This is a genomic window from Pseudomonas sp. B10 (genome assembly GCF_900156235.1).
GTDB lineage: Bacteria > Pseudomonadota > Gammaproteobacteria > Pseudomonadales > Pseudomonadaceae > Aquipseudomonas > Aquipseudomonas siliginis.
In genome coordinates this window covers 515877-573311 of sequence record NZ_LT707063.1, presented here as the reverse complement: position 1 = coordinate 573311, position 57435 = coordinate 515877, and the positions used below count along the sequence as shown (strand labels likewise).

The following is a 57435-nucleotide window of genomic DNA, read 5'->3' as shown; positions in this document are numbered from 1 at the left end:
AGCCGGTGGTGCCGTCGACGCTCCAGTCGCGGCGCAGGGTTTCGCCCTCGCCGAGGATCTTCTCGACATAAATCGGCAGATGACGTCCCGGTGCCAAGTGATCCAGACGCCGACGCAATTTTCGGCAGTAGCCACGCGGGTCGGCGAGGCCGTCGATGTGGTCGATGCGCAATCCGTCGACCAGACCTTCTTCGACCAATTGGAAGATTTTGCCGTGGGTCGCTTCGAACACCGCCGGACGCTCTACGCGCAGGCCGCCAAGCTCGTTGATGTCGAAGAAGCGCCGCCAGTTGATGTCGTCCGCCGCCGTGCGCCAACTGGCCAGGCGATAGCTTTGCCGCTCGAGCAACTCGTGGAGCTTGTGGAAGCCTTCCTCGGTGGTGGAATCGTACTGTGCGAGGTTGCATTCGATAGTCGCCAGAAGACGCGGATCGCTGGCCAGCTCGCGCAACTCTTGCTTTAGCGGCATCGCCAGCGAATGTGCGTCGGTCTGGTAGCTGAGTGTGCTGAAGCGATCTGCCAGGGACTTCAGCGTGTCGTCTGACTTGAGCAGTTCGCCGTAATTGTTCGGGCAGATCGGGAAGTGGTGGTCGTAATGCTCGACGTAAAAAGTGCCGGTCTGCGCGTTGAATTTCAGCTTCAGCGTACCTTCCTGCAACGCAACGCCGTAATCACTGCCAAGGAACGGCAGCAGCAACTGGCCTTCCATCAACGGGTCCGGCGAGTGCCACTGAATATCGAAAAATTCGCCGTACGGGCTCAGGCGTCCCCATTCGAGCAGGTCGAGCCACCACGGGTTGTCATTGCCGCCCACGGCCATGTGGTTGGACACGATGTCGAGAATCAGCCCCATGTTGTGTTCGCGCAGGGTGCTGACCAGTTGGCGCAACGCCGGCTCGCCGCCCAGTTCCGGATTGACTTGGGTCGGGTCGACCACGTCGTAGCCATGCATGGAACCGGCGCGCGCCGCCAGCAGGGGCGAGGCGTAGATATGGCTGATGCCGAGGCGGGCAAAGTACGGCACCAGTGGCACCGCTTGTTCGAGAGTAAAACCTTTATGAAATTGCAGGCGCAACGTGGCGCGCAGTGGCTGGATTTGCTGTTGATTCATTGGTCACGCTCAGAGGCTTGAAGGCGCGCGCAGGCCAGCAGTTCCAGGCGGCGGGCGGCATCGGGGCCGTCCAGCAACGCTTCGCTGGGACCGGGCAAGCGTCGCGACCAGTTCGGATGTGAATCGGTGGTGCCAGGCAGATTCGGCTGTTCATCGATACCCAAGGCATCTTCCAGCGGCAGCAGGACCAGCGGCGCGCGGGTGTGGCCGAGGAAACGCACACTGGCATCGACCACTTGATCGGCTTCGTGGGACTCTTCGCGGAAGTTTTGCGGATCCTGACGCAGCGCATCGCGCAGGCCCTCACGTTCACGCTCGCGATGCCGGCGCCAGTCGATTTCGCCGTTGGCATCGACCAGACCGAGGCGCGCGTTCCAGTCGATATCGCGGCCATGCCACCAGCCATTGAGTGTCGGCAGGTCATGGGTGCTGGTGGTGGCGAGCGCGTCATCCGGCCAGTCGAGAATCGGTTTGAAACGGGTATTGTCCTGTTCGAACAACAGCACGCGCATGCCCAGAATCGAGCGCGCGGCGAGTTTTTCTCGCAGGCCTTCCGGCACGGTGCCGAGGTCTTCACCGAGCACGATGGCTTGATGCCGATGCGACTCGAGGGCCAGCAGACGCAGCATGTCGTCGAACGGATAATACAGATAGGCGCCATCGGCCGGGGCGGCGCCGTTGGGAATCACCCACAGGCGTTGCAGGCCCATGACATGGTCGATGCGCAGGCCTCCGGCGTGGGCGAAGTTGGCGCGCAGCATCTCGATGAAGGCACGGAAACCGTTGCGGATCAGCCCTTCCGGCGAGAACGCGGAAATGCCCCAGCCCTGGCCGCTGCGATTGAGGATGTCCGGCGGCGCGCCGACGGTCAGCGAGGCGAGCAATTCATCCTGAAAACTCCAGGCCTGACTGCCGGCACCGTCAGCACCGACGGCGAGGTCGGCGATCAGACCAATGCCCATGCCGGCACTGCGCGCGGCAGATTGCACGCGCTCGAGGCAGCGATGTATCAGCCATTGGCAGAAGGCGAAATAACCGATGCGCTCGGCATATTCTTCGGCAAAAGCGCCCAGCGCCGCGCCGCGCGGGTCGTGCCAGTGCTCCGGCCATTCGCGCCAGTCGAGGCTTTCGCCACGGGCGGCGCGCATTTCCTGAATGGCTTCGAAGCGGCAATGGTTCTCCAGCGCTTCGCCACCGGCATGCCGGAAGCTGGCGAAGTCGGCGTGCAGCGGATGCTCGCCAGCGACGAAACCGTCATACAAGGCTTGCAGCAGTTTCTGCTTGGCTTGGGCGGCGGCAGGCCAGTCGATCAGCTTGAGGTTTTCCAACTGGTCGAACTGCGCGGCCAGGCCACTGGCATCGATTGCGTCACGCAATGCGCGCTCGCCGAGAATGCTGCCCGGCGCGGCATACAGTGAATTGAGAAACAAGCGGCTGGACGGCGAATAGGGGCTGTAGCGGCCATGATCGGAACTGAACATCGCGTGCATCGGGCTGATCGCCAGTGCATCGGCACCACGCTCGCCGGCTACACGAACCAGCTCTTCCAGCGCCTGGGTGTCGCCGAAGCCACCGTCACCCGGACGGCGCAGCGAATACAACTGGGCGCTCAGACCCCAGGCGCGCGGGATCGGGCTATCGACCGCATCACCAACGCTGAAACAACGCTCAGGCGCCACAGCGAGAGTGAAATACTGATCGCCGATGTGCACTTGCTGGTAACCGACCGGAATCAAGCCGGGCAACATGGCTTCGTTGTCCAGCTTGAGGTTCATCTGCGAGCCGTCTTCAAGATGAATCTCGCAGGGCGTCTCCGGTGTGAAGTAGCGACTCAGGTCGAGGGCAACGCCAACGTCGCAGGTCAGCAGGGGGGGCAAATGGCGGTCTTGCTGGACTTCTTGCAATTCCAGCAGGCTGGCATCGATTTCTTGCGCGGTGCTGGCGGGGTGGCCGAGTCCGATCAGGACATTGCGCAACACAGCAGGAGCGACTTTTTGCTGACGCCCGTTGGCGTCGATCCAGTCGACGGCAAGGCCGGCTCGACTGGCGAGTATTTCCAGTTGCGCATCGCTCATAGGCGCTCTCCATCCAAGGGGTGCAAAAGGGGTGCGGCCGTGAGGCTGACGAGCGCGGTGTACGCCGGCAGTTGGTTCGGGTCCGACAGCTCGATCGCGGCTGGCTGTTGAAACAGCCACTCGGTATCGGTCTGTGCAGGGTTGACCACTGGCGTGTCACTGAGGTTCAGGTCAATTCGCAGCTCACTGCCGTTGCCCAGTCGCCAGCGTGCGCTGACCGCGCCATAGCCGAGCATCTGCGCGCCCAGAGCCTGGGTCCCGGAGAGGTTGGGAATGATGTATTGGTGCCGCAACTTGAGCAGTTGCCGATAGAGCTCTTGGGTCTGCTGTTGCAATGGCGTGCCGCTGCCGGACAATCGCGGCTGCGAAGCGTGGAAAGTGCTTTCGGCATTCGGATCGGGAATCTGTTCGCGCTTGTGCGGATCGGTAAAGGCACTGAATGCGGCGAACTCGTTGCGCCGACCTTCACGCACCAGTTTCGCCAGCTCACCGTGGTGGCTAGTGAAAAACAGGAACGGTTGCTCGGCGGCAAACTCGTCGCCCATGAACATCAGCGGAATCATCGGCGACAGCAGCAACAACACCGTCGCCGCCTGCACCGCACGCGGGTCGGCAAGCTGATGCAGACGTTCGCCAAAGGCACGGTTGCCGATCTGGTCATGGTTCTGCAGGAACAGCACGAAAGCGGTGGAGGGCAGGTGCTCGCTTGGCTCGCCGCGAGGTTCGCCATGCCGAGTGATGTGGCCCTGGAACACGAAGCCCTGACTCAGGCAGCGCACCAGTTGCTCGGTGGGCTGCGCGGCATAGTCGGCGTAATAGGCGTCGGTTTCGCCGGTCAGCAGCACGTGCAACGCGTTATGACCGTCGTCGTTCCACTGCGCGTCGTAATCGTTTTCCAGCAGGCTCGACTGGTTCAGCTCGTTTTCGACGGTCAGCCAGACGTGCCGGGTCGGGTCGATCTGCTGGCGAATGCGCCGGGCCAGATCGCTGAGGAAATCCGGGTCTTCAATCGCGTGCACCGCGTCCAGGCGCAAACCGTCGAAACGGTATTCGAGCAGCCACATCAGCGCGTTTTCAATGAAGAACTCACGCACTTCCGGGCGACGGAAATCGATCGCCGCGCCCCAAGGCGTGTGCTTGTCCTCGCGGAAAAAGCCTTTGGCGTAACGATGCAGATAGTTGCCGTCGGGGCCGAAGTGGTTGTAGACGACGTCGAGAATCACCGCCAGGCCATGACCGTGGGCGCTGTCGATCAGGTGTTTGAGTTGTTCGGGGGTGCCGTAGGATGCTTGAGGCGCGTAGGGCAGCACCCCGTCGTAACCCCAGTTGCGATCACCGGGGAATTGCGCCAGCGGCATCAGTTCGATGGCGGTTATGCCCAGCGCCACCAAGCGCGCCAGATGCTGTTCAACTTCGGCAAATCCACCGAGCGCACCGACGTGCATCTCGTAAATCACCGCTTCGCTCCACGGCCGACCATTCCAGGTCGTGTGCCGCCATTGATAGGCATGGGGGTCGACCACCACGCTGTGGCGGTCAAGGTCACCATCCTGCGCTCTGGAGGCCGGGTCCGGCACCTCCAGTTCGCCATCGATGCAGTAACGGTAGCGACTGCCCGTCGGGCAATTGGCCTTGATTACAAACCAACCGTCGCCCTGGGGCAGCATGGGCAACGATTTTCCATCTTCCAGTTCCACACTGACGTAGAACGCGTCAGGCGCCCACAACGCAAATTGCGTGTGCTCGGCATCCAGCATGATCGCGCCGTGGGGCCAGGTTTCTTGGGTCCTTGACGGCATTTTCTGCAACTCCCTGGTTATTTGTGGCTGGCTTTACCCAACGCCTTGGCGACCAGTTGTTCGTAAAGTTCGGCGTAAGGTTCAACCGCTTTGCTCCAGTTGAACGGTGCAGCCATGGCGCGGCAGCGCATGGCATTGAGCAGTTCCGGGAAGGCGAAGACCTTGAACGCGCGGCTCAGGGCTTCTTTATAGCTATCAACGGTGGACTCATCGAAGAGGAAACCGGTGACGCCGTTTTCAATGGTGTCGGCCAGACCGCCGGTGTTGCGCGCGACCGGCAGCGAGCCGAAACGCTGGGCGTACATCTGGCTCAAGCCGCAAGGCTCGTAACGCGATGGCATCAAGAGGAAATCGCTGCCGGCGAACATGCGTCGGGCATCGGTTTCGTTGAAGCCGATGCGCACGCCGATCTGGCCAGGAAAGCGCAGGGCCAGTTCACGCATGGCTTGCTCTTCTTCCGGCTCGCCGCGACCGATGATCGCTATCTGGCCACCGTTCTGCACGATGAACTCGGACACCGCTTCGGTGAGGTCGAGACCTTTCTGATAGACCAGTCGCGAGACCACGGCGAACAGCGGGCCGGTGGAGTCATTCAGGCCGAACAGCTCACGGACATGGGCGGCATTGACCGCTTTGCCTTCCCAGTCGCCAATGGCGAAAGGGGCGAACAGGTGCGGGTCAGTCGCCGAATCCCAGCTCTCGTCGATGCCGTTCGGGATACCGCTGAGCAGGCCTTGCTGGGTCTTGGAAGCAAGGAAGCCGTCGAGGCCGCAACCGAAGTCAGGCGTGGTGATTTCCTGCGCATACGTCGCGCTGACCGTAGTGATATGGCTCGAATAGGCCATGCCGGCCTTGAGGAACGACATCTTGCCGTAGAACTCCATGCCTTCCTGCTGCAGCGCATGGGTGGGAATCCCCAGCTCCGGGCAGGAACCAAGGCTGGTCACGCCCTGGTAGGCAAGGTTGTGAATGGTGAACAGCGTTGGCGTGCGCTGCCCGCGCCAGTGCATGTAAGCGGGCGCGAGGCCAGCCGGCCAGTCATGGGCGTGCACCAGATCCGGGCGCCAGTGAATTTGCGCAAGATTGGCGGCAATGTCGGCAGCGGCCAGGCCGAGACGGGCGAAGCGGATATGGTTGTCCGGCCAGTCGCGACCGTTGTTGGCGCCGTAAGGGCCACCTTCACGCTCGTAGAGTTCAGGGCAGATCAACACGTAGATCACCAGGCCATCGGGCATGTCCATGCGACCGATCTTGCAAGGTGGCAGCGCGGCGTGGCCACCCAGCTCGCCGATGATGTGAATCGGGTTTTCGCTGTGCACCACCTGCGGATAACCGGGAATCAGCACCCGCACATCATGAAGATGAGCCATGGCCCGGGGCAGGGCGGCGGAGACGTCACCGAGGCCGCCGGTCTTGACCAGATCGGCGATTTCCGAAGTCACGAACAACACTTTTTTCTTGTTGGGATTCTGGCTTGCTACCGGAGCAAGCGTCTTGGTGCCGGGTACGTTGATCTGTCGGCTGCCGGGAACACTGATGGTGCTCGATTCTCCAAGCGACTGGTGAGCACGCTCTCCCTGAATATCCAATGCCGCACTGATCATATGTATCTCCCGTGTGTGATCTGATTCTTGTCTCGAACAAGCTGTTTCGTGGCCAAGTCCTGTGGCCGGGCGCAAAGGCGCCACGCATCGGTGAGCAAATGCTGACCCAACACGCGCAAGCAGAATGGGTGGTGAGGCCGTTGCAAGGATTACACCAGTCGCTTTCGCCCAGTTGTTCTGATGACCTGTGGCGTGAAGCAAAAGTTTCGACTTTTTTTCGTCGGTATGACCGAGTGGTTTGGCCACTGAAAAATCAGTCTAGGCCAGATCCTAGAGCGGGTCGGGGCAAATGGGTAAATTGTTCGACAATCGGTTGTGTCGGGATGTAAGCGAGGGTTCAGGAGGGGAAACGCTCCGACGAAGGGCATGTTTTTCGGTCGGCGTGGGCCAAAACAGTGACTGGGTAGTCACGGTTTTGTGCTAGGGGATGGGCGGGTTGCACCGTTGTGGTGCGAGGGTATTTCAGCGTGGTATCTGAAATGACCCCTTCGCGAGCAGGCTCGCTCCCACATTGGATCGCGTACAACCTGTGGGAGCGAGCCTGCTCGCGAAGAGGGCGGTTGAAGCAACTCAACTTTAAAGTGATGGACTCAATTCAACAGACGCACCGGCTGCCCAGCTGCCCATCCCTGAATATCCTCGATCATCTGCCGGAAGAACTGCTCGTAATTCTGCCGACTGACATACCCCACATGCGGCGTGGCGAGGACATTGTCCAGCGTGCGAAACGGGTGCAGGGCTGGCAAAGGCTCTTGCTCGAACACATCCAGTGCCGCCCCGGCAATGCGCCGTTTCTGTAGCGCCTTGATCAACGCCGCTTCATCGACGATCGGCCCGCGTGCGGTGTTGACCAGCAGCGCAGTCGGTTTCATCCACTCCAGCGCCTGGGCATCGACCAGACCGCGACTGCGCTCGCTGAGCACCAGATGCACCGACAGCACGTCGGCCTGCTCGAACAGTTGCTGCTTGCTGACGTACGTCACGCCGGCCTGTTCAGCGCGTTCGGCGGTGAGGTTTTCGCTCCAGGCGATCACCCGCATGCCGAACACCTGACCGAACTGCGCGACGCGCTGGCCGATGCTGCCCAAACCGAGAATACCTAGGGTCTTGCCGTGCAGATCGCCGCCGAGGCCCTGCTGCCACTGGCCGGCCCGCAGGGCATTGGCTTCCTTCACCAGATCACGGGTCGCCGCCATGATCAGCGCCCAGGTCAGCTCCGGTGCGGCGTGTTTGTAACTGTCGGTGCCGCAGACCTTAATGCCCAGCGCTGCAGCGGCCGGCATGTCCAGCGCGGCATTGCGCATGCCGCCGGTGGCCAGCAACTTCAGATTGGGCAAGCGCCCGAGCAAATCGGCGTCGAAGCGCGTGCGTTCGCGCATCACGCAGATCACCTCGTACTTGCCAAGGCGCTCGGCCAGTGTTGCGTTGTCGGCCGGGTAATCATGCACGAAGGTCACTTCACCGATGCTCTCCAGCACGGACCAGTCGACCACGTCGCGAGCCACGTCCTGCCAGTCATCGATCACTGCAATCTGCACCGTCATCGGCTTACCTCATCATGGAGCGGAAGGAGTCTTGCCCAGCCAGCCGAGCAGCGCCTGATGGAATTTCTCCGGTTCTTCCATTTGCGGCGCATGACCCATGCCCGGGAATTCAATCAGCGTCGACTGCGGAATCAGCTTGGCGACCTGTTTGCCGAGCACCTCGTAATGACCGATTTTCGCTTTCACTTCCGGCGGTGCGAGGTCCTTGCCGATGGCGGTGGTGTCGGAGGTGCCGATCAATAACAGGGTCGGCATCTTCAGGTCTTTGAACTCGTAGTACACCGGCTGCGTGAAGATCATGTCGTAGATCAGTGCCGAGTTCCACGCGACCTGGGTCTTGCCCGGACCGTTGCTCAGGCCGGCGAGCATGTCGACCCAGCGATCGAATTCGGGCTTCCAGCGGCCATCGTAATAGGTGGTGCGCTCATAGTCGCGAATGCCCTTGGCCGTGACCTTCAATTCACGCTGATACCACTGATCGACGGTGCGATACGGAACGCCGAGGGCTTTCCAGTCTTCCAGTCCGATCGGGTTGACCATTGCCAATTGATCGACCTGCTCCGGGAACAGCAGCGCATAACGGGTGGCGAGCATACCGCCGGTGGAGTGGCCGAGCAGGGTTGATTTCTGAATGCCCAACGCCTTGAGCAATTGCTGGGTGTTGGTCGCCAGTTGCTGGAAGCTGTACTGATAGTGCTCAGGTTTGCTGGAGGTGCAGAAACCGATCTGGTCCGGCGCGATCACACGGTAGCCGGCGTCGCTCAAGGCCTTGATTGAGCTGTCCCAGGTCGCTGCGCAGAAATTCTTGCCGTGCATCAGCACCACAGTGCGGCCGTTGGCCTTGCCATTGGCGGCGACGTCCATGTAACCCATTTGCAGTTTCTGACCCTGGGATTCGAAGGCGAAGTGTTTAAGCGTGTAGGGATATTGGAAACCCTGCAGCTCCGGGCCATAGGCAGGCCCTTCGGCGGGGGCGGTTTCAGTGGCTGCGTGCGCCATTAATGGCAGGGCAGCGCTGAGGACGAGGCCGGGCAGCCAGCGGGAAAGCGTGACGGACATAAGCACAAACTCCTTGAAAATTGGCTGACTCTGGAAGGTCGGGATTACGCCGACGTTAAACAAAGGCAATCACAGGAAGGGTTGGTTCAACCGAGCCAGCCAAGTGCCAGCAGGGCCAGCACGCCATAGCGCGCGCCTTTGGCCAGGGTGACGATCAACAGAAAGCGCCCGAGCGGTTCGCGCATGACGCCGGCAATCAAGGTCAGCGGATCGCCAATCACCGGCAGCCAACTGAGCAGCAGCGACCAATGCCCATAGCGCTCGTAGTGCTTGCGCGCCTTGACCATGTGCTTGGGACTGACCGGAAACCAGCGTCGATCCTGAAAGCGCTCGATGCCACGGCCCAGCCACCAGTTGACCAGTGAACCGAGCACGTTGCCCAGCGTCGCCACCGCGAGCAAACCCCACAGCCAGTAACGCTCGCTGACGATCAGGCCGACCAGCAGCGCTTCGGATTGCAATGGCAACAAAGTTGCCGCACCAAACGCAGCAAAGAACAGGCCGAAGTAGGCTGCCCCCATCAACGGGCCGGGTAGTCCGCCACTACCACGTCAGCGCCGTCCTTTTTCAGGCCGATAACCTGATACGCATCGCTCATGCCGTCCATTTCCATGCCCGGCGAGCCCATTGGCATGCCCGGTGCAGCCACACCCAGCAGATCGTCGCGCTTGCTCAACGCAAGCACCTGATCGGCCGGCACATGGCCTTCGACGAATTTGCCATTGATGATCGCCGTGTGGCAGGACGCCAGACGCGGTGGTACGCCGTGCTGCTGTTTAAAGCTGCTCATGTCGCTTTCGACGTGATCTTCGACTTTGAAGCCATTGGCTTCGAGATGGCTGATCCACTTTTTGCAGCAGCCGCAATTGGCATCGCGGTGCACTTCGATCGGGATCAAATCGGCGGCTTGCGCCAGGGAGGAGGTGAACAGGGCGCTCAGGGCGAGCAGACGCAGTTGGCTTCGCATGGGAATGGGCTCTCGACTCGGTGAAGGTCAGCAAGAGCGCATTTTGACCGGTTTTTCCATCCCGGCATCAACTGAGTGTTTCCAGTTGCTACAAGACAGCCGAACCAATGTGGGAGCGAGCCTGCTCGCGAATGCGGTCGACCAGGCGCAGATACAGTGACTGAAAAATCGCTTTCGCGAGCAGGCTTGCTCCCACAGGGGATTGGCGTAAAGGCCAAAACCCCGTGGTCGCGGTTGGCTTAACTGACCTTGAACCGCCCCATGATTGCGCTCACGCGGCTGTTGGCTTCGAGCAACTGGCGGGTATTGAGCTCGCTGGCCTGGCCGCTCTGCACAAGTTCATCGACCATGTGACGGATCTGCACCATGCTGCGGTTGATCTCTTCGGTCACTGCGCTTTGCTGTTCGGCGGCGGTGGCGATCTGCGTGCTGAGGCTGTTGATGTGGCTGACCGAACCGGCCATTTCGTCCAGTCCCGAGTTGACTCGGGCGGTGGCGTCAGCGGCGGACTGGCAACTGGCCTGGGTGTTTTCCATGGCGCTGACCGAGGAACTCACGCCTTGGGTCAGACGGGTCAACATCTCGTTGATTTCCGAGGTGCTGGCCTGAGTGCGGGCGGCGAGGGCGCGGACTTCATCCGCCACCACTGCAAAGCCGCGACCCTGTTCACCGGCACGTGCCGCCTCGATCGCCGCGTTGAGGGCGAGCAGGTTGGTCTGCCCGGCAATCGCGCCGATTACGCCGAGGATTTCAGTGATGCGCTGGGCGTCCTGCTGCATGTTTTCAACTTTGTGTGTAGCGCTGGCCACTTCGTCGATCAGCGCGACCACGCTATTGGTCGCTTCACCCACCACGACGCGCGAGCGGTCTGCGTTCTCATTGGCACGCTGGGTGAATGCAGCGGTTTCAGCGGCGTTTTGCGCGACGCTTTCAGCAGTCGAGCTCATTTCGTTGATGGCGGTGACGGTCTGATCGGTTTCCGAAGCGTGACGCAGCAGAATCTGGCCGGTATGTGCCGAGGTGCGCTGCAGGTTGTCGAGGCTGGAAGCCATGGCGCCGGTGGCCTGGGTGACTTCGCCGATCATGTTCTGCAGATAGGCGATGAAGGTGTTGACCGAGTGACCGATGGCGCCCAGTTCGTCTTCGGCGCGAATGGTGATGCGGCGGGTCAGGTCGGCGTCACCGCTGGACAGCGAATCAATGTTGGCCTTCAGCGCTTTCATGCGCAGCACCAGTTTGCGAATCGCGTAAACCTGCAATAGCACCAGCAGGATCACCAGCGGAATCTGGATCAGGCTGAGGCTATGGAGCACGTCGTCGCGCTGGGCAGTGAGCATCTTGGTCGGCAGGGCGGTGGCGAGGAACCACGGTGTGCCCTCGATAGGGCGCATGAAGAAGGTGGCGTCTTCACCGTTGTTATCGAACTCGACGCGTTGTGCTGCATCGCGATTCTGCAGGCCGGTCTTGATCTGATTGACGAAGGTCGAGCTGGCTGCCAGTTCGCTGATGTTCTTCAGCACGATCGGGCCGCTGATGCGCGAGCTGTTGCTGATGATCTTGCCGTCCGCCTCGACGATGAGCATTTCGGCGTTGAGGTCTTTTTCCTTGCGCGCCACCAGGTCGTTGAAGAAGCCCAGGGTCACGTCGATGGTCGAAACGCCCCAGGCGCTGCCGTTCTTGTAGATCGCCATGGCGCAGTTGGTGCGCGGCTCGGCACTGGCGTCGTCTTTATAGGCAGCGGCCCACGCGCACTGGCCGCGCGGAGTGGCCATGCCGCCCTTGTGCCAGGTCTGGTCGTAATAGTTGGGCGCCGCATCGCTGTTCCAGAACGTGTTGACCTTGAGTTGGCCAGAGGCGTCACGGTGCCAGAAAGTGCTGAATTTGTTGCGCCCGGCTTCACGCTGGCCCGGCAACGGCCAGATGCCGCCGCCGAAGACTTTCAGCTCGCCGTACTGATCCACCAGCCCTGGCAACACCGTGTCGATGGCGGCGCTGTCGAGCAGAGGGATGGTCTGAGTGATGCTGCGTTGCTGCGCCTGGACCTTGTTCAGTTCGCCCTGGATCTGCACGGCGACTTCGGCGATGCGGTTGAGCACGACCTTCTCTTCGGTATCGCGCAGGGTCGGTGCCACCAGTTGGCTGATGCCGACCACGGTCAGCACGGACAACAGCAGGATGAACAGAATCAGAAACAGCGTGTAGCGAGCCTGAATAGTGCGCAGTGCGGGCATGGAACTGATCCTTGAGCGGCTTTTTTGTTGGAGGGCAGGAATAAAAACAGGGCGGGTATCACAGCGTATCGTCGTTGCGGGCCGAAGCTTTAGGTGCTCGCGCGCCGAAACAACGCTGGGCGATGACCGGTTGGTATCGGGATGGGTACAAACCCCCGGATCGCCACGTTTGTTACATCAGGATGACGGCTCTGAACCAATGTTTGCGGGCCTTAAGCTCGGTGTCATGAATGTACGAGATTTGTAAAAAAGCGCACAAAAGACTTGGTGCGATCAGGCGCATCGGCCGATACTCGCGCCCATTCAATTGGTTGGAACAAGGACATTTCATGCTCATCGAACAAGGAATCCTCGCATGACGATCGGTTATACCGGCGCCTGGGAAAGCAAGGCAGGCGTAATGGTTCGTGATACCGGCGCGAAAAAGCAGGTTTCGCAGAGCGTCAAAGTGCAGCAGATGCTGACGCTGGTCGGCAATGATCCGAATGCGCTGAATGTGGCAGAGATGGATAAGCAGGGTTTGCGCAAGCAGATCAAGGGCTTCGACCCGGCCAACGTTTCCGTCAAGCAACTGGGCAATCTGAGCGAGTTCCTGCGCGGGCGCGGCCTGATTTCCGAGATCACCTCGATCACTTTGCTCAATGCCGGCGACAAATTCGACCGGTTCGGCGTGCAGAAAGACCCGGAGGCCAAGTTCAACGCGCTGGAATATTTCGCCACGCAGCTCGATGCCATCCAGACCAACAGTCTCAATGGCAATTACTACGGCAAGAGCCTGATCCCCGAATTCAAGAAAGCCATTTACGTCCTGCAGAATCTAAAGACCTATGGCGAAGGCAATGCTGCAGTTCCGTCCGACAAAGGCCTGAAGGCAAAGGCGTAACGTCTGCTGATGATGCCCGCTCATCCGTGTGCGGGCTCATGCCTGTTTACACCGCAGGCGCGGCTCGTCCAGTGATGTGACGTTGTGCCTGGTCATGCAACTGCTGCATGTAAGGACAATGCAATGTCAGCCGGCGCGTGCGGTAGCCCCGATGAAACAACGCCAGCCATCCCCCCCGATTATCCTGTGCAGGCGCCAGGCCGGTGAAAGCAAAACCGATGGCATTCAGACTGTGCAGATCCACGGCAAACTGTCGTGACAGCTGTAGACGAATCGAAATCAGCCAATGCCTGGGCAGCGTTCTCAGCTGATCGAGCAGTTCCGGTTCGAGTTTCTCCACGAGCATTTCGTGGCGATTGCCGTGTTGTTCAACCCCAACGGAGGGGCCGCGCCAGCGTGCTGCGCTGGGTGAACAGCCAAACACCGCCGTCATACGCTCCATCAATGACCGGTAACGAGTGGGCCACATCTGCTCCGGCAGCGGACGCTGATAGCCATCTATGGCGCGGACGCCCAACACGATCGACTCGGGTTTTTTACAACCAAAGGGTGAGCGGACATAGTCCGGCAACAATCCAGTGTTGTGAAAACCGAGTCTGATAGCCATGCGTTGGGTGTAAGGGTGATGGGTGACCTGTTTGATCGAGACGCTGCGACAACCCAACGCCTGCGCATGAGTCAGCAGTTGTCCGCCCAGCCGCGTGGCAATGTTCTTTCCACGGGTATCGGGATGTACGACGCTCAAGGCCAGTTCGGCATCGTGCGAGCTTTCGCTTTGCCGATACAAAGTGGCATGACCAAGAATCCGCTCTCCCTCCACTGCAACCAGTGAATGCCAGCGTTTGTCGGCGTGGTTCTGATTGATCAGGCAGGGCATGTAAACGTCGGTTTGCACGTAATGATCACCGTAGACCTCGCGAAACAGCTGGCTGACGGCCGTGGCGTCGGTGTCACGGTAATTGCGCAGGATCAACGACTTCATCACGCACCTCCCTCTCGTCCGGGCCATAGCAGCGCAAGTCAACGATCCGCAGGCTTTTCCCTGCGCGAGGATGGCGCGCCAACTCCTCGAACCGGCAACTGTGGATGCGCAGCTCCAATAACCGTTCAGCCCGCAGTTGCGCGATCGGCGGGTACAGTTCGATCAAACGGGCCTCAAGTTTCTCGTCGATGCGAGCCGATCGTTCGATGACTGCGTATTTCAACGTCAACACATCTGCGCTGTTGGCTTGTTCGATCAGCAATTGCCAATCGTCGCTGCCAGTGATGCTCCGTACGCTTTCGCTGATTTCATCGGTCATCAGCGACAGAATGCCGACCCGCACCCGCTGGCTATTGCCGCTGCGTCCTCTCAGGGCGAATTTGCGTCGTGCAGTGCCCGGCGGTTCGCGCCAGCACGCAAGATCTCCGACGGGATAGCGGATCAGCGGCATCAAGTGGCGATGCAGATTGGTCAATACGAGCAGACCGGTTTGATCGCAGGCCTCGATCGTTGCGCCGCTGTGCTGATCGATAATCTCCAGCAGGACGTGGCCGTCAGGTGTGCGATGTTCTCCTTCGATGCAGTCACGATGACTGGCACCGATAAATCCACCGTCGACGCTGGCGTAGCCGATCGAGGCAATGCGCGCGTTGGGCAGCACTTGCTCAAGGAGCTGGCGTTGTGAGGCAAACAGGCTCTCCCCGCCGTAAAGCACGCTATCAACCAGGGGCAACGTAAGGCCGCGTTGTTTGAGCCAACTGGCGAAGGTCAGTAATTGCGCGGGCACGCCAGCCAGTACATTGATCCGATGCTGGTTGATGGCATCGGCCAACTTCGGTGGATCAACCTCGCCGGTAAACGGAAACTCGGTAACAGCTGTTCCAGCATGGGCGAGTGAGTCATGAATAAACAGAAAACTGGCGTAGAGGTCGCCAGCGAAAAACAGGTTGGCGACACGGTCCCCGGGGCTGAATTTCTCGCTCAGACTGCGGCCGAAATCTTCCACTGTGCGCTGCCATTCCGTGCGGGCGTACACGGAGAGCCTGCCGCCGCCGGTTGAGCCACCGGTCTTGAACACCAGGGCGTGGGCAATGGGGGCCGTCAGGACCGGCCATTGCGCCAGATCCGCGCTGTCTTTCCAGAAGTCTGCCGGATCAAGCAGTGGCAGTTCGCACAGTGAACTTATTGCCTCGGGGATGTTGGCGAGACTGTTCTTGTAGTAGGGCGAATGCTCACGGGCGAAACCCGTTAATTCGCTAATCGAGTCGGTTGTTTTCACGTGTGTTCTTCTTGATTCGAATGAGCCAGCTCACGGCAAGCGTCAGCGGCGGGAGTCAATGACCAGCGGCGTCTTGCCGCTGTGTTTGTTTTGAACGAAGTGCTCGGGTGGGCATTGTTCGATCTGCAGCACCAACAGTCCGCTGTCGACCACGGTCATCAGGGTCAGGTAATCGGCGAGACGGTGTTTAGCGATGTCGGTCGCAAGTTCGCAATGCAGTTGCATGCGCTCGACGCCGTCAGCGCTGTGGTCCAGCTGCAACTGAAACGGCACTTGCAGCCGCGACGCCAATTCGCTCAGGGAGATAAAGTCAGTGCCGATACGCAACAACTTGCCGTGGCGTTGCAACAGTTCAAAGCGGGGCGACGTCAGCCCGCAGGCGCAGACGCCCGGCAGCCAGCGTCCGCTGTCGCCAATCTCATAACGCTGCACGCGCTGACCACCCTCGCGGGCGAGCGAGGTGACCAGCAGCCGTCCCACTTGATCGTCGATCACCGGCACATCCGCATCGAACGCGACAATCTCCAACTGCTGGATCTCGCTCATCAGATGGAAAACCCCATCCGCCGAATCCTCGCAGGCATGCCCAAGCGGGCCGGCATCAACGCTGCCGTAGATCGCCGAGCGAATGCTCGACACGCCACAACTGCGCAGCAATGCACGGTTCTGCTCGCTCAGGTGCTCGCCACCCAGAAAGACTTTTTCAACCCCGCCATAAGCGCGCAGCCGCTGCTGCTCATTCAAGAAAAGGCGATGCAGCGTGGCGGGCATTCCCACCAGCACGTTGACCCGTTGATCGATGATCAGTTGAGCAATCTCCCGATAATCGTCATCAGCAGGGGCGGCCATGGGCAGGTGCGTCACCTCAAGCAGTTCCAGCGCTTTGCTGAAGCTGAGAAAGCCGCCGTACAGCCCGCCACAGAAGAACAGGTTCATGACTCGGTCTTGTGCTGGATCCAGACCGGCGGCGAACAGGCCATCAGCGGTCGCGCGCATCTGCCGATCAAAGTCGCGATAGCTGTAGCCGGCCAGAGCAGGAGTGCCGCTGCTGCCTCCGGAGCGGAAATACAACTGCGCCTGATCGTTGATGGGCTGGGCGACGAAGGCTTCTTTGTCCATGATCGCAGCGCACGGCGTCGCCGCTGATGGCGCTGGATCGAGACTGGCCTGATTCGGCAGTTGCGTGGCCGCCAGACTCACCGATACCCGCCGACTCAAGCGTTGCAGCGCATATACGCCGTCATGGGGTTCGCCTTCGTAGCCGTCGTGAATGTTGCCGATCGGTGCGATCCGCGTGACTCCGGCAGCGATCAACGCATGGGTAAGCTCGACTATTTGCGGTTGTGCGCACACCAGCGCGCAGCTTTGCAGCACGTTGCGCCACGGCAGCAGGGTGGCCGTCAATAGTGCCTGCGGCAGCGGGTGCAGCAATACGCTGCGAAACAACGGTGAAGGTGCGAGTTGCCGATCATGGGTCCAGATCACCCGCCAGCCTGGGCCATTCCAGACTTGCCCGGTGTGACCGGCAAAACTCTGGCCGAGGCGGGCCATCTGCGTGTGCGTGGTAATTTGCGAAGCTTCCTGGCGTGTCGGCACCAGTGCCGGCCACTGTGCGGCGCGTCGTTGCAGGGCCTGCGCCAGGCGTTCACCGATATCGCGCAAGACTTGCGTGTCGTCGCTGTCCACCAACAGCCATTGCGGGCTGGAGCAGGCCTGCTGATCCAGTCGGCAAACTTCGTCGGCGACGGCATCCAGCGCCTCTGGCGTAGCCGATGCAGGAGTGAGATAGACGAAGCTGATGCGATGCCCCCAGTCGATCCAGCGACAACCCGGCGCGAGCTGTTGCCGAATGGCTTGCAGGGCCGCTTCGCCACCCCACGCCGCGACACCATTGGCCGATTTGCATAATTGGCCGATCTGCTCGGTGCTCGCTGGAACCACCGCCACGTGACCGGCCAGTTGTCCGCTCGCATCGCAGTTCATCAACGCGCGCAACAGTCGCGCCGTCAGGCCTTGATCGCTGCGGCTGGGGCGCAACCAGTTGATGTTGCCGGCGAGCAGACTTTCCACCACCGCGCAAAAGGCCAGCAGCGGCGCGTTGGCCGGAGTGATGTGCACCACCAGCCCGAGCGGACGCCAGGCTTCGAAGCGTGGCTGACGATAATCGAAACGACGCAGGGAATCGGCTTCGGCGCCAAGTTCGCGCTGACGTTTGGTCGTCAAGGCTTCGGGTTGGCAGAAATCGATCAAGGCTTGCCGTTGTTCGCTGTCGAGGGGCAGATTTGTCGGCGCGCTACGCAGCTGCTCGGCAAAACCCGCCACGGCCGTGATGACCGTGTTGTGGTCGAGTGAGGTCGCGAGCAGCTGCGGCAACTCGTGTTGCAGGTCCTGCAGCGCTTGGTCGAGGCTGTAAATGTCGTGCAGTTGTCCATTGATCAAATACATTTCAGTGACTTCCCAGTAATTCGGCGGCGGCCATCGCGCAGCTTCTGCCGGCCGTGGTGCCGGCGCGGCCGTGCAGTTCGAACCAGTCGCTGGTCAATCCACAGCCGCAACTTGCGCCCGGGTGCAGCGTGGCAAGATCGCTCATGACCACGGCATGCGCCGGGCTGGATGAGATGTAAGGCGAGACGAGGCCGAGCAGGCCCTGTTGGCCATAGGGCAGCAGGGAAAAATCCGCCGCATCGCGAATCAGCACCCGCGAATACACCGGCACATGAAAGCGGTGACGGGCGCATTCGATGTAAGGCACCGCGTGTTCGACAGCACCGTAACCGTCGCGGCAGCGGGCGGGTTCGATGCCCAGTTGCCGATGGATATGGGCATAAAACTGTTGTTTAGGAATTTCCTGCGCAGCCTGGGTTTTCCAGCCGCCGCCAAAAAACGCCAGCGAACCGGCGGGCAATTGCACATCCTGCACAGCAGTAGCCTGCATGCGTTGCAGGGTCTGCCAGAGAAACGCCGGGAAGCCGAAAATCCTCACCGGCAAATCTTCTTCAGCGAATGACTGCAATGCGGCGATGACACCGAATACGTCGAACTGATGGCCGCTACCGGTGTTGCGCAAGGCGTAAACCACGCGATTGACCGGGGCAAATCGACAGAGAAACTGGTCGGTAAACGACGTTCCCAGGGTAATACGCCCCTCCGGCTCATAACTGAGCAACAGGTAATTGCACGGCGTATCCGGAGTGTCCCAACCGTAATGGCGGAATATCTGCGCAACCATGAACTGCGCCCGCGCCAGGCTGCGTTCGTCGTAACGCATCCGGCTTTTCTGCCCGCTGGTGCCCGACGAGGTCAGTTCCAGCGCGTCCGTCCCCGTGCTGCTGAGCAGCAAGTGTTGCTTGAAGAAACTGGCAAAGATCGGCGGCAGACGTGACCAGTTATCAAGACTGTCGAGGTCTTGCGGCGCCAGTCCATGGGCGTTGAGCCAATGGGCGTAACCCGGGGTGTGGCGGCAGTGAAAGCGGCTGATTTCCTTCATCGCCCGATCAAACAGACCGGGCGGGGCTGAATCCGCGCAATAGGGTTGCTTCAACGCGCACAGCGCGTCGGCATAGGGTAGGTGAGTCATCAGTGTTCCTTACTGAGGCGAGGCCACATCAGCTGTGGTGGTTTGCAGGAGCCGGTACACCATGGGCAGGCACATCAGCCCGCCGAATGCGGCCCAGAGGGCGAAGTATTCAAGACGGTCGCCGCCACCGATGGTCGCAATCAGCGCACCGCCAAGTCCCATGACGGCGATCGAGATCATGCCGGCCAGCGCCGACACCAGGCCTTTGCTGTCGTCACTGGCAAACAGTGCCAGGCGATACACCGCCGCGTTGCTCATGCCCAGCCCGACGGCGTACACCGCCAGGCTCGCCACGACCGGTCCAAGCCCTGCGCTGAGTAGTGCGCATGTCGCCAGCGATAGCAGCCCCAGGCAGAACGGCCAGAGCGCCAGTTGAATCAATTGCTGCAATGAGTGGGTCTGCAGCAAGCGGTCGAGAATCAGATTGCCGGCAACCACCGCTGAGAAAACCGGAATCTGCCACAGGCCATATTCCAGCGGCGGCAGTTCCAGCACCCGCACCAGCAGCAACGGTGCCAGGCCTATCCATGTGATCAGGGGCAGACTCATCAGGCCCAGCGCCAGGCTGGCACAGAGGAATCGCGGATTGCCCAACAACGCGCCATAGCGCCGTGAAGTGCAACGCCAGGAGAAGGGCACACGGAGTGTTCGATGACCATCGCGGCGCTCGACGCCTACGGTTTCCGGCATCCACAGCAACAGGCCGAGCCAGACCAGCGCTGCCGTGAATCCCAGCAGCAGGAAGATTTCCCGCCAGCTCAGCCATTCCAGCAACAGAAGCCCCAGTAGCGGGCCGAGCAAGGGTGATAACAACGCAACATTGCCGAGCAAGGCCATCAGCCGGACGGCGTCCGCTTCACAGAACACCTCCTGTAGCGCCGGATAGCTGACTGCGACGACGAACCCCAGCCCCATGCCTTGCAACAGCCGCAACAGGTTGAACGCTCCAATACTGTCGGTGAAAAAAGCTGCCGCGCACGACAATCCGAACAGCGCGCTGCCCGATAACAACAGTGGTCGTCGGCCGTATTGATCGGACAACGGGCCGAGTAACCATTGCAGGCACACGCCACCCAACAGATACAGGTTGAAGGCATGGGGAACATGCCGTACGTCCGCGTCGAGGTCGGTGGTGACATCCAGCATCGCTGGCATGATCACATCGCTGGCCATGTAAGTGAGCAGTTCGAAAGCGGTCAGCGCAAGACAGAAACCCGCAACCTGTCTGGGGCCGATATTGATAAGTGTTCTCTGCATGAACATCCCTGTTTATGAGTTATAGGAAGTTCGCAGAGCCTAGGCGCAGGCGCACAGCCGACCTAGCCGTTTGCTGCGTCAGCAGATTTCAAAAACTTACGACATGTTTAAAGGACTGGCGCGGCGCGAAATCTGTTTACCTGGTTGCGCCAGAGCAGGGAGGGCGGGCCATGCCTCAAGGTCGGCTGACCTTGCAGCCAAAAGTCTTCAGGGGCGGTAACATGAGCACCCGTTTGCCCCGGCGCATCCCCGTCATCCAGGAAACGCTCGGCGTGCAACCGGCTACATTTCAATGTTTCAGGAAACCGCAATGACCCAGAAGCAACGCTTGATTTATTCGATTCTGATCGCTCTGTCGGTACTGGCGATCATGCTGGGCCTGTCCTGGCTGCAGAATACCGGCAGGATCACCGAGAAGACTTTCCAGTACGTCGCGATCGGCGTGGCGGTCGTGGTGGTCATCATCAACGGCGTGATGCGCCGCAAGGTCAAGCCCTGAAGGCGAGCCTCATTCGTGGTTGAGGACCGCCGCAGCCTGTGGATGCAGGCTGTAACTCTTGTCGGCGTTGAAGGTGATCACGCCTTCAGCGCACAAGCGTTTAAGCACTTCGCGCACGCTGAGAAACGACAGCGGCACGTCCAGATCGAGCAACTGGCTATGCACGCCACGTACGCCAAGGCGACGATTGCTCTGTGCCGCCACGAGCAGGGCGTCGATGACTTTCAGGCGAATCAGGCTGGTGCGCAGGCCGAAACTCTTCAGTAGCACGCGAATACGCTCATTGCCCGGACGCTCGCCACGCTGGGTGAAATTACCAGAGTGCGAACTCATGGAAACGCCCTGTGGCGTCTGGCTACCGTCCGTTGGTAGTTGCGAGTTGTACATGCGATTACTCCTTTTCAGAGCCAGATCGGGAAAGGTTTTGTTGCGCTCTCTAAACAAGACGTTTCAGCACGACAAATCATGAAAGAAAAGATGTAGAAATTTCGTCGCTAATTCGTCTCAGCCTTGTGATGACGGCATTGCCCCAATGGGCGACCCGCTAAATTTTTTCCCTCAGCTTCGTTTCTTCGACAGGCTCATTGCGCGTGGACGCAGGGGCAATCGACCTTTCGATCAGGAGCGAGCGTGATTATTTCCAGGCAACTTACCGGGCTGGCCCTCGCCAGCACCTTGTTCGGGCTGAGCCTGTCAGCCCATGCGCTGAGCCCATCGGCACAAACCAGCGCTGACATTCGCCGCACCAGTTTTGGCGTGCCACACATTCGCGCCGAAAACGAACGCGGTCTGGGTTTCGGCATCGGTTACGCCTACGCCCAGGACAATCTGTGCCTGCTGGCCAACGAGATCGTCACGGTCAATGGTCAGCGTTCCCTGTATTTCGGCCCGGAGCAGTTGACTGTTGAACAACGGCAAAACCGCGTCAGTGATGTGTTCTTCACCTGGCTCAATACCCCTGAAGCAGTCAAGGCGTTCTGGCAGGCACAACCGGCGCAGGTGCATGATCTGGTTGAAGGCTATGCCGCCGGTTACAACCGCTATCTGGCTGAGCGCCGTCAGCAAGGATTGCCGCAGCAATGCCAGGGCGAGTGGGTACGTGATATCAGTGCCGAGGATCTGGTCAAACTGACACGCCGCCTGTTGGTTGAAGGCGGGGTGGGCCAGTTCGCCGAAGCCCTTGCTGGCGCGACGCCGCCGCAAGCAACCGCGCAGGTGAAGCACGACACCGAGGCGTTCCAGTTGGCCGACGCGCGTCAGCAACGTTTCGCCCTGGATCGCGGCAGCAATGCCGTGGCAGTCGGCAGCGAGCGCTCATTCAATGGCCGTGGCATGTTGCTGGCCAACCCGCATTTCCCATGGGTCGGGGGCATGCGCTTCTATCAGATGCACCTGACCATCCCCGGCAAGCTTGATGTGATGGGCGCCGCTTTGCCGGGATTGCCGATGATCAATATCGGTTTCAACCAGCATCTGGCCTGGACCCATACCGTCGATTCGTCGAAACACTTCACCTTGTATCGCCTGCAACTCGATCCAAAGGATTCGACTCGATATTTGCTGGACGGCAAGTCGCTGCCACTGAGCAAACAGACGGTTACCGTGCAGGTCAAGCAGGCTGACGGGCAGGTCGTAGCGGTTGCGCGCGATATCTACAGTTCGCAGTTCGGCCCGATCGTGCAATGGCCGGGCAAGCTCGACTGGGATAAGCAATATGCCTACAGCTTGCGCGATGCCAACCTCGACAACGATCGCGTGCTCGAACAGTGGTATGCGATGAACCAGGCCAGCAATCTCAAGGATCTGCAAGACGCGGTGCACAAGATCCAGGGCATTCCGTGGGTCAACACCCTGGCAGTGGATGACAAGGGCCAGACGCTGTACATGAACCTGTCGGTGGTACCGAACGTAAGCGCGGAAAAACTGGCCAAGTGCAGCGACCCACGCCTCGGTCTGCGCATGATCGTGCTGGACGGTGCCAACAGCGGCTGTGCCTGGGATGTCGATCCGCACGCGGCGCAGAAGGGCATCTTCGCTTCCAGCCAGTTGCCGCAATTGCTGCGCAAGGATTTCGTTCAGCACTCCAACGACTCGGCATGGCTGGCCAACCCGGCGCAACCGCTCACCGGCTATTCACCGCTGATCAGTCAGGAAGGACAACCGCTGGGCCTGCGCTCACGATTTGCGCTTGATCGTTTGGCTGAACTGAGCAAGAAAGGCCCGCTGGCAGTCAAGGATCTGCAGCACATGGTCATGGACGATCAGGTCTATCTGGCCGCGCAGGTCATGCCCGATCTGCTGAAGTTCTGCGGCTCCGATCTGGGCAGCGATGCCGCGACACTCAAGTCTGCGTGCACCAGCCTCAAAGCCTGGGACGGCCGCGCCAATCTGGATTCCGGGCTCGGTCTGGTGCATTTTCAGAACATCATGCAGGCGCTGCTTGAATCAGCGGATATCTGGCGTGTTGCATTCAATCCGGCAGATGCGCAACACACTCCTCGCGGCCTGGCAGTCGAACAACCTGCCGTCGCCAAAGCACTGCGTGAAGCGATGCTGGCGTCGGTCGAGCGGCTCGGAAAAATGGGCCTGAAACCTGACACGCGCTGGGGTGATGTCCAGGTGGTCAGCAGCGGCGGGCAGCAAACGCCGATTCATGGCGGGCCGGGGACGCTGGGTATCTATAACGCGATGCAAAGCGTGCCCCGTGAGGACGGCAAACTTGAAGTGGTCAGCGGCACCAGCTATCTGCAAGTAGTGAGCTTCGACGAAAAAGGCCCGCACGCCCAAGGGCTGCTGGCGTTCTCGTTATCCAGTGATCCGATGTCGAAATACTCGCGGGATCAGACTGAAGCGTTTTCGAAGAAACAGTGGAGTGTCCTGCCGTTCACCGAACAGCAGATCCAGGCGGATCCGCAATATCAGGTGCAGACGATTCAACAGGCACAGGATCAGGCAGGGAAGGTGGCAGCGCAGTAAAACAGTCACAGCTCGAAACAAACGAAGGCCGCTTCCCGCAAGGGACGCGGCCTTCAGCTTTTCGGCGGGCGTTGCGGCATCGAATTGATTACCGGGTTGCCTTCCTTGTTGCGCGTCAAATAGACCGGCAGCACTTTCGGCAGGCTGTTGGCGAGGTGGTTCATCTCTTTGATGTTGTAGACGCCGCCCACGCGGATCGCGCCGGTATTGGTGTCGGCCAGCATCAACGGCTTGTCGAGGTAACGGTTGATCAGCGGCAGGGCGTCGTGCAGCGCAAGGTTGTCGAGCACCAATCGGCCGCTGCGCCACGCCAGCGAGGTGTCGCCAGGGTAGGTCTGACTGATTTGCGGCGTGTAATCGCCATGCCGGTAGCGCGCCTGCATCGAGGGATTGAGGCGCAGACCGTCGCCCGGCAGATCGCGATTGCTGCTGACCAACACCGAACCCTCGACCAGATTGACCCGAACCTGATCCTCATACATCCACACATTGAACCGCGTACCGGTCACGCGGATCTTGCCGTCGCCGGCGCGAACCACGAACGGATGAGACGTGTCATGGCTGACATTAAAAAACGCCTCGCCCTTGTTCAGGGTGACGCGACGTTCATGTTTGTAATTGCTGAAGGTCAGGTCGGTGTGCAGGTTGAGTTCGAGCTGGCTGCCGTCACTCAGGGTGATCTGACGCACACTGTCGGTGGCGGCGTAATGCTGATAACTGTCAGGCACCCAGCCCAGACTCCAGCCGCTGTAAGCCGCAAGCGGCAAGGCGAGGGCGCAGGCGCCAGCAATGACCGCGAATTTTCGCCACGAACGCGAAGGCTTGCGCTGCGCGGCGAGTGCCTCGGGCTCGGTTCGCGGCAGATCTCCGGCGACTTCCCAGATCTCTTGCATGGCTTCGTATTCGAAGGCATGCAAAGGATGTGCATCGTGCCAGGTCTCAAATGCGCGACGCTCCTCGTCCGTGCAGTCAGCGGCGTGCAGACGCATGCACCAGTGCGCGGCGGCATCGGTGATCGCATCGTATTCGGCTTCCGAGAGAGTGTCTTGGGTCATTGACTCGTCCTGATTTCGCTCATTCTAACCTCGCCGGCAGGCTGCCGAGAACATCCGTCATGGCATTTACCCATCAACGTGGAACTTATTTTTCCCTGTGGCGCCCAAAAAAACAGGAAGCAACTGCCTACTATCCATAAATGGAGTGAAAAAATGATCAAAAAGACATTCGCAGCCCTGATTGCCACTGCCGGTCTGCTCAGCGCCGGTGCCGCCTTGGCGGACAAGCCGGGCGCAGGCTGGATCACCATCGAAAAAGCCATCGAGGTCGCCAAGACCAAGGCCGGCTATGTCGAGGTCTATGAGATCGGCGCCGACAATGACGGTTACTGGGAAGGCGAAGGGCGCAAAGCTGACGGCATTGTCTACGAGTTCCGCATCGACGGCGCCTCGGGCAATGTACTGCGCGATCAGAAGGACTAACCGACCGTAATAACTTTTGATTCTGGTCATGAGCAATGCGCTGGCGTCACGCCGGCGCATTTTTTTTGTCGTCACGCCAGCGCTTGCGAGGATCCTGCCGGGGCTGAAACCGGCGCCGGTAACGGTATCGGCGCGGGAAGCGGGTCGAGCTGACGACCCAGTTCGCTGATGAGCAGGGCGATCGAGTCGGCATTGGCGAGCATCACGTCGACCCGCGCATCTGCTGAAACAGGACTGCGAAACGCTCGGCGCGCGTCTGCAAGGTTTGTGGTTTTGGTAAGGCTGAGGATTTTCAGGTAATCCGCGGCATGCGTCGGCATTTTGTCCAGATCGGTCCAGACGTGGTTGCCGGATTTCACCGCAAACAGGTGCGAGAGATTGCCGAAGCGCGACAATAACCTGCGATAACGTTCAAGCGAGTCCTTGGCCGCTTGCCCCTCTGCCGTCGTCGTGTCGATAAGATCGAGATAAGGCCCCATGGCCTGGACCGTTACCAGATCTTCGCTGTCGCAAACCAGATGCGAGAGTTCATGGATCAGCGTTACCGCGCGGGCGTGAGAATCAACGTTGAACCGAGGAGGCAAATGGGCGGTGTATCTGTCCATTCTGGGATTGAAAAAAACCTCGGTGAGATGAATTATTTTTTGTTTGTCCTGTTTGAAAACGAAGGCAACGGTATTGGCGCTGCCAGGCCCATTCAGACCAGTAAAAAAGCGCTCGGTGTAGAGCAAATCATCTTTTGGGTTCGTCAGTTCCTGGCAGACAGGAATTATCACTTTCTCGAGTTTTGTGAGCAGCAAGGGCGTTACCTCATGCACCTCGAAGAACTCCTTCAAAACCGTCTCCAGCCGTGTGCCCGCAGGATTGCTGCGCTGTGTAACGTAGTTATGCAGACAGTTGACTGCGTATTCTCTTGCACGGTTTACGGCTTGCTGTATCACGAAAGCCCTGGCCGGATAGCGACGGTGGATCTGGGCCATGCCTCTGGCCTGGATATACATTTCTATTGAGCGGTTTTCCTCGACTTCATGTTGAGCAGGGTCACGACGTTTTGATCGGCAGCGATGAACCGGCTGGCTGGCGCTTGCAATAACCAGACGGGCATTTTTCTCTTCGAGTGCCGGCCCCTGACTGCCGTCTTTTTTGCGCAAATGCCAGCTTTTTTCGACCTGGACTGCCGGATACACCTTGCCGGCAATGGCGGCGTATTTCTGCGTCGTCAACGAATCCCCATAGACCAGCTCATTGGCATCAAGCTTGAGGGATTCCAGCGCCGTACTGCTTTCAAAGGGCTGCAAATCAATCCGAGCGGGCGTGACGGGCGACACCTTTGCCCAGCGAGAGGCGACTTGCACCGTTGTGGCTGTACCCGCAGGTGCTTGCGCCTCTGCGGCGAATTCGGAGCCGGCCGTTTCTGCCTCGCTTTCCCATGACAGACGTCCCAGGCTGAAGAGGGTAATCGCCCCTGCGATGAAGCTTTTCAGGGCATTTGCCCAGTGGTGATCCTGAAGGCCTTCGGCGGACGCCTTGAAGTCCTGGTAGCTTCGCCACAGAAAAAAACCGGACGCGAGTTTGCCCGGTAGCAAATGTGGCACCAGGCGCACGCCGTGACTGAAAAGAAACTTCACCGCTTCCCAATCCGCTTGGCCATTGATCTGTGGCTGGCTGCGCAACAGTTGCGGCAGAAGACTCAGGGTGTCTTTGTGCAACCGCTCAAGCATGTTGCCCCTCATGGGGGAGTCATGAAGTGTGATTTCACTGTTTTTGCCGATCGTTGTTTTCAACAAGCTCTTGAATACGGCCTGCTGCGCGTCAGGCAGACGCCGGATGAGCAAGTCCTGAAAGTGGCCGGGGGTATTCAGTGCTTCGATCAACTGCGCTTCGTTCTCGAACTCGCGAAATACCCATCTTGAGTAAGGCGCATAGAGAACCCGGGGACCTGTTTGCCCTGCGCCCGGACCGAAGACATACAGTCCGAGCGCGTCTACGCAATCAGCGCCTGGGGTCTTGATCAGCGATAGCGGACAGGCGATGGCATGAGCGCCCTCGACCGCAGCGCGCGCTATCGTGTCGGGCATGTCGAGGACCTGGCAAATGTAGTCATAGCCGGTATCCGAGAGCTGTTGCTGCAATTTCATCGAGTGGGCGTGTTGCATCAGTTGCCAGGGCAACTGGCGCAAGAACCGTTCTTTGCTGGTGCGAGCAGACGGGCTGTCGGCTGACAGCGCTTCGGTCACTTTCGCGGTGTAGGTGGTAGCAACATCAAGAGATTGCAGTAATTGCCGTACCGCGGCCTGGGCAAACTCTTTTGGTAAGGCTGTGGCCGTTGTCGAGGCGACTTTGAAACCGCTGCCCTGCACGACGTTGTAGTGATGCAAGGCAAATTCCAGCAAGTCGCAGGCAGGGCCGGCCAATATCAGATTCGGGGTGATCCGTATGTCCTGTGGCTTGAGCCCGTTGCCTGGAAATCGCGCGTCGAGCAGGGTTTTGAGGGTCTGCTCGATATGAGTGGCCAGCGCCGGGACCTCATCGAGGAAATCCTTGCCATCGATGAACGCATGCCGCAGTTCATCCAGCAGCGCGAGTTGCGTGCGTTGCTCCGTCGCCGAGGCCATGCGCAACCAGTCGGGGTAATCCAGATGACGCGAAAGGGTGCTGGCAAGATCGATCGCGCGTCGCAGGTTGGTATCGATGACAGTATTTTTCATTTCATCCAGGAAGGTCGCCAATGTCTTTGGCTCCTTGATGCAAACTCGCAGCAGTTCACATTCAGCGAGGAACTGTTCAATGGCCGATTGCATGCGGTCTCGGGAGACACTGCCATCAATCAATTGAAACTCGCCCAGTGTGTATTGCTGGTCCAGTTTGTGTTGCGCCTTTGGCAGATTTTCCAGCAGCGTGTGACTCTGATTGTTGTCGTCCAGCCGTTGCTGCAATTGCTTTTGCGCACTGGCGATGTCGTCAAACAGCTCCAGGCCCAGGGCCGGTGTCCAGAGGATGGCGCGCCCGGAATGTTTCGCGTCCATGCCGCCACGCTCGGTCAGGAGCACGCAGTGAGCGAGCGGCAGCGCAGCGTTGGGCTCGGCCCCGATGAGGGTCAGTGACCAGGCATCGGGGCGAAAACCATTGAGTGACTGGCGGTCCCTGCGTGTCGGGTGCCTGGAATCGAACACGGTGTCGACGATCTTTCGTTCCGCCTCCAGCCATGACCCGCTGAGGCTGCGCAGGTACGCCTCACCACGCACGCCGTCTTCGAATGCCTGGGCCAGTTTCCACAGAATGCCTTCGAGAAATACGCGCTGTTCGGCACCGTGCGCGGTCGGCTGGTCTTTGAAGTGGCTGGTCAGGTTATTCAGCGTCCGTCCCAGAAGTGTCGCCTGCTGCGCAGCCTTGTCTGCCTGCACGAGTGACGATGGCGGTGTACTGGTAAACAACGGCCGGGTACTCCAGCGCCGATTGACGTCGAGCTTGAGCAGCCGTTCATGAATCATTGAGCGGATATCCAGCGCCTTGTCGAAGAGCGCATGGATGTCAGTGGTGCGCTCGCTCTGACGAAAACGCTGCAGAACGAATTCAACGTTCTGACGTTGCTTGGTGAGGATGGCCTCGAACAGCGTGGTCATGATCTCACCGCCAATGTTTTCCCCGGATACCTGCGCGTTAGCGAAGCCAAGGTAACGATTGCGCTCTTGCAGATTCATCAGCCCGTAGAGTTCGTCTTCGTGTCCGGCGGCCCGCATTTTGGCGGTCAGTGTCTGTTTGAGATCCGCGTAGTCGGCGAGTACCTGCAGTCCCTGGCTGGGCGTATAGAGATAAGCCTTGTCGTGATTGATCATCAGCGAACCGGCCAGCTCGACACAGGCTGTCTCCTCACTCAAACACACGGTTTCGAACGTTGGCCGCCGTACCGCAACAGTTGGCTCACGTACCAGGCTGTGCAGGGCGTCGAACTCGCTGGCGGTGAGGATCTGCGTTTCGCGCTTGATCATCAGATCCGCGCGCGCCTGATCCTGCACCGTCTGGCTGAAGAAAGTACGTCTGGGCGAGCCTTCGAATGAAGCGCCGTTCCAAAACACCTCAAGCTGTCGAAACAACAGCATGGTCAGTTTTCCCGACGCCGACTTGATCGCATTGGTCCAGGCCGACTGATCGTCTTCGCGTACCGAACGGGCGGGATGGGTGAATTCTACGGCCTGACCGTGGGGCCAGCCCTGACGGTGAAAGTGCACCAACAGCGCTTCAGTCAGCGACAGCGAGTCGACCCACTGTTTCCCATCCGAAGAAGTCACCGAATAGAAACCGACCCGGGTAAGCGACTGTTGCACCGCGCCAAAATGCGCTTCGAGCAGTTCGTCGAGAATCTTTTCCAGCAGCGTTGCAAGGGATGGCAGGCGTTTGAGCTCGTCCAGCAAATCACGGGTGCTCCTGTCCAGGGATTCGCCAATTGCCGCTTGTTGGTCCTCGAACACATCACCTTCGATGGTTTCGCAAGTCAGGGTGATACCGCGTTTTTCCACCAGCTCCCTGCGCAGCGAAACCGAGAGGAAAGCCAGCAGATCATCATTTTCCGTGGCATTGTCGAGGCGTGTCTGCAGAGCGTCTGTCAGTACTTGCCGATCGGCGAATTTCTTCACGCCATCGTAGGGCGTATAGAGAAACACGCCGTTGTCATCCGGCCCGGCGCTGAGTATGAAGCTGCCTGCCAGCGGCACGGCCAGTTGCTTGTCGGCGTTGAGCAGGATGCGTTCGGCCAGCATTGGCGGGGTTTGCTTGTTGCGCAGTGATTGCGTAGCGAGTTGCGCATGTGCAAGCCAGTCGAAGTCTTTGCTGTTGAGACCGTGTGCCGGACCGAGGTCAGCGTGCAGGCCGGGTGAATCGAATATCACTGGAAACAACAGCGGGGCAGTCGGGGTGGACATCATTGCAACTCTGAACAGGGCGCCATTGGGCTGGAACTCGACAGTAGATGCGCAGGCTGGAGCACTTGCGGTAGATAGTTACCGCACCCGCTGACAGTGAAATGTGCATCAGGGCGCGCCAGCGGATGCCGATCAATCGAAGGGTTGACAGCTGGCAGCTCGGACAGGGTTAATCGGTGGGCAAAATCGACCGTACGCTGTTGTTCCCTCCAATAATCATTCTGGAGCTTCAGATGTCTGCGCCACACGATCATGGCTCGTCCACAGTGTCCCTCGAAGCACTGACGCAACTGCTTGAAACGATTTTTCTGCGCCACGGCACCTCCAGCGAAGTCGCCCGGGTACTCGCCGTCAACTGCGCCAACGCCGAACGCGACGGCGCTCACAGTCATGGCGTGTTTCGCATCCCCGGTTATGTCTCGACGCTGAAAAGCGGCTGGGTCAATGGCCATGCCGTGCCACAGGTTGAAGATGTCGCGCCAGGATTTGTCCGGGTTGACGCTGGCAACGGTTTTGCCCAGCCAGCGTTGGCAGCGGCCCGACCCTTGCTGATCGAAAAGGCGCGTCATGCCGGGATCGCGGTGCTGGCGATCCGCAACTCGCATCATTTCGCTGCTTTGTGGCCGGATGTCGAGCCCTTCGCCGACGAAGGTCTGGTGGCGCTGAGCGTGGTCAACAGCATGACCTGCGTGGTGCCCCATGGCGCTGATCGGCCATTGTTCGGTACCAATCCGATTGCCTTCGCCGCGCCAAGGGCCAACGCCGCGCCGATTGTGTTCGATCTTGCCACCAGCGCCATCGCCCATGGCGATGTGCAAATTGCAGCCCGCAAAGGTGAAAAACTCCCGGCCGGCATGGGTGTCGACAGCCTCGGCCAGCCGACCCAGGACCCCAAAGCGATTCTCGAAGGCGGCGCCTTGTTGCCGTTTGGCGGCCATAAAGGCTCGGCGCTGTCGATGATGGTCGAGTTGCTGGCGGCGGCATTGACCGGCGGCAATTTCTCATTCGAGTTTGACTGGTCCAACCATCCCGGCGCGAAAACCCCGTGGACCGGTCAGCTGTTGATTGTGATCGACCCGAGCAAGGCCGCGGGGCAGAGCTTTGCCCAGCGCAGTGAAGAGCTGGTGCGGCAGATGCACGGGGTCGGGCTCAAGCGTTTGCCGGGGGATCGACGGCATTTGCAGCGAGGCCGATCACTGGCCCAGGGAATTGTGCTGGATGAGCAGACGCTGGGGCAGTTGCGGGAGTTGGCGGGGGAGTGAGTGTGCAGGCATAAAAAAAGCGAACCGGAAGGCTCGCTTTTTTTGTAGCGCTGGAACTCAGCGACGGCCGAGCAGCAGGCCCACCACCAGGCCGAAACCGGCGGAGATCGCCACGGTTTGCCATGGGTGGCCACCGATGTAGTTCTCGGTGGCTTCAACAGCGGGTTTGGTGCGGTCGCGCACGCTGGACACCGAATCCAGTGCCAGCTGCAGTTTCTGGGCGATTTGTGCACGCAGCGTTTCTGCTTCTTCGCCGACCAGTGAAGCGCTGCTCTTGAGCAGTTTGTCCGATTCTTCGATCAGAGCCTGAAGCTCGCTGAAAGCTTGATCCTTGATTTGCTCTTCGGCAGCTTGCGAGGCGGTTTTACGGGCCATTGGGTGACTCCTTGCAGGTGAATGGACAGTGACCAATGGAGTGTAGCGGCAGGCGAAAAGTTGCATGTCATTCGTGGAGAAGGGAAAAACCTGCACCGGAGATTTCCATCGAGCGTGTAAGATGTCGCCATTTTACGCAGCAGGATAAATCCCCATGAGTTTCAATCTGGCCGACAAATCCCTCGCAGAGCGCGCAGCGCTGGAAGACGAGAAATCCCGTCTGTTCGAACTCTGGCAGAACAATCTGGGCAAAGCCAAAGGCGAAGCCGCGCGCTTGTTTGGGGAGCGCTCCAAGCGCAAGGGCAAATGGGCCGAGTGGGTCCGCGCCGAGCTGGACGGCATGTCGCCGCCGGAGTTCGCCAACATGGTGCGCAGTGAAGTCAATCGCCTGATGGCGGCGAACAAATAATCCGCTTCACGCCTGGCTGAACGTGGCGGCAATCGCCTCGCGAACCTTGACCAGCACCGGATCGATCTGCGTGCTGGTGCGCCAGCCCAGTTCCACCGGATAGCGCGGTAAAGCCAAAGGGCAGGGCAGCAACGCCAGCCCGCTCAGCGTCGCGATGCTTGCGGCGGCATGGGCCGGGATGGTCGCCACCGCCTGACTGCCCTTGAGCAGGAAGGGCAGCGCGGCGAAATGCGTGGTCGACGCGCAGACTCGCCGGCTCAAGCCCACTGCCGCCAATCCCTCATCGGTGATACCGATAAAGCCCCCCGACGACACCAGAATGTGCTCGCGTTCAACGAACTCCTGCAACGCGATCTGCTGTTGTCCTGGCGCGAGACTGGCCGGGTCGACCAGACACGCATAGCCGCCTTCCCCCAACACCTGACGACTGAGCAGGCGCTCGGAAAATCCGCCGGCAGTGATCGCCAGGTCGATGCTGCGTTCCATCAGCGCGCGGGCAACGATCTGGCTGTGGGTCTGGCGAAATATCAACCGCAGCTTCGGCGCATGGCGGGCGATTTCCTCGATCAAGTGGCGTCCGTAGGCAATTTCAAAATCATCTGACAGACCGATCGCCACCGAACGCCCTTCGTATTGATTGGCCGCCGGATCAAGCATGGCCAGACTTTGCCGGCATTTGTTGAGCGCATCGCTGATCACCGGTTTCAGCTGATTGGCTTGCAGGGTCGGCGCCAGTCCGCGCCCGGTGCGCACGAACAACTGATCGCCATACACCTCACGCAAGCGGCGCAATGCCGCGCTGACTGCCGATTGCGTTACGCCCAGGCGCAGGGCGGCGCGACTGGCACTGGATTCATCGTGCAGTGCTTCGAAGACTTTCAGCAGGTTGAGGTCAATGTCGGCGATATTCATTTGGTTCATATCATTCAGCAGTCAGCAGGGCTTTATTCATGATCGCGTGACGCTGGAGAATCGGCAACACCTGAACCTGATGGAGTAAACACAATGGCCAGATCCATAGTGGCGGCGTTGCAGATCGGTGCCTTGCCCGGCGGCAAAGGCGAAACCCTTGAACAGATCCTTGCTTGGGAAGACGCAATCCGCGAATCCGGCGCCGCGTTGGTGGTGATGCCGGAAGCCTTGCTCGGTGGCTACCCGAAAGGCGAGGGCTTCGGCACCCAATTGGGCTACCGACTGCCCGAGGGGCGTGAGGCCTTTGCGCGTTATTTTGCCAACGCCATCGATGTGCCCGGCGCCGAAACCGAAGCGCTGGCCGGATTGTCAGCGCGCACCGAGGCCAATCTGGTGATCGGCGTGATCGAGCGCGCCGGCAGCACGTTGTATTGCACGGTGCTGTATTTCGACCCGCAGGCCGGGCTGCTCGGCAAACACCGCAAGCTGATGCCCACCGGTACCGAGCGACTGATCTGGGGCAAGGGTGATGGCTCGACGCTGCCGGTGTTCGACACCCAGGTCGGCAAGCTTGGCGCCGTGGTGTGCTGGGAAAACATGATGCCGCTGTTGCGCACGGCGATGTATGCCAAAGGCGTTGAGGTCTGGTGCGCGCCGACCGTGGACGAGCGCGAGATGTGGCAGGTCAGCATGCGCCACATCGCCCACGAAGGCCGCTGTTTCGTGGTCAGCGCCTGTCAGGTGCAGGCCTCGCCGAATGCGTTGGGTGTGGAGATTGCCAATTGGCCGGGTGATCGACCGTTGATTGCCGGTGGCAGCGTGATCGTCGGACCGATGGGCGACGTGCTGGCGGGGCCGTTGCGCGGGGAAGCGGGCTTGCTCACGGCGCAGATCGACACCGATGAACTGATCCGCGCGCGGTACGACTACGATGTGGTCGGCCACTACGCGCGGCCGGATGTCTTCGAGTTGACCGTTGATGAGCGTGCGAAGCCGGGGGTGCGGTTCAACTCCTGACCTTGAAACTTGTTTTGAACCTGTGGGAGCTGGCTTGCCAGCGATGGGGCCATGTCAGTCGACATCTTTTTGGCAGATGCACCGCTATCGCTGGCAAGCCAGCTCCCACAGGGATCGGTGCCCGATCAGAAAACTTTTTACCACGTCGCCGCACTCGCTTTAGGCAGGCTCAACTTGCCGCTGTCGGTAAAGCGCATCGTGCCGAACAACCCGCCCGCCAGTTTGCCGCGCAGCACGTAGGGCAGGTTATCGAGGCTTTGCGTCTGGCTCAGGCCCAACGTCTGGCGCAGCACCGAGAACGCCGAGACGCTGACCGGCACCGTGACAATGGCTTCAGAGAAACGCGGGATCGAGCCGCTCTGATCGCTCACACCCGAAGCCAGCGAATGACCATTGACCTCCAGATCCAGCGCGATGCCGTTGTAATCGATCGCCGTTTCATTGGGGTTCTGTACGCGCAGCTTGATCGCGAAGCGTACTTCCAGTTCCTGGCTGGGTAACGGTTCGAGGCCGACCACGTTGATGTTCACCGGATCGCGGTTGGGAAACAGTGCGCAGGCGCTGAGCGACAACAGCACAAGCGACAGGATGACAGCGTGGACGCGGCGCATAAAAATCTCTCGACAAAAAAAGGGCTGAACCGTCGTCGGTGCAGCCCTTTTTTTCGAGGCGTGACGTCAGCGGTTCAACTGTGCGACAGCCGCCGCTTGGCCGGGTTCACCTTTGGCGGCGACGTCGGGGTTTTCCATGACCTGCAGAATCGACGCTTCCGGGTCGAAATCATCTTCTTCCAGCTCGATGAACTCTTCCGGCAGGAAGATGTTCAGCACGATAGCGCACAACGCACCGACAGTGATTGGCGATTCGAAGATGTTGCGCAGCGCTTGCGGCAGTTCGCGCAGGACTTCCGGCACCGCCGCGATGCCCAGGCCCATGCCCAGCGAGATCGCCACGATCAGCATGTTGCGTCGATGCAGGCCGGCCTCGGCGAGGATCTTGATCCCGGCCACGGCGACGGTGCCGAACATCACCAGCTCAGCGCCGCCCAGCACCGGTTTCGGCATCAGTTGCAGCACTGCGCCGATCATCGGGAACAAACCGAGCAACACCAGCAGCCCGGCGATGAAAAACGCCACGTAGCGGCTGGCCACGCCAGTCAACTGGATCACGCCGTTGTTTTGCGCGAAGGTCACCATCGGCATGCTGTTGAACACTGCCGCCATGGCCGAGTTGAGACCATCGGCGAGCAGGCCGGATTTGATCCGGCGGATGTACAGCGGGCCTTTCACCGGTTGCCGCGAGATCATCGAGTTGGCGGTCAGGTCACCGGCCGCTTCCAGCGGCGACACGAGGAAAATCACCGCCACCGGCACGAACGCCACCCAATCGAAGTTAAAGCCGTACTTGAACGGCACCGGCACGCTGACCAGCGGCACTTCGGGCATCGAAGCGAAATCCACCGTGCCCATCAGCCAGGCCACCACGTAGCCCAGCGTCAGGCCGATGACGATCGCGCCCAGGCGCAGAAACGGCACGTCGACACGGTTCAACACAACGATGGTACCGATCACCAGCGCCGCCAGAATTACGTGACTGGCCGCGCCCAAGTCAGGCGCACCGAAGCCGCCGGCGATGTCGGTCATCGCCACTTTGATCAGCGACAGGCCCATCAGCGTGATGATCGTGCCGGTGACTACCGGGGTGATCAGCATGCGCAGCTTGCCGATGAACTGGCTGAGCACCACTTCGATGAAGGCAGCGAAGAAGCACACGCCGAAGATCGTCGAGAGGATTTCGTCAGTGCCACCGCCGCGCGCCTTGACCATGAACCCGGCGCTGAGGATCACACTGATAAAGGAAAAACTGGTGCCTTGCAGACACAGCAGACCGGAACCCACCGGGCCAAAGCGCTTGGCCTGGACAAAGGTGCCAAGGCCGGAGACGAACAGCGCCATGCTGATCAGGTAGGGGATTTCACTGTGCAGACCGAGGGCGCCACCCATGATCAGGGTCGGGGTGATGATGCCGACGAAACTCGCCAGCACGTGCTGCAACGCGGCGAACACCGTGGCGGTCAGGTGCGGACGGTCGTTGAGGCCGTAGATCAGGTCGTTGTTGCGCGGGGTTTTGTCAGAGGCGGTCATGGTGATGTGCGCGCCGCAAGGCGGGGCCGGGTCAGAAAATGGGTGCGCAGAATGCCGGAAGAGGGCGGCGAGGGCAACGAGCAATAACTGCCTGAAAGGTCAGGTTTTACTGCCTCTCCCTTGTTATGATCGTTCCCATGCTCCGCGTGGGAATGCAGCCCGGGACGCTCCGCGTCCCTTCCAGAGCTGGAACGCGGAGCGTCCCTTGAGGCATTCCCACGCAGAGCGCGGGAACGATCATGCGTGCGTCGATCAGCAATGGCCAATCGCCCGTGGCATACTCCCGCGCATGACTTTCGACTCCCCCCTCAGTGCCTGGCAATACGCAGTCGACCACAAGGGTTTCATCCAGGATGAAGCCCAGGAACACGCGGTCTGGGCCTTGCAAAAATGCCATGAAGCCTTGCAAGCCGGTGCCCGTTCGGTCAGTGGCGTGTACCTGTGGGGGCCAGTCGGTCGTGGCAAGACCTGGCTGATGGATCAGTTCTACCAGAGCCTGCGCGTGCCGGCGCGGCGTCAGCACTTTCATCACTTCATGGGCTGGGTGCATCAGCGTTCGTTTCAACTCAGTGGCATCGCCGATCCGTTGGGCGCTTTGGCCAAAGAGCTGGCCGGTGAAGTGCGCGTGCTCTGCTTCGATGAACTGTTCGTCAATGACATCGGCGACGCGATCATTCTCGGCCGGCTGTTTCAGGTGATGTTCGAGGAAGGCGTGGTAATCGTTTGCACGTCCAACCTGCCACCGGACGATCTGTACGCGGACGGCTTCAACCGCGACCGTTTCACGCCGGCGATTGCGGCGATCAAGGCACACATGACAGTGGTGGCGGTGAATGGCGCCGAGGATCATCGCTTGCATCCCGGAGCGATCGAACAGCGCTATTTTGTCAGCGCGACCGATTCGCCGAGCGCACTGGGTGCCGTGTTCAAGTCGCTGGCTGCAGATGAGACTGTCAGCGATGAGCCAGTCGCCGTGGGCCACCGCACACTCAACGTGGTGCAAGCCAGCGAATCCGTGCTGTGGTGCCGCTACAGCGATCTGTGCGAACAACCTTTCGCCGCCATGGACTTCATTGCCCTGGGTGATCGCTACCGGGCTATTCTGTTGAACGAAGTACCGAACCTCAGCGCACAAAAACGCGAAGGACGTATCGCGCGCGGTACCGAAGACGGCGCTGAGCGCGTGGTCGCCGGCGACCGGGAACTGCCACAGTTATCGGTGCACGACGACGGCGTTCGCCGCTTTATCGCACTGGTCGACGAATGCTACGACCGCAAAGTGCCGCTGTACGTCGAGGCAAGCGTTCCGATGGAGGCGCTGTACACCGAGGGCTATCTGGAATTCCCGTTCCGCCGCACCCTCAGCCGTTTGCGGGAGATGCAATTGCAGCGCTTCGCTGAAGCCTGAAAGAAGAGGGCGCCGACATGAGTCAACCGCTGTCCCATCATTTGCTGACCATGGCCTATCAGAATGCCTGGGCCAATCACCGCCTGGCCAAGGCCTGGAGCCAGCTCGACACCACTGAACTGGCGGCGCCACGGGTGAGCTTCTTCCCCAGCATCCGCCTCACGCTCAATCACATCCTCACCTGCGACTGGTTCTACGTTGATGCGCTGGAGCGCGAATTGCGCGGGGACGAGCCGCACCCGGATTGCTATGTTTTCTTCAATGCAGACGAGCCGTTTACCGAGGCTGCGGCGCTGCGTGCAGAACAGGCCCGCGTCGATCGCCGGCTGATCGCCTATTGCGAGCAACTGCGCGATGCCGATCTGCCAAGAATCGTCACTATCGCTCGCGACGAACCGCAACATGACAGCCGCCTGCGCATGCTCTCGCACCTGTTCGAGCACCAGCTCCATCATCGTGGCCAGGTGCACGCCATGCTCAGCGGCACGACGGTCAAGCCACCGCAACTGGATGAATTTTTCTGTGTCGGCGAAAGCGCATTGCGCGCCGAAGACTTCGCCGAACTGGGCTGGACCGAAGAGCTCATCTGGGGCCACTGACCGCGAAAGATCGCAGCCTCATTGCACTCGTCAGCTCCTACACATATCGGACCGTAGGAGCTGACGAGTGCAATGAGGCTGCGATCTTTTGATCTTCAGCTTTTCAAGTTGCCCTCTCCGGCGCACCCAAGCTAACGTCCCCCCAGGCCTTTCAGCTAGCACCTTGCGCGCCGGGGCTTTTTGCTTATCGGGGATGGAAATGGATTCCGCAGAAATACTCGTACTTCAGGCCAGCTACAGCAACCCGGTGCACGCCGAAGCCATCGGCATCGTGCTCAACCACTACGCCGAAGATCCCATGGGCGGCGGTCACCCGATCGCGCCCGAACTGCTGCAACGCCTGCCCGAAGAACTCGCCCGCCGCCCGCATGCCTTCAGCGTGCTGGCCTTCGTCGGCGGCGAACCGGCGGGGCTGGTCAACTGTTTTGAAGGCTTCTCCACTTTCGCCTGCAAACCGCTGGTCAACGTTCACGACGTCGCCGTGGTCGGCAAATTTCGCGGCCTGGGGCTCAGTCAGAAGATGCTGCAGAAGGTAGAAGAAATCGCCCGTCAGCGCGGTTGCTGCAAGATCACCCTGGAAGTGCTGGAAGGCAATGCGGTGGCGCAGGGTTCGTATCGCAAATTCGGCTTTGCACCGGGGATGTTCAATCCGGATCACGGACGAATGCTGTTCTGGATAAAGGATTTACAGGCCTGAAGCCTCCTCACCGCAAATCAGCAACATAAAAAAGGCGCCCCGATCAGGGCGCCTGAACTGTCATCTCCCGGGCCAGAGCGGAGCCACGGAAGGTCCATCGGTTGCTCGGTAAAGCTCAGTCGCGATAAGAGTCGGTCACCTGCGCCGTCTGGTCAGCAGGGACGCGAATTTCCTTCGCACTGGCGTCGGTCTTTTGCTCGCCTTGCGCGTGCTGGACCGGGAAGTTGTCGTAGTAATAACGCATACGTTCGGCACCGCCTTCAGCGAAGGCGCTGGTGGAGCCGAGGGCGAGCAGGGTGGTGAGGATGATAGTGGTGGTTTTCATGGTGCCTCCTACTGAACAAGTGGGAGTCGGTTCGTCCGTGAAGCAGACCGCGAAAGAGAGTCTGCGGCGCGGCCATTAACGATGGGTTAACGCTGGTTCAGCGCAAATATTGCGGCGTATTACAGAAACACCACGGTCGATAGGCACAAAAAAGGGCCTTCTCGGCCCTTTGTCGTTTTACTTCTGCGCGACTTCCGCCGGATCCGGGTGCTTTGGCTTCATCAAACTGAAGTCAATCAACGCTCGCCTCGGCGCTTGGTACGGGTCGCCAATCAACAGCTTGCGCGGTACAAAGCTGTCGCTGACCAGGCTTTTGCTGCGATCCAGTTCATCGGAACTCAACCCGGCCAGATCCGCCCAGGTGTGAATGAGTTGCGAGCTGCTGTACGGGCGGCTGAGGTCGCCGGCGAAGTTCCAGTCGTGGTTTTCCTTCCACTTCGGCGAGGCCCAGGCCATGAACGGGATGGTGTACATCGGCGCGGTCGGTTTGTTTTCGTTGCGGCCCAGCGTGCCGTGGCCGGCGGAGTCGAAGACATCTTCACCGTGGTCGGACAGGTACAGCAGGAAGCCATTCGGGTCTGTCTTGGCGTAGTCCTTGATCAGGCTCGAGACTACGAAGTCGTTGTACAGCACGGCATTGTCATAGCTGTTGTAGGTCGGAACCTGATCGTCGCGCACCCCGGCCGGTACGCCCTGGCGATCCTGGAACTTCTCGAACGTCGGCGGATAGCGGTACTGGTAGCTCATGTGCGTACCGAGCAGGTGCACGACGATAAGTTTGCGTTCAGCCGGATCAGTCAGAGCCTTGTTGAACGGCTCGATAACGTCACCGTCGTACTGCGCGGCGTTCTGGTTGCGGTTGTTGTTCAGGTACACCTGCTCGTCAGCCTGTTCGGAGAAGGTCGTGAGCATGGTGTTGCGCTTGGTCATGGTCTGCTGGTTGGTGATCCAGAAGGTCTTGTAACCAGCCTGTTTCATCACGCTGACCAGCGATGGCGTCGACAGGTACAGATCCGGGTTTTGCTCATCGGCGAAGGTCAGCACTTGCTGCAGCGCTTCGATGGTGTACGGGCGCGGGGTGATGACGTTGTCGAAGATCGCCAGTTGATCCTTGAGCTTGTCCAGTTCCGGCGTGGTGTTGCGCGGGTATCCGTAAAGACTCATGCGCTGGCGGTTGGTGGACTCGCCGATCACCAGCACCAAAGTCGCCGGTTGCCCGGCCGAGGCGTCCTTGAGGTTTTTCAGCGGCGGGATCTTGCTCGCACTGTCGAGCATGCCTTGCATGTCGGCGAGGGTTTCCTGATAGCGGTGATAGGCCACAGCCATCTGCCAAGGCACGGCGGGCTCGATACGGGTTTCGAATTTCTCGAAGCCTTGGGCGAAGGTGCCCATGCGCATGGTTTGCTTGACCAGCGGATAGCCGACCACGGCGACGACAATTGCCGTCGCCGCTACCAGCGCGCGACCACGCGGCATGTAAACCGGGCGCAGACGCGTCCATAAAAAGTAAGCGAACGCGGTATGGGCGAGGAACGCCGGGATCATCCACCAGGCGAAATACTGCGTCATGTACTCGCCGGCTTCCGACACGTTCGATTCGAACATGATGAAGATGACGCTCTGCGAGAATTCCTGCTGATAAATGAAGAAGTAGCCGAGGCTGGCCATCGAGCAGGCCCACAGCACCACACCTATGATCGCCGCGAGCAGGCGGGTCTGATTGGGGAGCAGCAGCATCGGCGCCAGCCACAGCGCGCTCATCACGAAGGCCTGGCGGAAGCCGGTGAAGCCGGATGTGCCGGTCAGCTGGATCAGCAGTTGGGTGATACCCGAGAAGTACCAGAAGAAAACAAACAGCCAGATAACTCCAGCCCAGTCAAAACCCGTCGCAGTCGTTTTGCTGCGTTTGAACAATGCCATTCAGTGCTCCAGCTCAATCATCAATCCCACGCCGGAACGCTTCCATGACACCGACGAACAGAGGCCGTACACGCAGGTACGGCCAGAATGGGGCGGAGTATCCCCAAGGGCATGTGAAAGATTTGTTAAGCACCGCGTTTGACGAGTATCGGGCGGTCAGAGGTGCAACGTGTCGGGAACGACGGGGGCCGTTCCCGAAGCAGGCGGGGATCAGGCGTGGGGTGCGCGCTGCACAACCGGACGCGGTTGCGGCTGCGAGCCTTGGGTCAGTGCGCGCAATTGCGCCAATTCGTGCTTCAACTGGTCGCGCTCGTCTTTCAACTGGCGCAATTCATCGCGACGGATCGTTACGTAGAGGGTTTGTGGCGGCATTGCTGTATGTACTGTGCCCATTGCTCACCTCGCAAATGGCGTGCATCAACTGTAAGTCACTCCTCGTTTTGAGGCGCTTGACTTACTATCGGCGCCAATTTTGATTTCTTTTGCCCTGGAAGGGAACTTTTTTATTTTTCATGGTCGGTGTGTCTTCGGCAGGATTCAGGGCGTTATCACTCTGGATCGGGCACAATGCCCGGAAACTTCATCGCAACGCTCTGGACTAACCTCCATCAGTCGCGTTGGGCTATAACCAATGACACACATTTATTTGTAGTAAGGAGCATCAGCACATGCAACTCGGGATTATTGGACTGGGCCGCATGGGCGGCAATATTGCGCGACGTCTGATGCTCAACGGGCACACCACCGTTGTTTACGACCGCAATACCGCTTTCATCGATAACCTGGTCGCCGAGGGCTCCACCGGCGTCGCCGACTTGCCAGCACTGGTTGCCGGCCTCGACAAGCCGCGCGCGGTCTGGGTCATGCTGCCGGCGGGCGCACCGACCGAAGACACCATCAACACCCTGAGCGAACTGCTCGAACCCGGCGATACCATCATCGACGGCGGCAACACCAACTACAAGGATGACATTCGCCGGGCCAAAACCCTGAACGACAAGGGCCTGCACTACATTGATGTCGGCACCTCCGGCGGCGTCTGGGGCCTGGAACGCGGTTATTGCATGATGATCGGTGGCGATGCCGAAACCGTGCAGCGTCTCGATCCGCTGTTCGCCGCACTGGCGCCGGGCTTGGGCGACATTCCGCGCACCAAGGATCGCAAGTCCGACGACCACCGCGCCGAGCATGGCTACATCCACGCCGGTCCCGCCGGCGCCGGGCACTTCGTGAAGATGATCCATAACGGCATCGAGTACGGCATGATGGCCGCGTTCGCCGAGGGCTTCGATATTCTCAAGACCAAATCCAGCGAACGCCTGCCGGAAGATCAGCGATTTGATCTGAACGTGGCCGATATCGCTGAAGTCTGGCGTCGTGGCAGCGTGGTTTCGTCGTGGTTGCTGGACCTGACTGCCGATGCGCTGGCCAGCGATCCGAAGCTCGACGGTTTCTCCGGTTCCGTGGCTGACAGCGGCGAAGGCCAATGGACCATTGAAGCGGCCATGGAGCAAGCGGTGCCGGTACCGGTGCTGTCCAACTCGCTGTTCTCCCGTTACCGCTCGCGCGGGCAGGGCACATTTGGTGACAAGATCCTGTCGGCACAACGCTTCGGCTTCGGCGGCCACGTGGAGACCGCGAAAAAATGACCCGTACGATCCGCAGAAAATCCAAGGCAGAACCCGCACCACCGACCACGCTGTTCCTGTTCGGTGCCCACGGCGACCTGGTCAAGCGCCTGCTCATGCCGGCGCTGTACAACCTCAGTCGCGACGGCCTGCTCGACGACAATCTGCGGATCGTCGGCGTTGATCACAACGCCATTACCGATGAAGCCTTTGCGCAGAAGCTCGAAGACTTCATCCGTACCGAAGTGGCGGCGAAGGTCGGCAAGGGCGATCAGATGCTTGATCCGCTCTTGTGGGCCAAGCTCGCCAAAGGCATCAGCTACGTCCAGGGCGATTTCCTCGACGACAGCACCTATTCAGCCCTGGCGGCGAAAATCGCCGACAGCGGCACCGGCAACGCGGTGTTCTACCTGGCCACCGCGCCACGTTTCTTCAGTGAAGTGGTGCGCCGCCTCGGCAGCGCCGGTTTGCTTGAAGAAACCCCCGAAGCGTTCAGAAGAGTGGTGATCGAGAAGCCGTTCGGCTCCGACCTGCACACCGCCGAATCCCTGAACGCTTGCCTGCTCAAGGTCATGAGCGAGAAGCAGATCTACCGGATCGACCATTACCTGGGCAAGGAAACCGTGCAGAACATTCTGGTCAGCCGGTTCTCCAACAGCCTGTTCGAAGCGTTCTGGAACAATCATTACATCGACCACGTGCAGATCACCGCGGCGGAAACTGTCGGTGTGGAAACCCGTGGCAGCTTTTACGAACACACCGGCGCATTGCGTGACATGGTGCCCAATCACCTGTTCCAGCTGTTGGCCATGGTCGCCATGGAACCGCCGGCTGCTTTCGGCGCTGACGCGGTGCGCGGCGAGAAAGCCAAAGTGGTCGGGGCGATTCGTCCCTGGTCGACGGAAGAAGCCCGGGCCAACTCGGTGCGCGGCCAGTACAGCGCCGGCGAGCGCGATGGTCAGCCATTGAAGGGTTATCGCGAAGAAGCCAACGTGTTGCCCGACAGCACCACCGAAACCTACGTCGCGCTTAAAGTGATGATCGATAACTGGCGCTGGGTCGGCGTGCCGTTCTATCTGCGCACCGGCAAGCGCATGAGCGTGCGCGACACCGAGATCGTCATCTGCTTCAAACCAGCGCCGTACGCACAGTTCCGCGACACCGAAGTCGACGAGTTGCAGCCGACTTATCTGCGCATCCAGATCCAGCCAAACGAAGGCATGTGGTTCGACCTGCTGGCCAAGCGCCCGGGGCCGGCGCTGAATATGGCGAACATCGAGTTGGGCTTTGCCTACAAGGACTTCTTCGAGATGCAGCCTTCCACCGGCTACGAAACCTTGATCTACGACTGCCTGACCGGTGATCAGACGCTGTTCCAGCGTGCCGACAACATCGAGAACGGTTGGCGAGCCGTGCAGCCTTTCCTTGATGCCTGGCAGCAGGATGCGAGCGTCGAGACGTATGCGGCCGGCGAAGATGGCCCGCAAGCCGCCGAAGATCTGCTGACTCGCGATGGTCGCGTCTGGCACGGCCTGGGATGAGTGATTTGCCGAAACAACCCATACGTTTTCTGCTCAGCGACATGGACGGCACACTGTTGCTGCCGGATCACACGCTGAACCAACGCACCATCGAAGCCGTGCGCTCGCTGCGCGATGCCGGCGTGCTGTTCAGCCTCGCCAGCGGCCGTCCGCCGAAAGCCATGTTGCAGCAGATCGAGGCGCTAGGCGTTGATCTGCCGACAGCGGCGTTCAATGGCGGCACCATCGTCAAACCGGACGGCACACTGTTGGCCGCGCATTATCTGCCGGCGACGACCGCGCTTATTGCTCTAGCGCAGTTTGCCGATCAACCGGAGGTGGAAATCTGGGTGTTCAGCGGCGGCGACTGGCTGCTCAAGGACCCGCACGGGCCGATGGTCCCACGTGAACAAAGTGGCCTCGGCTATCCGCCGGTGGTGGTCGAGAGTTTTGAACCGTATCTGGAGCGCATCGACAAGATCGTCGCTACCAGCAACAACACTGAGTTGCTGATTGAGCTGGAGGCGCAGCTGTTGCCCAAGGTCAACGGCATGGCGCAAGTGTCGCGCTCGCAGCCGGTGTATCTCGACGTTACGGCGCTTGAGGCCAACAAAGGTACGGCATTGACGACCATCGCCGAATACCTCGGCGTGCCGCTGGAGCAAACCGCTGTCATCGGCGACGGCGGCAACGACCCGGCGATGTTCAAATGCGCTGGCTTTTCGATTGCCATGGGCCAGGCGGAAGAGGCGGTGAAGCACCAGGCTGATGTCGTTACAGCGCCAAACACTGAAGACGGCGTGGTCCTGGCGATCGAGAAATACATCCTCACGCACTGACCCAACACCAAAACCAATGTGGGAGCGAGCTTGCTCGCGAAGGCGTCGGCACATTCAACACCTTCATTGCCTGACCCGACCTCTTCGCGAGCAGGCTCGCTCCCACAGGTTTTCGCGGCGCGTGCAAACCCCGGTAACCCACAGGTTTATTCAGTGTGGCTTAGAGCCAATAGCTCACCGCATACCAGCCCAGCAGTCCCATCACTACCGTATATGGCACCGCCATCCACACCATGCGCCCGTATGACAACCGCACCAGCGGTGCAATCGCCGAGGTCAGCAGGAACAGAAACGCTGCCTGACCATTAGGTGTCGCCACGCTCGGCAGGTTGGTACCGGTATTGATCGCAATCGCCAATGTCTCGAAGTGCTCGCGAGTCATGTGTCCGGCCAGAAAAGCCTGTTTCACTTCGGTGATGTAAATGGTCGCAACGAACACGTTGTCACTGATCGCCGAGAGCAAGCCGTTTGCGATGAACAACATGCCCGGCTGTTGATCCATCGGCAGCGCCAAGACCCACTCGATCAGTGGGACGAACAGATGCTGATCGTGAATGACCGCCACCACGGCAAAAAACACCACCAGCAGTGCAGTAAACGGCATGGCGTCCTTGAACGCGCTGCCCAGGCGATGCTCGTCGGTGATCCCGGTAAACGCGGTGATCAACACGATTACCATCAACCCGATCAGGCCGACTTCAGCCAAGTGAAACGCCAGGCAACCAATCAGGATCAGCGCCGCCGCCCCTTGCACCAGCAGCGCCGCCGTCTGACGAGGCGTGCGTTTGGCGTTGTCCTCGGCGGCGTAGTTCGCCAGCACGGCGCGGACGTTGTCTGGCAGCAGCGTGCCGTATCCGAACCAGCGCAGCTTCTCCAGCAGCACGCAAGTGACCAGACCTGCCGCCAGTACCGGCAGCGACACCGGGGCTACCTTCTGGAAGAACTCGCCGAAATGCCAGCCCATCTCGTGGCCGATCAACAGGTTCTGCGGCTCACCGACCAAGGTGCAGACGCCACCGAGCGCTGTGCCGACCGCACCGTGCATCAACAGGCTGCGCAGGAATGCGCGGAATTGATTCAAGTCGTCATGGTGTCGCGACGGTAAATGCTGATCGTCAGCGAATTCGCTGTCCTTGCGTGGATCATTGCCCGACGCGACGCGGTGATACACCGAGTAAAAGCCGACAGCCGCACTGATGATCACCGCTGTCACGGTCAACGCATCAAGAAATGCCGAAAGAAATGCCGACAAGAAGCAGAACATCAGCGCCAGAATGGCTTTTGAACGCACGCCCAACAGCAGTCGCGAGAAGAGAAACAGCAGCAGATCTTTCATGAAGTAGATGCCAGCGACCATGAACATCAGCAGCAAAATCACCGGAAAGTTGTGCAGCAACTCATCGTAAAGCGCTTGCGGCGTGGTCATCTTCAACAGCAACGCTTCAATCAACAACAAGCCGCCAGGCATCAACGGATAACACTTGAGGGCCATGGCCAGGGTGAAGATGAACTCGATCACCAGCAACCAGCCTGCGGCGACCGGCCCGACGGTGAACAGCACCACGGCGTTGAGAATGAGAAAACCGACGATGGTCGCCTTGTACCAGCGTGGCGATTGCCCGAGGAAGTTGTGCGCGAACGCCTGGGCGATTGAACCGGACATCGGCTGCTCCTTTTATTTAGAAGCGCGAAAGTTGCCGGATGTTTCAGGGAAGATCAAGTCGCCAATGGACTCGATGCTCGCGTGGGCTGTTGAATGTTCTATCGATTCAGATAACGCGCAACCATTGCCCGGTAGTTGCCATCCAGCGAATAGCCTCCTACCACAATCGCCCCGTCAGTTTGTACGGCCAGTGAATTGGCTGTATCGAGACTCCGCCCCAGTCGCGTGCGCAACCAGCCGAGGCCTTGGCCGAACGCCGGATCGAGGCTGCCATCAGCTTGATAGCGCGCGACCATGAAGTCCGCTTCAACCCCGCCGATGGTCGCGCCCACGGCGACGATGCGGCCGTCGCTCATTAGCTGGGCGGCGTTCCATTGGCATCCGCTGGGGCCGATGTCCAACACCTGTGGCTGGCCATGATGACAGTGCAGGTCAGGTCGACCGTTGGCGTGCAGGACAAACGTCAAACAGCGGATTGGATCGCGGCTGCTGCCAAAGCAATAAAGCCTGTCGTCGTACTCAATGATCTGGCTGACCTGAGCGCTATTGCCGTGGGCCTTGAAGGCCATGAAGCCATCGACGGCGAAGCGCTCATCCAGGCTGCCATCGGGCCGATACTCCGCCAGCAGGCCTTGCTGAGGAAAGTCGATGGAGCCTGCGACCACGACGCGCCCATCCTTCTTCAACAGCAGCGTACTCAGCCAGGTATTGAGCAGCAGGTGGCGGACCACTACAAATCCGCGTCCGTTGAATGATTCGTCGAGAAATCCATCGGGCTGCAGGCGGATCAATATGCCGGCGTGGTCGGCAAGGCTGAAATGATGGTTGGCGATCAGCAGAATACGGCCGTCTTCCTGCACCACAAAGTCACAGGCTTCGACGCCCGGCACGCCCGGCGGCAACCAGTTGTCGCGGGTGCCCATGGACAGCTCGCCGGGCAGTCGCACCACCTGGAAACCGTCATCGCCGAAGAATCGGTCTGGCTGGCCGTTGGCATCGAACAGGGCGAGGGCGGGCAGGGTGCGTTGCGTGTCTTCATAATGCAGGCCGGCCAGCAGAATCTTGCCGTCGGCTAACACCTGAACCTTGCCGGCCTTGGCTTCGAAACCCTCGACGAAACTGCCGATCACGCTGCCCTGAAAGCCGAACGACAAATCCGCCGAACCATCGGCCAGCAGCCGCGCGAGGCCAAAACGACTCCCCTTGGATGTACCGACCTTGGCGGCGACCAGAATCCGACCCTGTGCATCGAGCGTGACATGTTGGGTCTGGCTGGACAAACTGCCGGCAAAGTACACCTGCGCAACACCGCCAATGGCGAATGTCGGGTCGAGCGAACCGGGGGCGGTCCATGCAGTAGGCAGCGCATAAGGGCTCAGGGTGGACATGCACGCGTCTCCTTGTGCCTGAGCCGATACCCAGTGGTTGGGAGGCTGACTGCACGAGCGACACATTCAATCCCTGAACCGCGAGAAGTACAACTGGACGAATTAACAGACGACGGTCGCACTGTGCCAGAACAGTGTCTTGTTGAACCAGTCGCAAGCGAGCCAAGTACTTTGGATAAAACTGCGCTTCAAGTACGTTGCTTATTTGACTACGCATACAACAAGGGCGGATGACTTTAACGTCATCCGCCCTTGTTCGGTTATCAGTGTGGCATCGACCAGGATTGCAACTTGTGGCCGTCTTCGCTCAGCTCGGCGCGGGCCTGCTGCAGCAGTTGTTCGAGTTGCGCCGGGTCAGAGTAGGCGCTGCTCGGGATCTGTTTGCGACCGATGTGGGAGTTGGTGCGGTCGACGACGGTCAGGCTCAGTTCGCCATTGCCGTCTTGTGGCGCCCAGGCCACGCATTGAAAAGGCTTGAACGCGTGGTTGGCAATCAAAAGAGCTTCGTTGATACGCAGCGGGGCAGTCATGGGGTCTTCTCTCTATTGGCGCCCAATCAAATGATGTGCCGTCGGTTGGGCTTACCGTGCGGCGGGTTACTTGTACTGATGCACGCAACCGGGGGGCGGGTCACACGTGAAACAAAGAAATTTTCGAATCAGGCGCCGCGATTCAGAACAAATCAAATAGTCGATAGCTAACTAACAACCAACTTTCTTATAACTCTTTTAATACCCAGCCTATAAGCAATCGGTACAAGCCCCCGTCAAAATCTTGCTAGTGTTACAACCGGGTCTGCCAAATGACTGTTTTTACGATCATTTATCAAATTTGGCGCCAAGGAACAGTCATGAGCGAAGCGCCTGCATCGAGACGTTTACTGGTGGTCGATCCCTGCGACGACTGTTATCGCCTGTTGCCCGGATTGCGCGCCGTAGGCTGGGATGTCGACAGTTGTAATCTGGAAAACGCCGCATCCCGGGCCTGCGATGTCGGCCTGCTGCGTTTGCAGCCGTTCCACCTGGAACGACCCGAAGCCGTCAAAGAACTGATCAGCCGCAGCGGCACCGAATGGATCGCTGTGCTCAATCAGGAAGTCCTGCGCTTGCAGAACGTCGGCGACTTCGTTTGTGAATGGTTCTTCGACTTCCACACCTTGCCCTTCGACGTTTCCCGCGTACAGGTCACCCTCGGCCGCGCGTTCGGCATGGCACGCCTGCGCGGGCAGGGTACGATTCATGTCGATCAGCCGGAGCACGAACTGCTCGGCGACAGCAAGCCGATCCGCGAACTGCGCAAACTGCTGAGCAAACTGGCCCCCACCGAATCGCCCGTGCTGATTCGCGGCGAAAGCGGCACCGGCAAAGAACTCGTCGCGCGCACCCTGCACCGACAATCCCAGCGCCATAACAAACCGTTCGTAGCGATCAACTGCGGGGCGATTCCCGAGCATTTGATTCAGTCCGAATTGTTTGGCCACGAAAAAGGCGCGTTCACCGGCGCACACCAGCGCAAGGTCGGACGCATCGAAGCGGCCAATGGCGGCACGTTGTTCCTCGACGAAATCGGTGATCTGCCGCTGGAATTGCAGGCCAATCTCCTGCGCTTTCTGCAGGAAAAGCATATTGAACGGGTAGGGGGCAGTCAGCCGATACCGGTCGATGTACGCGTGCTGGCGGCAACCCACGTTGATCTGGAAGCAGCAATCGAGAAGAAGCGCTTTCGTGAAGACCTTTATTACCGGCTCAACGTCCTGCAAGTGGTGACCGCGCCATTGCGCGAGCGCCACGGCGATCTGTCGATGCTGGCCAACCACTTTTCGCACTTCTACAGCCATGAAACCGGGCGCCGGCCAAGAAGCTTCAGCGAAGATGCGCTGATCGCGATGGGCAAGCACGACTGGCCGGGCAATGTGCGCGAGCTGGCTAACCGGGTCAGGCGCGGGTTGGTGTTGGCCGAGGGCCGCCAGATCGAGGCGCGGGATTTAGGGTTGATCAGTCAGCATTCCATCGCCACGCCGATGGGCACGCTGGAAGACTACAAGACCCGGGCGGAACGGCAGGCGTTGTGTGATGTGTTGAATCGACACAGTGATAATTTGAGTGTGGCCGCGAAAGTCCTCGGTGTTTCGCGGCCTACTTTTTATCGGTTGTTGCATAAGCATCAGATTCGTTAATCAGCTGAAGATCAAAGGATCGCAGCCTTCGGCAGCGCCTACACGGAAAAATGTAGGGACTGCCGAAGGCTGCGATCTTTTGCTTTGCTTTAGAAGTAATACGGGAATTTCAGGCTGAACGAAAAGTCCGGCGCATCATCGGTCATGCCGATCGACAAGTTCGGCACGATCGTCAGGTTGTCGGTGGCTGCGATGGTCATGCCGACGTTGAAGTAACCGGCGTTGGCATCACTGGACACCACCGATTCCCAATCGCCGCCGTCCTGTTTCAGCTTGCTCTTGCGTTGCACCAGGTCGGAGACCGAGAACGACATACTCATCTTCTCGTTGAGCGCGAAGGCGATACCGGCGCCGATCTGGAAGCTGTCGCCAATCTTAACCTTGCCCGGGTTTTTCTGATTGACCGTAGAGCTGATGTCGTCGAACGACTCCTCGAGGTTGTGGGTGTAGGAAAGGCTGCCGAACAGCACCGCCGGGTCGAACGTCTTGACCAGCGAGATACCCGGCGTGATCGACCAGACGCCGTTGCCGGTGGGCAGGGTGTCGGGGACGAACAGGTTGGAGTTGGCGTCGGTCTGGCGCAGTTTGATGCCGAACGGGTCTTTGCCGGTCGGCGCCTTGACGCGCAAGGTGACGACGGCGTCCGGGGTGTTGACCGATTCGTCGAGGAACTTGTAGGCGATACCGAAGTTGACGTCGCCGATGGTTGGATCCTTGGTGACGGTTTCTTCTGTTGTTACGCCAGCCGCGCCCTCGTTGCCGCCGCCGGATTGATACGTCGACTCGCGATAGATCACCGGCACGTTCAGGTCAAACTGCCAGCGGTTATCGAAGTTGTAGCGGCCGGTGAGGTCCAGGGTCCAGGTGTCGGCCTTGATCCGGTCGAGGTTGATGTTGCCGAGGAAAATCGAATCCAGCGCGAGGAAACCGTTGAGGATCAACTGGCGGGTATCGTAGCGCGAATAGGTCAGGCCGGTTTCCACGCTGAACTTGCCGCCGCCAAAGAAACCGCTGGCTTCGTCATACAGGTTGGACACGCTCTGCGCCGGTTGTGAATCATCGGCCAGCGATTGACCGTAGGAAGCGCCACTGCCCCCGGCGGCGCCTCCCGATGCAGCGGCCGCACCAGTGCCTGTGGCGGCTCCGGTAGCGACGCGATTGCCTTTCATGTCGGACGGCGATTTCGCCAGCCGTTTTGGCGGTGGGGCGGCGGGTGTTTCTTCTACCTGGCGGACCCGTTGTTCAAGTACCGCCAGCGCTTGTTGTTGTTGTTCGTATCGTTGTCTCAGTTCCAGAAGTTCCCGTTTCAGGGCTTCTACATCGGCGTCGGGTGCTGCTTGCAGCATTGCCGCCGGGAGAAGGGTACTCAAACACACTGCGGCACGCAGTGATACTGATCGATACATGAATAAGCCGTCCCTTTAAGCCCAATGATCGAGACTCAGCGTAGTTCAATATCCGATATTGCGTAGCGCCCCGAGTTGGGTCAGGTTGCAATCCAGTGCACCGGCGCTTCTGCCGTTATTGTTAAGTACGACGTTGAGTTGCGTAAGGTTGTTGACCACGTTGGCGCTGCCCAGCAAACGGGTGTTCTGCAGCAGCCCGCCTTGGGCGACCTGTTGCAGTGCTGTGCCTTGATTGCCGCTGGCCTGAATGGCCATTTGCACGCCACCGCCATTGGCCGAAACCGCGACACTGCCGGCGCCGTTGCTGCCGCTGATGGTCTGCCCGGCGATGAGGGCCTGGCCCTGCGACGGCACCAGTGCCGGGGCCTGACTGGCTTCGCTGACGTTGATCGCGACGTTGTTGTTGGCGGTATTGCCATCGCCCGCCGCGCGCACACTCTGCGTAACGCCCTGGCTACTGTTGAGGCCGGCGCCGCCGATTACAGTGCCGGTGCCCAAGGTGGGGGTGCTGCCGTTGCCCGACTCCTTGATGGTCGAGACATAGAATTCCGGTTTGACGGTTGCAGCCTGGATCTGCATCGAGGTCGCGGCCCCGATCAAGTCGCCGCTGGCGTTGCGCCAGGTGCTGCTCATGACAATGCCGAAGCTGATGATCCGCCCCGGCATGACGTACCGACCGCGCAGCTCGGCGAGCTCCTGGTCCTTGATTTCGATGGGTTTGAATCCGGCATGGGCTAAACCTGACGCACTCGCTGCCAGGCAGGCGGCGGCCAGCCAGTATGAGCTTTTCATCTGCTGCTCCCGGGACATCCAGTCCCATTCTCTAACTCGGCGATTAAAAGAAGTCGCTCTGAATGAACCCGAAATCCATCAATTCCGCATCTTTGACCGGGTTGAAACTGTCCAGCGAGTTCTTCGCCGTCAGCGGCACCGGAGGGCTGCGCAAGGCGTTGGCCTTGTCGTAACCGGGGCCGACGATGGCAAAGACAATGCCGTTCCAACCTTTGACAAAGTCGTCGTGCTTGTAGCGCTTGTGGCCGAGAACCGGGTCACCGATGTAGACCCAATCCTTGTCCGAACGCTGCAGGACGACGAAATGCTTGTAACCACGAATGTCCATCAGAACCACCACCGGAATGGTCACCGCTTCGAGTTTTTCGGGCGGGATCCGGTAGCCACGGGCGCGCATGCCGATGCTTTCTACGTAGCGCTTCATGTCGAGCATGGAGAAACCCTGGGTTCGCACCAGGTCCTGGTCAGCGTTGACCAGCATGCCTTTGATGATGTGCTCCTCATCGACGTCGAGCCAATAGGCCTGGCGCAGGACCGTCGCCAGTGCAGCAGCGCCGCAGCTGAAGTCGGTTTTCTGTTCGACGATGTCGGCAAACTTGCGCTCACGAATGCTTTGCACGTCCTTGTAGACCAGCACACCACCCGGCAGGGCAGCGATGGGCATCTGGGCCGCCTGAGTCAGGCCGCACAGACAAAGCAGAGCGAGGAGGGCAGGAGTCCGCATGATCGAATACGCCTTGTGGAACCGAGGAAAAGCCCCGTTGCCGGGGCTTTCGTTTCGATCGCGATTACATGCAGGCTTTGCAACCTGCGGCGATGGACAGCGAGTTGCTTTGTTGGTTGCCCACACCCGCCGAGACGTTGGCTCCGCCGTTGCCGGAGAAGTTGTTCATCGAGTTGGTCATGTTGGCGTTGTTGACGACAGGGGTTTTCCAGCCATCTTTGGTCAACACTTGTTGGGTGGTGACGCCAGCGAGGCCAAAAGTACCCACGGCTTCGAACTTGGCTTTCTGATCATCGTTGCCACCATGGCCGCCGCCACGGTTACCCCAGCCACCATGGTCGTTGTCGTCTTCGATGGTCGCAGTGCCTTTGGCTTTGAACACGCCAGCGGCTGCATAAGTACCGGTAAGGGTGTCGGTTTTGTAAGCCTGCACGCCTTTGTTTTCCACGACCAGGCCAGTCGAGGACTGGTTGGCAGAGGCAGCGGCCTGCGCTACACGACCACCGGAAACGGCGATGGCGAGGTTGTTTTTCTGTTGGTTGAAGTTGCCCGAGCTCACGTTGATGCCGATGTTGCCGGAACCATTGTTGCCTGCATTGCTGAGCGTGGCGTTGTTGAAGGTGGAAGAGTTTTTCACATAGTTGTTGTTGTTCACCTGAGTCGCGCTCGAGGCGGCAACAGCATTGCCGAAGATGAAGCTTTCGTCAGCGGTGGCCAGTGCAGCAGCGTTGTCCTGCTGGTTGCCGTCGCCAGCGGCGACGTTGGCACCCATGTTGCCGTTGGAGCCGTTGAGCGAGTCGCTGGCATTGGCGTTGTTCAGGGTGCCCTGGTTTTTCACCACGTTGCCGTCGCTGTTTTGTGCGTCGAGTACAGCGGCGCCGGCGCCTGCGGTGATCTGCAGCAGTTGTTCAAGATTCGGACCTTGTGGCTGGCCGTGACCGTTGCCGTGTCCATTGCCATGCCCGTTACCACGACCGTCGGCCTGTGCTGCCATTGCCATCACTGCTGCGAGTGCGAAAACCAGTGGTTTGAGAGCCATTGTAGGTTTCATGGTTGTTTCTCCGTCGTGCTTATTAGTTGGTTAAGTGTTGGGACTTTTCTAATTGCACTGCTTTTTGTTTGGGTCAGTCTGCGACCCGGATGCTCAGGGTGTTAGCCATGCGGTTCCCCACCCCGGCACTCTGGTTCACCTGGATTACCCCGCGGCTGCCGGTGAAGGCCTGATCACTGGTCGTGACCTGGCGACTGCCGATTGAGGTACCAGTTGCTCCTGAGCTCGGTAAAAACGCCACGTTCTGTTGCGAAAGGGCGCTGTCGTCAACGCTTTGCGGGCCGGCACTGATGCTGACGCGCGTTACGTTGGCCATTTGATTGTTGGCACCGGCGCCCTGGTTCACACCGAGGATGCCGTTGCCATTGCTGAAAGAGTTGCCGCCGATATTGGCGCTCGCGTCGATGGCGCGGCTGGCGGGCGTGTCGATGGTTTGCCTGACGCCGGTGGTGGCATGGGCTTCGGTGCCGATGGCAATCGCCTTGGTGTTGGCTTGCTGCATCTGGTCACCGGCGGCCTGATTGACGTTGAAGTTGCCGCGATACTGCGCACCGGAATCCTGAATATTTGCTTTGTTGACTGAAGCCGAATCGGCCATGGCGCTGGTGCAGCCGAGCAGGGCGAGAAGCAGCAGGGTGCGATTCATGTCATTGGCCTCCGGCCATGCGAGTCAGAGGCGCCAGCCCGGTGCTCATCGCCCGGTTGACCGTGTTGGAGATCGAGGCGCCAGAACCACCGCCGCTGCCAGTGCGCATACCGGGCAGGCCGTTCTGGTTGGTCAGGGTGTTCATGCCGGGCAGGTTGGAGCTGGGCGTGGTCATGTTGCCGCGGATCGATGAGCCGCTGGCGACACTGGCGAAATCACCGTCAGTGAGTTCGGTACTGCTGAGGGTCTGGTTGATCCGCGCCGAAGGGTTGGCGTTGACCGTGGTCGGATAGGGGTCTTTGCCGCCATTGCGACCGATCGCGATGGGTTGAACGTCGCGGTTGAGGACGATCACCCCGTTGCCTTCGGCTTGGGCGCTGACACTGATCAATGCGCTGGCGGCTGATCCGATCAGCAGGAGGCAGGTCAGGCCTTTATTGAAATTCCCCACGGCTGCAATTCCTTCTTCAGTGGGCTGGGTTATTCAGCGTTGTGAAGAAGAGAGCGAAAGCTGTGCCGGTTTTGAATTATCTAGTTATTCCAACGGCTTACATGCTCTGGGAAGTTCCCTGTTGCGGGCACTGTTTCAGCGCTGAGACACAGGGCGGATCGCTTGAGGGGCAATGGGCGCCGCAAAGCTCTGGAACAAGGGTTTGCGCCGAGGTGTTTCATCGGCGTAACAGATCACGTGACGCAATGATGAATGACGCTTGGGCGGGGCCTTTGCGCGGTCGGGAGTGTTTCAAAAACGGACAGTTTTGCGTTAAAAGCCGCCGGGCGGCTTATCTGGACAGCAAACGCTCGACCGCCGCAAAGGCTTGTGTCTGGCGCTCGGCCCAATTGCCTTCGATCACTTGCAACGGCTGTTGGTGCTGGATCAGCCAAACGCGGGTGGCTTCGTAGAACGCCAGGCGATCCGCAAGATCCGGTTGGCAGCGCTGGCCGTCTTCGGTCCAGTCGACTTGCTGCGGTGACAACAGCAGGTGCAGGTCGTAATGGCGCGCCAGTAACTCCGTTTCCAGCCAGGCCGGGCAGTCGCCAAACAGAGTCTGGCTCCAGAGGATGTTGCTGAGCAGGTGGGTGTCGAGAATCAGCAGTGGAGGCTGTTTCGCGCGCGCCTGATCTTCCCATTGCAACTGGCCCTGGGCGATATCAGGGATATCCGCAAGGCAAGTGTCGCGTGGGTTGTCTTCGATGAACCGACGAACATATTCATCAACACGCACGCCGCCGAATCGCTGCTCCAACCCTGCCGCCAGCCAACTCTTGCCGGTGGATTCCGGGCCGGTGAGAACGACGACTTTCATGTGCGCAATGCCGGATCGGCGCGCCATTCCCGCCAGCCTTGCACGGCGAGCAGGGTAAACAGCGCGTACAGGGCGGCGGTCAGGTACAGGCCTTTGTAGATGAACAGGCCGACAAAGATCACATCGAGGACGAACCACAGCGCCCAGCATTGCAGGCGTTTTTGCGCCATCCACAGTTGCGCGACCAGACTGAAGCCGGTGAGCGCGGCATCGAGCCACGGCTGTGCGGCGTCCGTCCAGTGCGCCATCGCCGCGCCTAGCAACACACTGCCGATCGCCCCAACGCCGAGGCCGAGCACCATCGAGCGTGCATCGAGGCGGGTAACCTGGCGACCGTCATGCATCGTCCCGGCGCGGGTCCATTGCCACCAGCCGTAGATCTGCAGTGCGGCGTAGATCACTTGCAGCAACATGTCCGAATACAGCTTCACCTCAAAGAAGATCCAGCTGTAGAGCAACACCATGACCAGCCCGATCGGCCAGCACCACGGATTCTGCTTGACCGTCAGCCACACGGCGATGACACCGAGGGCAGCGGCAAACAGTTCAAGCCCGGACATGAGTGATCCTTGGGGGAGTTGAGAAGGGGGCGGATTGTACTGCATTCGCCCAGACACAGAAGTACCCTGTGGGAGCGAGCCTGCTCGCGAAAGGGCCTGTCCAGTCGACATCTTCTTCCACTGACTGGCCCGACGCCTTCGCGAGCAGGCTCGCTCCCACAGGTTATGGTTCAGACCCGGAACTGACGCAGCAACCCGTTGAGCTGTTCGCTCAGTTGCCCAAGCCGCAGGCTGGCTGCACTGGACTGCTCAGCTGCCAGCGCGGTGCTATGGGAAAGCCCGGCCGCCTGCGTCACGTTCTGGTTGATGTCCTCAACCACCTGCGCCTGTTGCAACGTAGCGCTGGCAATCGACGCATTGAGGCCGTTGAGATTACGCAACGCCTGGCCAATTGCATTAAGGCTCGCCCCGGCCAGTCCCGCCTGTT

At 59.8% G+C, this 57435-nt stretch carries 49 protein-coding genes and 2 pseudogenes (2 of these 51 running past the window's edge); 14 read left to right on the top strand and 37 right to left on the bottom strand.

Features of this window, described 5'->3' with window-relative positions:
* From BXA01_RS02530 to BXA01_RS27525, 10 genes and pseudogenes are all read right to left on the bottom strand, one after another.
* Positions 1-1111 carry the 5' portion of a malto-oligosyltrehalose synthase gene (locus BXA01_RS02530; RefSeq protein WP_076563064.1) on the bottom strand. It extends 1664 nt beyond the left edge of the window, so only the first 1111 of its 2775 coding nucleotides appear in the window; its start codon is at positions 1109-1111; its stop codon lies off the left edge, out of view.
* Positions 1108-3186, bottom strand: a complete 2079-nt coding sequence (gene malQ / locus BXA01_RS02525; RefSeq protein WP_076563062.1) for a 4-alpha-glucanotransferase — start codon at positions 3184-3186, stop codon at positions 1108-1110. Before malQ ends, BXA01_RS02530 begins: the two co-directional genes overlap by 4 nt.
* Positions 3183-4985 (bottom strand): malto-oligosyltrehalose trehalohydrolase, encoded by a 1803-nt coding sequence (treZ, locus tag BXA01_RS02520; protein ID WP_076563061.1) that lies wholly within the window; start codon positions 4983-4985, stop codon positions 3183-3185. Before treZ ends, malQ begins: the two co-directional genes overlap by 4 nt.
* Before the next feature lie 17 nt (positions 4986-5002).
* Complete coding sequence (gene glgA, locus BXA01_RS02515) at positions 5003-6589, bottom strand: glycogen synthase GlgA (protein WP_076563059.1); 1587 nt, start codon at positions 6587-6589, stop codon at positions 5003-5005.
* Positions 6590-7179: 590 nt separating this feature from the next.
* Positions 7180-8133, bottom strand: a complete 954-nt coding sequence (locus tag BXA01_RS02510; protein WP_076563058.1) for a D-2-hydroxyacid dehydrogenase family protein — start codon at positions 8131-8133, stop codon at positions 7180-7182.
* A gap of 12 nt (positions 8134-8145) precedes the next feature.
* Entirely contained in the window at positions 8146-9192 is a 1047-nt protein-coding gene (locus BXA01_RS02505) for an alpha/beta fold hydrolase (RefSeq protein WP_076563056.1), read from the bottom strand.
* A gap of 86 nt (positions 9193-9278) precedes the next feature.
* Positions 9279-9713, bottom strand: coding sequence for a YqaA family protein (locus BXA01_RS02500; protein WP_076563054.1), 435 nt, complete (start codon positions 9711-9713; stop codon positions 9279-9281).
* Complete coding sequence (locus BXA01_RS02495; RefSeq protein ID WP_076563052.1) at positions 9713-10159, bottom strand: DUF411 domain-containing protein; 447 nt, start codon at positions 10157-10159, stop codon at positions 9713-9715. The genes BXA01_RS02500 and BXA01_RS02495 overlap by 1 nt, the downstream gene beginning before the upstream one ends.
* Positions 10160-10398: 239 nt before the next feature.
* Positions 10399-10926, bottom strand: a pseudogene (locus BXA01_RS27530) (methyl-accepting chemotaxis protein); the annotation flags it as partial.
* A 381-nt stretch (positions 10927-11307) separates the two neighbouring features.
* Positions 11308-12390 (bottom strand): annotated as a pseudogene (locus tag BXA01_RS27525) (cache domain-containing protein); the annotation flags it as partial.
* 355 nt (positions 12391-12745) lie between these two features.
* Here BXA01_RS27525 and BXA01_RS02485 point away from each other — a divergent pair.
* A complete protein-coding gene (locus tag BXA01_RS02485) occupies positions 12746-13273 on the top strand; it encodes a hypothetical protein (protein ID WP_024012886.1) in 528 nt (175 codons plus the stop codon).
* A gap of 46 nt (positions 13274-13319) precedes the next feature.
* Here the strand turns inward: BXA01_RS02485 and BXA01_RS02480 are convergent, their stop codons facing one another.
* Genes BXA01_RS02480 through BXA01_RS02460 form a run of 5 tightly spaced genes read right to left on the bottom strand, consistent with a single transcriptional unit; the run spans position 13320 to position 20368 of the window.
* Positions 13320-14255 carry a GNAT family N-acetyltransferase gene (locus BXA01_RS02480; RefSeq protein ID WP_076563049.1) on the bottom strand — a complete coding sequence of 312 codons (936 nt, stop codon included), beginning with the start codon at positions 14253-14255 and terminating at the stop codon, positions 13320-13322.
* Positions 14224-15534: a phenylacetate--CoA ligase family protein gene (locus tag BXA01_RS02475; protein WP_076563048.1), complete on the bottom strand. Its 1311-nt coding sequence runs from the start codon at positions 15532-15534 to the stop codon at positions 14224-14226. The genes BXA01_RS02480 and BXA01_RS02475 overlap by 32 nt, the downstream gene beginning before the upstream one ends.
* Positions 15535-15576: 42 nt before the next feature.
* Positions 15577-17979, bottom strand: coding sequence for an aldehyde dehydrogenase family protein (locus BXA01_RS02470; RefSeq protein WP_076563046.1), 2403 nt, complete (start codon positions 17977-17979; stop codon positions 15577-15579).
* Between the two features lies 1 nt (position 17980).
* Positions 17981-19111 (bottom strand): LuxE/PaaK family acyltransferase, encoded by a 1131-nt coding sequence (locus tag BXA01_RS02465; RefSeq protein WP_076563044.1) that lies wholly within the window; start codon positions 19109-19111, stop codon positions 17981-17983.
* 9 nt (positions 19112-19120) lie between these two features.
* Positions 19121-20368, bottom strand: a complete 1248-nt coding sequence (locus BXA01_RS02460; RefSeq protein WP_076567619.1) for an MdfA family multidrug efflux MFS transporter — start codon at positions 20366-20368, stop codon at positions 19121-19123.
* A gap of 310 nt (positions 20369-20678) precedes the next feature.
* Here BXA01_RS02460 and BXA01_RS02455 point away from each other — a divergent pair, with 310 nt between their 5' ends.
* Positions 20679-20867, top strand: coding sequence for a hypothetical protein (locus BXA01_RS02455; protein ID WP_076567616.1), 189 nt, complete (start codon positions 20679-20681; stop codon positions 20865-20867).
* A gap of 9 nt (positions 20868-20876) precedes the next feature.
* Here the strand turns inward: BXA01_RS02455 and BXA01_RS02450 are convergent, their stop codons facing one another.
* Positions 20877-21254 (bottom strand): fe2+ zn2+ uptake regulation protein, encoded by a 378-nt coding sequence (locus BXA01_RS02450; protein ID WP_041480968.1) that lies wholly within the window; start codon positions 21252-21254, stop codon positions 20877-20879.
* Positions 21255-21497: 243 nt separating this feature from the next.
* On the opposite strand from BXA01_RS02450, the gene pvdQ reads away from it, so the two are divergent.
* On the top strand, positions 21498-23843 hold the full coding sequence (gene pvdQ, locus BXA01_RS02445; protein ID WP_076563042.1) for a bifunctional acylase PvdQ: 2346 nt from the start codon (positions 21498-21500) through the stop codon (positions 23841-23843).
* A 53-nt stretch (positions 23844-23896) separates the two neighbouring features.
* Here the strand turns inward: pvdQ and BXA01_RS02440 are convergent, their stop codons facing one another.
* On the bottom strand, positions 23897-24898 hold the full coding sequence (locus BXA01_RS02440) for a FecR family protein (RefSeq protein WP_076563040.1): 1002 nt from the start codon (positions 24896-24898) through the stop codon (positions 23897-23899).
* A 153-nt stretch (positions 24899-25051) separates the two neighbouring features.
* Between BXA01_RS02440 and BXA01_RS02435 the strand changes: the two genes are divergently transcribed.
* On the top strand, positions 25052-25321 hold the full coding sequence (locus BXA01_RS02435) for a PepSY domain-containing protein (protein ID WP_041480965.1): 270 nt from the start codon (positions 25052-25054) through the stop codon (positions 25319-25321).
* Between the two features lie 71 nt (positions 25322-25392).
* Here BXA01_RS02435 and BXA01_RS02430 read toward each other — a convergent pair whose 3' ends face one another.
* On the bottom strand, positions 25393-30240 hold the full coding sequence (locus BXA01_RS02430) for a dermonecrotic toxin domain-containing protein (protein ID WP_076567613.1): 4848 nt from the start codon (positions 30238-30240) through the stop codon (positions 25393-25395).
* Positions 30241-30473: 233 nt separating this feature from the next.
* Here BXA01_RS02430 and BXA01_RS02425 point away from each other — a divergent pair, with 233 nt between their 5' ends.
* Positions 30474-31502 (top strand): Ldh family oxidoreductase, encoded by a 1029-nt coding sequence (locus BXA01_RS02425; protein WP_076563039.1) that lies wholly within the window; start codon positions 30474-30476, stop codon positions 31500-31502.
* A gap of 57 nt (positions 31503-31559) precedes the next feature.
* On the opposite strand, the gene BXA01_RS02420 is transcribed toward BXA01_RS02425, so the two are convergent.
* The gene (locus BXA01_RS02420; protein WP_016774661.1) at positions 31560-31877 is read right to left on the bottom strand and encodes a DUF883 family protein; all 318 of its coding nucleotides are present in this window, start codon (positions 31875-31877) and stop codon (positions 31560-31562) included.
* A gap of 154 nt (positions 31878-32031) precedes the next feature.
* Here BXA01_RS02420 and BXA01_RS02415 point away from each other — a divergent pair, with 154 nt between their 5' ends.
* Entirely contained in the window at positions 32032-32286 is a 255-nt protein-coding gene (locus tag BXA01_RS02415) for a hypothetical protein (protein ID WP_003224595.1), read from the top strand.
* Between the two features lie 6 nt (positions 32287-32292).
* Here BXA01_RS02415 and BXA01_RS02410 read toward each other — a convergent pair whose 3' ends face one another.
* On the bottom strand, positions 32293-33207 hold the full coding sequence (locus BXA01_RS02410) for a LysR family transcriptional regulator (protein WP_076563037.1): 915 nt from the start codon (positions 33205-33207) through the stop codon (positions 32293-32295).
* Positions 33208-33291: 84 nt separating this feature from the next.
* Between BXA01_RS02410 and BXA01_RS02405 the strand changes: the two genes are divergently transcribed.
* Positions 33292-34215 carry a carbon-nitrogen hydrolase family protein gene (locus BXA01_RS02405; RefSeq protein ID WP_076563035.1) on the top strand — a complete coding sequence of 308 codons (924 nt, stop codon included), beginning with the start codon at positions 33292-33294 and terminating at the stop codon, positions 34213-34215.
* Between the two features lie 137 nt (positions 34216-34352).
* Here the strand turns inward: BXA01_RS02405 and BXA01_RS02400 are convergent, their stop codons facing one another.
* Positions 34353-34826, bottom strand: coding sequence for an LEA type 2 family protein (locus tag BXA01_RS02400; protein ID WP_056785875.1), 474 nt, complete (start codon positions 34824-34826; stop codon positions 34353-34355).
* Positions 34827-34892: 66 nt separating this feature from the next.
* Positions 34893-36359, bottom strand: a complete 1467-nt coding sequence (locus tag BXA01_RS02395; RefSeq protein WP_076563033.1) for a nucleobase:cation symporter-2 family protein — start codon at positions 36357-36359, stop codon at positions 34893-34895.
* Between the two features lie 289 nt (positions 36360-36648).
* Here BXA01_RS02395 and zapE point away from each other — a divergent pair, with 289 nt between their 5' ends.
* The 3 genes from zapE (at position 36649) to BXA01_RS02380 (ending at position 39063) form a co-directional block, all read left to right on the top strand.
* On the top strand, positions 36649-37767 hold the full coding sequence (gene zapE, locus BXA01_RS02390) for a cell division protein ZapE (RefSeq protein WP_076563031.1): 1119 nt from the start codon (positions 36649-36651) through the stop codon (positions 37765-37767).
* Positions 37768-37784: 17 nt separating this feature from the next.
* Complete coding sequence (locus tag BXA01_RS02385; RefSeq protein ID WP_076563029.1) at positions 37785-38366, top strand: DinB family protein; 582 nt, start codon at positions 37785-37787, stop codon at positions 38364-38366.
* A gap of 199 nt (positions 38367-38565) precedes the next feature.
* A complete protein-coding gene (locus BXA01_RS02380) occupies positions 38566-39063 on the top strand; it encodes a GNAT family N-acetyltransferase (RefSeq protein ID WP_024012903.1) in 498 nt (165 codons plus the stop codon).
* Between the two features lie 115 nt (positions 39064-39178).
* Here the strand turns inward: BXA01_RS02380 and BXA01_RS02375 are convergent, their stop codons facing one another.
* From BXA01_RS02375 to BXA01_RS02365, 3 genes are all read right to left on the bottom strand, one after another.
* Positions 39179-39388, bottom strand: a complete 210-nt coding sequence (locus tag BXA01_RS02375; protein ID WP_076563027.1) for a hypothetical protein — start codon at positions 39386-39388, stop codon at positions 39179-39181.
* Positions 39389-39565: 177 nt separating this feature from the next.
* The gene (locus BXA01_RS02370) at positions 39566-41308 is read right to left on the bottom strand and encodes a phosphoethanolamine transferase CptA (protein WP_076563026.1); all 1743 of its coding nucleotides are present in this window, start codon (positions 41306-41308) and stop codon (positions 39566-39568) included.
* Between the two features lie 210 nt (positions 41309-41518).
* Positions 41519-41701, bottom strand: coding sequence for a DUF6026 family protein (locus BXA01_RS02365; RefSeq protein WP_016774671.1), 183 nt, complete (start codon positions 41699-41701; stop codon positions 41519-41521).
* Positions 41702-41976: 275 nt separating this feature from the next.
* Here BXA01_RS02365 and gnd point away from each other — a divergent pair, with 275 nt between their 5' ends.
* Genes gnd through BXA01_RS02350 form a run of 3 tightly spaced genes read left to right on the top strand, consistent with a single transcriptional unit; the run spans position 41977 to position 45295 of the window.
* A complete protein-coding gene (gene gnd / locus BXA01_RS02360) occupies positions 41977-42957 on the top strand; it encodes a phosphogluconate dehydrogenase (NAD(+)-dependent, decarboxylating) (protein WP_076563024.1) in 981 nt (326 codons plus the stop codon).
* Positions 42954-44477 (top strand): glucose-6-phosphate dehydrogenase, encoded by a 1524-nt coding sequence (gene zwf, locus BXA01_RS02355; protein ID WP_076563023.1) that lies wholly within the window; start codon positions 42954-42956, stop codon positions 44475-44477. Before gnd ends, zwf begins: the two co-directional genes overlap by 4 nt.
* Positions 44474-45295: a Cof-type HAD-IIB family hydrolase gene (locus tag BXA01_RS02350; protein ID WP_076563021.1), complete on the top strand. Its 822-nt coding sequence runs from the start codon at positions 44474-44476 to the stop codon at positions 45293-45295. The genes zwf and BXA01_RS02350 overlap by 4 nt, the downstream gene beginning before the upstream one ends.
* Positions 45296-45455: 160 nt before the next feature.
* Here BXA01_RS02350 and nhaB read toward each other — a convergent pair whose 3' ends face one another.
* The 3 genes from nhaB to BXA01_RS02335 form a co-directional block, all read right to left on the bottom strand.
* Positions 45456-46958, bottom strand: a complete 1503-nt coding sequence (nhaB, locus tag BXA01_RS02345; protein ID WP_076563019.1) for a sodium/proton antiporter NhaB — start codon at positions 46956-46958, stop codon at positions 45456-45458.
* A gap of 98 nt (positions 46959-47056) precedes the next feature.
* Complete coding sequence (locus BXA01_RS02340; RefSeq protein ID WP_076563017.1) at positions 47057-48346, bottom strand: hypothetical protein; 1290 nt, start codon at positions 48344-48346, stop codon at positions 47057-47059.
* A 263-nt stretch (positions 48347-48609) separates the two neighbouring features.
* Entirely contained in the window at positions 48610-48876 is a 267-nt protein-coding gene (locus BXA01_RS02335) for a hypothetical protein (protein ID WP_016774677.1), read from the bottom strand.
* A gap of 320 nt (positions 48877-49196) precedes the next feature.
* On the opposite strand from BXA01_RS02335, the gene BXA01_RS02330 reads away from it, so the two are divergent.
* Positions 49197-50522, top strand: coding sequence for a sigma-54 dependent transcriptional regulator (locus tag BXA01_RS02330; RefSeq protein WP_076563015.1), 1326 nt, complete (start codon positions 49197-49199; stop codon positions 50520-50522).
* An 89-nt stretch (positions 50523-50611) separates the two neighbouring features.
* On the opposite strand, the gene BXA01_RS02325 is transcribed toward BXA01_RS02330, so the two are convergent.
* From BXA01_RS02325 to BXA01_RS02285, 9 genes are all read right to left on the bottom strand, one after another.
* Positions 50612-51928 (bottom strand): hypothetical protein, encoded by a 1317-nt coding sequence (locus tag BXA01_RS02325; protein ID WP_076563013.1) that lies wholly within the window; start codon positions 51926-51928, stop codon positions 50612-50614.
* Between the two features lie 45 nt (positions 51929-51973).
* Positions 51974-52720, bottom strand: coding sequence for a hypothetical protein (locus BXA01_RS02320; protein ID WP_073474520.1), 747 nt, complete (start codon positions 52718-52720; stop codon positions 51974-51976).
* Positions 52721-52763: 43 nt separating this feature from the next.
* Positions 52764-53444, bottom strand: coding sequence for a C39 family peptidase (locus BXA01_RS02315; RefSeq protein ID WP_073474518.1), 681 nt, complete (start codon positions 53442-53444; stop codon positions 52764-52766).
* Between the two features lie 64 nt (positions 53445-53508).
* Complete coding sequence (locus BXA01_RS02310) at positions 53509-54495, bottom strand: heme utilization protein (RefSeq protein ID WP_076563011.1); 987 nt, start codon at positions 54493-54495, stop codon at positions 53509-53511.
* A gap of 73 nt (positions 54496-54568) precedes the next feature.
* Entirely contained in the window at positions 54569-55141 is a 573-nt protein-coding gene (locus tag BXA01_RS02305; protein ID WP_076563009.1) for an adhesin, read from the bottom strand.
* Between the two features lies 1 nt (position 55142).
* On the bottom strand, positions 55143-55592 hold the full coding sequence (locus tag BXA01_RS02300) for a hypothetical protein (RefSeq protein WP_041479690.1): 450 nt from the start codon (positions 55590-55592) through the stop codon (positions 55143-55145).
* A 331-nt stretch (positions 55593-55923) separates the two neighbouring features.
* A complete protein-coding gene (locus BXA01_RS02295; protein WP_076567611.1) occupies positions 55924-56448 on the bottom strand; it encodes an AAA family ATPase in 525 nt (174 codons plus the stop codon).
* Entirely contained in the window at positions 56445-57008 is a 564-nt protein-coding gene (gene pnuC, locus BXA01_RS02290; RefSeq protein ID WP_076563007.1) for a nicotinamide riboside transporter PnuC, read from the bottom strand. Before pnuC ends, BXA01_RS02295 begins: the two co-directional genes overlap by 4 nt.
* A 170-nt stretch (positions 57009-57178) precedes the next feature.
* On the bottom strand, positions 57179-57435 hold the end of the coding sequence (locus BXA01_RS02285) for a methyl-accepting chemotaxis protein (RefSeq protein WP_076563005.1). Its footprint extends 1378 nt past the window's final position; the window shows 257 of its 1635 coding nt (coding positions 1379-1635); its start codon lies beyond the right edge, outside the window; the stop codon is at positions 57179-57181.

What these genes read in the sequence shown, in the direction of transcription:
- malQ (WP_076563062.1), bottom strand. Translation starts at nt 3,186, where the DNA reads ATGAGCGATGCGCAACTGGAAATACTCGCCAGTCGAGCCGGCCTTGCC.
- treZ (WP_076563061.1), bottom strand. Translation starts at nt 4,985, where the DNA reads ATGCCGTCAAGGACCCAAGAAACCTGGCCCCACGGCGCGATCATGCTG.
- glgA (WP_076563059.1), bottom strand. Translation starts at nt 6,589, where the DNA reads ATGATCAGTGCGGCATTGGATATTCAGGGAGAGCGTGCTCACCAGTCG.
- BXA01_RS02510 (WP_076563058.1), bottom strand. Translation starts at nt 8,133, where the DNA reads ATGACGGTGCAGATTGCAGTGATCGATGACTGGCAGGACGTGGCTCGC.
- BXA01_RS02505 (WP_076563056.1), bottom strand. Translation starts at nt 9,192, where the DNA reads ATGTCCGTCACGCTTTCCCGCTGGCTGCCCGGCCTCGTCCTCAGCGCT.
- BXA01_RS02500 (WP_076563054.1), bottom strand. Translation starts at nt 9,713, where the DNA reads ATGGGGGCAGCCTACTTCGGCCTGTTCTTTGCTGCGTTTGGTGCGGCA.
- BXA01_RS02495 (WP_076563052.1), bottom strand. Translation starts at nt 10,159, where the DNA reads ATGCGAAGCCAACTGCGTCTGCTCGCCCTGAGCGCCCTGTTCACCTCC.
- BXA01_RS02485 (WP_024012886.1), top strand. Translation starts at nt 12,746, where the DNA reads ATGACGATCGGTTATACCGGCGCCTGGGAAAGCAAGGCAGGCGTAATG.
- BXA01_RS02480 (WP_076563049.1), bottom strand. Translation starts at nt 14,255, where the DNA reads ATGAAGTCGTTGATCCTGCGCAATTACCGTGACACCGACGCCACGGCC.
- BXA01_RS02470 (WP_076563046.1), bottom strand. Translation starts at nt 17,979, where the DNA reads ATGTATTTGATCAATGGACAACTGCACGACATTTACAGCCTCGACCAA.
- BXA01_RS02465 (WP_076563044.1), bottom strand. Translation starts at nt 19,111, where the DNA reads ATGACTCACCTACCCTATGCCGACGCGCTGTGCGCGTTGAAGCAACCC.
- BXA01_RS02460 (WP_076567619.1), bottom strand. Translation starts at nt 20,368, where the DNA reads ATGCAGAGAACACTTATCAATATCGGCCCCAGACAGGTTGCGGGTTTC.
- BXA01_RS02455 (WP_076567616.1), top strand. Translation starts at nt 20,679, where the DNA reads ATGACCCAGAAGCAACGCTTGATTTATTCGATTCTGATCGCTCTGTCG.
- BXA01_RS02450 (WP_041480968.1), bottom strand. Translation starts at nt 21,254, where the DNA reads ATGTACAACTCGCAACTACCAACGGACGGTAGCCAGACGCCACAGGGC.
- BXA01_RS02440 (WP_076563040.1), bottom strand. Translation starts at nt 24,898, where the DNA reads ATGACCCAAGACACTCTCTCGGAAGCCGAATACGATGCGATCACCGAT.
- BXA01_RS02435 (WP_041480965.1), top strand. Translation starts at nt 25,052, where the DNA reads ATGATCAAAAAGACATTCGCAGCCCTGATTGCCACTGCCGGTCTGCTC.
- BXA01_RS02430 (WP_076567613.1), bottom strand. Translation starts at nt 30,240, where the DNA reads ATGTCCACCCCGACTGCCCCGCTGTTGTTTCCAGTGATATTCGATTCA.
- BXA01_RS02425 (WP_076563039.1), top strand. Translation starts at nt 30,474, where the DNA reads ATGTCTGCGCCACACGATCATGGCTCGTCCACAGTGTCCCTCGAAGCA.
- BXA01_RS02420 (WP_016774661.1), bottom strand. Translation starts at nt 31,877, where the DNA reads ATGGCCCGTAAAACCGCCTCGCAAGCTGCCGAAGAGCAAATCAAGGAT.
- BXA01_RS02415 (WP_003224595.1), top strand. Translation starts at nt 32,032, where the DNA reads ATGAGTTTCAATCTGGCCGACAAATCCCTCGCAGAGCGCGCAGCGCTG.
- BXA01_RS02410 (WP_076563037.1), bottom strand. Translation starts at nt 33,207, where the DNA reads ATGAACCAAATGAATATCGCCGACATTGACCTCAACCTGCTGAAAGTC.
- BXA01_RS02405 (WP_076563035.1), top strand. Translation starts at nt 33,292, where the DNA reads ATGGCCAGATCCATAGTGGCGGCGTTGCAGATCGGTGCCTTGCCCGGC.
- BXA01_RS02400 (WP_056785875.1), bottom strand. Translation starts at nt 34,826, where the DNA reads ATGCGCCGCGTCCACGCTGTCATCCTGTCGCTTGTGCTGTTGTCGCTC.
- BXA01_RS02395 (WP_076563033.1), bottom strand. Translation starts at nt 36,359, where the DNA reads ATGACCGCCTCTGACAAAACCCCGCGCAACAACGACCTGATCTACGGC.
- zapE (WP_076563031.1), top strand. Translation starts at nt 36,649, where the DNA reads ATGACTTTCGACTCCCCCCTCAGTGCCTGGCAATACGCAGTCGACCAC.
- BXA01_RS02385 (WP_076563029.1), top strand. Translation starts at nt 37,785, where the DNA reads ATGAGTCAACCGCTGTCCCATCATTTGCTGACCATGGCCTATCAGAAT.
- BXA01_RS02380 (WP_024012903.1), top strand. Translation starts at nt 38,566, where the DNA reads ATGGATTCCGCAGAAATACTCGTACTTCAGGCCAGCTACAGCAACCCG.
- BXA01_RS02375 (WP_076563027.1), bottom strand. Translation starts at nt 39,388, where the DNA reads ATGAAAACCACCACTATCATCCTCACCACCCTGCTCGCCCTCGGCTCC.
- BXA01_RS02370 (WP_076563026.1), bottom strand. Translation starts at nt 41,308, where the DNA reads ATGGCATTGTTCAAACGCAGCAAAACGACTGCGACGGGTTTTGACTGG.
- BXA01_RS02365 (WP_016774671.1), bottom strand. Translation starts at nt 41,701, where the DNA reads ATGGGCACAGTACATACAGCAATGCCGCCACAAACCCTCTACGTAACG.
- gnd (WP_076563024.1), top strand. Translation starts at nt 41,977, where the DNA reads ATGCAACTCGGGATTATTGGACTGGGCCGCATGGGCGGCAATATTGCG.
- zwf (WP_076563023.1), top strand. Translation starts at nt 42,954, where the DNA reads ATGACCCGTACGATCCGCAGAAAATCCAAGGCAGAACCCGCACCACCG.
- BXA01_RS02350 (WP_076563021.1), top strand. Translation starts at nt 44,474, where the DNA reads ATGAGTGATTTGCCGAAACAACCCATACGTTTTCTGCTCAGCGACATG.
- nhaB (WP_076563019.1), bottom strand. Translation starts at nt 46,958, where the DNA reads ATGTCCGGTTCAATCGCCCAGGCGTTCGCGCACAACTTCCTCGGGCAA.
- BXA01_RS02340 (WP_076563017.1), bottom strand. Translation starts at nt 48,346, where the DNA reads ATGTCCACCCTGAGCCCTTATGCGCTGCCTACTGCATGGACCGCCCCC.
- BXA01_RS02335 (WP_016774677.1), bottom strand. Translation starts at nt 48,876, where the DNA reads ATGACTGCCCCGCTGCGTATCAACGAAGCTCTTTTGATTGCCAACCAC.
- BXA01_RS02330 (WP_076563015.1), top strand. Translation starts at nt 49,197, where the DNA reads ATGAGCGAAGCGCCTGCATCGAGACGTTTACTGGTGGTCGATCCCTGC.
- BXA01_RS02325 (WP_076563013.1), bottom strand. Translation starts at nt 51,928, where the DNA reads ATGTATCGATCAGTATCACTGCGTGCCGCAGTGTGTTTGAGTACCCTT.
- BXA01_RS02320 (WP_073474520.1), bottom strand. Translation starts at nt 52,720, where the DNA reads ATGAAAAGCTCATACTGGCTGGCCGCCGCCTGCCTGGCAGCGAGTGCG.
- BXA01_RS02315 (WP_073474518.1), bottom strand. Translation starts at nt 53,444, where the DNA reads ATGCGGACTCCTGCCCTCCTCGCTCTGCTTTGTCTGTGCGGCCTGACT.
- BXA01_RS02310 (WP_076563011.1), bottom strand. Translation starts at nt 54,495, where the DNA reads ATGAAACCTACAATGGCTCTCAAACCACTGGTTTTCGCACTCGCAGCA.
- BXA01_RS02305 (WP_076563009.1), bottom strand. Translation starts at nt 55,141, where the DNA reads ATGAATCGCACCCTGCTGCTTCTCGCCCTGCTCGGCTGCACCAGCGCC.
- BXA01_RS02295 (WP_076567611.1), bottom strand. Translation starts at nt 56,448, where the DNA reads ATGAAAGTCGTCGTTCTCACCGGCCCGGAATCCACCGGCAAGAGTTGG.
- pnuC (WP_076563007.1), bottom strand. Translation starts at nt 57,008, where the DNA reads ATGTCCGGGCTTGAACTGTTTGCCGCTGCCCTCGGTGTCATCGCCGTG.